The sequence below is a fragment of the Microbispora sp. H10949 genome (assembly GCF_014161435.1).
GTDB lineage: Bacteria > Actinomycetota > Actinomycetes > Streptosporangiales > Streptosporangiaceae > Microbispora > Microbispora triticiradicis.
In genome coordinates this window covers 168,286-224,694 of record NZ_JABBWZ010000011.1, presented here as the reverse complement: position 1 = coordinate 224,694, position 56,409 = coordinate 168,286, and the positions used below count along the sequence as shown (strand labels likewise).

The 56,409-nt window shown below is 72.7% G+C and carries 51 protein-coding genes (1 of these 51 only partly in view); 16 read left to right on the top strand and 35 right to left on the bottom strand.

All coding sequences use genetic code 11. From position 1 onward, the window contains the following. The first annotated feature begins 59 nt into the window (after positions 1-59). Positions 60-1,760 carry an ABC transporter family substrate-binding protein gene (locus tag HHX40_RS27665; RefSeq protein ID WP_182882909.1) on the top strand — a complete coding sequence of 567 codons (1,701 nt, stop codon included), beginning with the start codon at positions 60-62 and terminating at the stop codon, positions 1,758-1,760. Here HHX40_RS27665 and HHX40_RS27660 read toward each other — a convergent pair. From HHX40_RS27660 to HHX40_RS27640, 5 genes are all read right to left on the bottom strand, one after another. Next, positions 1,748-2,686 carry a biotin-dependent carboxyltransferase family protein gene (locus tag HHX40_RS27660; protein ID WP_182882908.1) on the bottom strand — a complete coding sequence of 313 codons (939 nt, stop codon included), beginning with the start codon at positions 2,684-2,686 and terminating at the stop codon, positions 1,748-1,750. The genes HHX40_RS27665 and HHX40_RS27660 overlap by 13 nt on opposite strands. Beyond that, positions 2,683-3,306 (bottom strand): 5-oxoprolinase subunit B family protein, encoded by a 624-nt coding sequence (locus tag HHX40_RS27655; protein ID WP_182882907.1) that lies wholly within the window; start codon positions 3,304-3,306, stop codon positions 2,683-2,685. Before HHX40_RS27655 ends, HHX40_RS27660 begins: the two co-directional genes overlap by 4 nt. Beyond that, the gene (locus HHX40_RS27650) at positions 3,303-4,073 is read right to left on the bottom strand and encodes a LamB/YcsF family protein (protein WP_220499646.1); all 771 of its coding nucleotides are present in this window, start codon (positions 4,071-4,073) and stop codon (positions 3,303-3,305) included. Before HHX40_RS27650 ends, HHX40_RS27655 begins: the two co-directional genes overlap by 4 nt. A 42-nt stretch (positions 4,074-4,115) precedes the next feature. Beyond that, the gene (locus tag HHX40_RS27645; RefSeq protein ID WP_182882997.1) at positions 4,116-5,618 is read right to left on the bottom strand and encodes a hypothetical protein; all 1,503 of its coding nucleotides are present in this window, start codon (positions 5,616-5,618) and stop codon (positions 4,116-4,118) included. A gap of 211 nt (positions 5,619-5,829) precedes the next feature. Continuing rightward, a complete protein-coding gene (locus tag HHX40_RS27640; RefSeq protein ID WP_182876530.1) occupies positions 5,830-6,084 on the bottom strand; it encodes a hypothetical protein in 255 nt (84 codons plus the stop codon). A 435-nt stretch (positions 6,085-6,519) separates the two neighbouring features. Here HHX40_RS27640 and HHX40_RS27635 point away from each other — a divergent pair, with 435 nt between their 5' ends. The 3 genes from HHX40_RS27635 to HHX40_RS27625 all read left to right on the top strand — a co-directional run bounded on the left by HHX40_RS27635 (position 6,520) and on the right by HHX40_RS27625 (position 11,580). Then, positions 6,520-8,601: a SpoIIE family protein phosphatase gene (locus HHX40_RS27635; protein WP_182882906.1), complete on the top strand. Its 2,082-nt coding sequence runs from the start codon at positions 6,520-6,522 to the stop codon at positions 8,599-8,601. 218 nt (positions 8,602-8,819) lie between these two features. Continuing rightward, positions 8,820-10,502: an RNA polymerase sigma factor gene (locus tag HHX40_RS27630; RefSeq protein ID WP_310738316.1), complete on the top strand. Its 1,683-nt coding sequence runs from the start codon at positions 8,820-8,822 to the stop codon at positions 10,500-10,502. Between the two features lie 157 nt (positions 10,503-10,659). Further along, positions 10,660-11,580 (top strand): hypothetical protein, encoded by a 921-nt coding sequence (locus tag HHX40_RS27625; RefSeq protein ID WP_259403979.1) that lies wholly within the window; start codon positions 10,660-10,662, stop codon positions 11,578-11,580. Position 11,581: 1 nt separating this feature from the next. Here the strand turns inward: HHX40_RS27625 and HHX40_RS27620 are convergent, their stop codons facing one another. Further along, on the bottom strand, positions 11,582-12,331 hold the full coding sequence (locus HHX40_RS27620; protein WP_182882903.1) for a YaaA family protein: 750 nt from the start codon (positions 12,329-12,331) through the stop codon (positions 11,582-11,584). A 72-nt stretch (positions 12,332-12,403) separates the two neighbouring features. Then, on the bottom strand, positions 12,404-14,860 hold the full coding sequence (gene aceE / locus HHX40_RS27615) for a pyruvate dehydrogenase (acetyl-transferring), homodimeric type (protein ID WP_182882902.1): 2,457 nt from the start codon (positions 14,858-14,860) through the stop codon (positions 12,404-12,406). A gap of 64 nt (positions 14,861-14,924) precedes the next feature. Here aceE and HHX40_RS27610 point away from each other — a divergent pair, with 64 nt between their 5' ends. Then, positions 14,925-15,551: a GntR family transcriptional regulator gene (locus tag HHX40_RS27610; protein WP_310738315.1), complete on the top strand. Its 627-nt coding sequence runs from the start codon at positions 14,925-14,927 to the stop codon at positions 15,549-15,551. On the opposite strand, the gene HHX40_RS27605 is transcribed toward HHX40_RS27610, so the two are convergent. Genes HHX40_RS27605 through HHX40_RS27595 form a run of 3 tightly spaced genes read right to left on the bottom strand, consistent with a single transcriptional unit; the run spans position 15,548 to position 18,763 of the window. Further along, positions 15,548-16,468 carry a carbohydrate ABC transporter permease gene (locus HHX40_RS27605; protein ID WP_182882901.1) on the bottom strand — a complete coding sequence of 307 codons (921 nt, stop codon included), beginning with the start codon at positions 16,466-16,468 and terminating at the stop codon, positions 15,548-15,550. The genes HHX40_RS27610 and HHX40_RS27605 overlap by 4 nt on opposite strands. Next, a complete protein-coding gene (locus tag HHX40_RS27600; RefSeq protein ID WP_138462566.1) occupies positions 16,465-17,397 on the bottom strand; it encodes a carbohydrate ABC transporter permease in 933 nt (310 codons plus the stop codon). Before HHX40_RS27600 ends, HHX40_RS27605 begins: the two co-directional genes overlap by 4 nt. Before the next feature lie 4 nt (positions 17,398-17,401). Further along, entirely contained in the window at positions 17,402-18,763 is a 1,362-nt protein-coding gene (locus HHX40_RS27595; RefSeq protein WP_220499644.1) for an extracellular solute-binding protein, read from the bottom strand. 106 nt (positions 18,764-18,869) lie between these two features. On the opposite strand from HHX40_RS27595, the gene HHX40_RS27590 reads away from it, so the two are divergent. Continuing rightward, a complete protein-coding gene (locus tag HHX40_RS27590; RefSeq protein ID WP_182882899.1) occupies positions 18,870-19,640 on the top strand; it encodes a GNAT family N-acetyltransferase in 771 nt (256 codons plus the stop codon). Positions 19,641-19,759: 119 nt separating this feature from the next. Here HHX40_RS27590 and HHX40_RS27585 read toward each other — a convergent pair whose 3' ends face one another. Further along, on the bottom strand, positions 19,760-19,990 hold the full coding sequence (locus HHX40_RS27585) for a hypothetical protein (RefSeq protein ID WP_117410085.1): 231 nt from the start codon (positions 19,988-19,990) through the stop codon (positions 19,760-19,762). A 246-nt stretch (positions 19,991-20,236) separates the two neighbouring features. Here HHX40_RS27585 and HHX40_RS27580 point away from each other — a divergent pair, with 246 nt between their 5' ends. After that, positions 20,237-22,309, top strand: coding sequence for a DNA gyrase/topoisomerase IV subunit B (locus HHX40_RS27580; protein WP_182876525.1), 2,073 nt, complete (start codon positions 20,237-20,239; stop codon positions 22,307-22,309). Positions 22,310-22,347: 38 nt separating this feature from the next. Here HHX40_RS27580 and HHX40_RS27575 read toward each other — a convergent pair whose 3' ends face one another. The 5 genes from HHX40_RS27575 to HHX40_RS27555 form a co-directional block, all read right to left on the bottom strand. Beyond that, entirely contained in the window at positions 22,348-22,626 is a 279-nt protein-coding gene (locus HHX40_RS27575) for a hypothetical protein (protein WP_182882898.1), read from the bottom strand. Between the two features lie 131 nt (positions 22,627-22,757). After that, a complete protein-coding gene (locus HHX40_RS27570) occupies positions 22,758-23,252 on the bottom strand; it encodes a beta-class carbonic anhydrase (protein ID WP_117410088.1) in 495 nt (164 codons plus the stop codon). A gap of 150 nt (positions 23,253-23,402) precedes the next feature. Next, the gene (locus HHX40_RS27565; protein ID WP_117410089.1) at positions 23,403-23,726 is read right to left on the bottom strand and encodes a hypothetical protein; all 324 of its coding nucleotides are present in this window, start codon (positions 23,724-23,726) and stop codon (positions 23,403-23,405) included. A 31-nt stretch (positions 23,727-23,757) separates the two neighbouring features. After that, positions 23,758-24,768 (bottom strand): SPFH domain-containing protein, encoded by a 1,011-nt coding sequence (locus tag HHX40_RS27560; RefSeq protein WP_182876521.1) that lies wholly within the window; start codon positions 24,766-24,768, stop codon positions 23,758-23,760. Positions 24,769-24,888: 120 nt separating this feature from the next. Next, positions 24,889-25,389 (bottom strand): beta-class carbonic anhydrase, encoded by a 501-nt coding sequence (locus HHX40_RS27555; RefSeq protein WP_182876520.1) that lies wholly within the window; start codon positions 25,387-25,389, stop codon positions 24,889-24,891. A gap of 135 nt (positions 25,390-25,524) precedes the next feature. Here HHX40_RS27555 and HHX40_RS27550 point away from each other — a divergent pair, with 135 nt between their 5' ends. Further along, positions 25,525-25,902: a VOC family protein gene (locus HHX40_RS27550; protein ID WP_182882897.1), complete on the top strand. Its 378-nt coding sequence runs from the start codon at positions 25,525-25,527 to the stop codon at positions 25,900-25,902. A 4-nt stretch (positions 25,903-25,906) separates the two neighbouring features. Here the strand turns inward: HHX40_RS27550 and HHX40_RS27545 are convergent, their stop codons facing one another. Together HHX40_RS27545 and HHX40_RS27540 are read right to left on the bottom strand one after the other, a co-directional pair. Continuing rightward, positions 25,907-26,194, bottom strand: coding sequence for a DUF3817 domain-containing protein (locus HHX40_RS27545; RefSeq protein WP_182882896.1), 288 nt, complete (start codon positions 26,192-26,194; stop codon positions 25,907-25,909). A gap of 2 nt (positions 26,195-26,196) precedes the next feature. Further along, positions 26,197-26,679: a hypothetical protein gene (locus tag HHX40_RS27540; protein ID WP_182882895.1), complete on the bottom strand. Its 483-nt coding sequence runs from the start codon at positions 26,677-26,679 to the stop codon at positions 26,197-26,199. 253 nt (positions 26,680-26,932) lie between these two features. On the opposite strand from HHX40_RS27540, the gene HHX40_RS27535 reads away from it, so the two are divergent. Continuing rightward, positions 26,933-27,889 (top strand): GlxA family transcriptional regulator, encoded by a 957-nt coding sequence (locus HHX40_RS27535; RefSeq protein WP_310738314.1) that lies wholly within the window; start codon positions 26,933-26,935, stop codon positions 27,887-27,889. Between the two features lie 66 nt (positions 27,890-27,955). On the opposite strand, the gene HHX40_RS27530 is transcribed toward HHX40_RS27535, so the two are convergent. Both HHX40_RS27530 and HHX40_RS27525 read right to left on the bottom strand, forming a co-directional pair. Further along, positions 27,956-30,484, bottom strand: coding sequence for a DNA gyrase/topoisomerase IV subunit A (locus HHX40_RS27530; protein ID WP_138462562.1), 2,529 nt, complete (start codon positions 30,482-30,484; stop codon positions 27,956-27,958). Positions 30,485-30,754: 270 nt separating this feature from the next. Continuing rightward, positions 30,755-31,327 (bottom strand): GNAT family N-acetyltransferase, encoded by a 573-nt coding sequence (locus HHX40_RS27525; RefSeq protein ID WP_182876514.1) that lies wholly within the window; start codon positions 31,325-31,327, stop codon positions 30,755-30,757. Between the two features lie 173 nt (positions 31,328-31,500). Between HHX40_RS27525 and HHX40_RS27520 the strand changes: the two genes are divergently transcribed. Together HHX40_RS27520 and HHX40_RS27515 are read left to right on the top strand one after the other, a co-directional pair. After that, positions 31,501-31,977 carry an ester cyclase gene (locus HHX40_RS27520; RefSeq protein WP_182882893.1) on the top strand — a complete coding sequence of 159 codons (477 nt, stop codon included), beginning with the start codon at positions 31,501-31,503 and terminating at the stop codon, positions 31,975-31,977. Between the two features lie 64 nt (positions 31,978-32,041). Next, positions 32,042-34,153 carry a RecQ family ATP-dependent DNA helicase gene (locus HHX40_RS27515; protein WP_182882892.1) on the top strand — a complete coding sequence of 704 codons (2,112 nt, stop codon included), beginning with the start codon at positions 32,042-32,044 and terminating at the stop codon, positions 34,151-34,153. A 179-nt stretch (positions 34,154-34,332) separates the two neighbouring features. Here the strand turns inward: HHX40_RS27515 and HHX40_RS27510 are convergent, their stop codons facing one another. Next, positions 34,333-35,226 (bottom strand): carbohydrate kinase family protein, encoded by an 894-nt coding sequence (locus HHX40_RS27510; RefSeq protein WP_117410100.1) that lies wholly within the window; start codon positions 35,224-35,226, stop codon positions 34,333-34,335. Positions 35,227-35,505: 279 nt separating this feature from the next. On the opposite strand from HHX40_RS27510, the gene HHX40_RS27505 reads away from it, so the two are divergent. The 3 genes from HHX40_RS27505 to HHX40_RS27495 all read left to right on the top strand — a co-directional run bounded on the left by HHX40_RS27505 (position 35,506) and on the right by HHX40_RS27495 (position 40,352). Continuing rightward, positions 35,506-38,196, top strand: coding sequence for a bifunctional GNAT family N-acetyltransferase/acetate--CoA ligase family protein (locus HHX40_RS27505; RefSeq protein WP_182882891.1), 2,691 nt, complete (start codon positions 35,506-35,508; stop codon positions 38,194-38,196). A gap of 169 nt (positions 38,197-38,365) precedes the next feature. Beyond that, positions 38,366-38,944, top strand: a complete 579-nt coding sequence (locus tag HHX40_RS27500; protein ID WP_117410227.1) for a DUF5998 family protein — start codon at positions 38,366-38,368, stop codon at positions 38,942-38,944. A 301-nt stretch (positions 38,945-39,245) separates the two neighbouring features. Continuing rightward, positions 39,246-40,352 carry an alkaline phosphatase family protein gene (locus HHX40_RS27495; RefSeq protein WP_396788352.1) on the top strand — a complete coding sequence of 369 codons (1,107 nt, stop codon included), beginning with the start codon at positions 39,246-39,248 and terminating at the stop codon, positions 40,350-40,352. Positions 40,353-40,383: 31 nt separating this feature from the next. Here the strand turns inward: HHX40_RS27495 and HHX40_RS27490 are convergent, their stop codons facing one another. Beyond that, positions 40,384-41,064, bottom strand: coding sequence for a polymer-forming cytoskeletal protein (locus tag HHX40_RS27490; protein WP_182882890.1), 681 nt, complete (start codon positions 41,062-41,064; stop codon positions 40,384-40,386). A gap of 102 nt (positions 41,065-41,166) precedes the next feature. Between HHX40_RS27490 and HHX40_RS27485 the strand changes: the two genes are divergently transcribed. Then, positions 41,167-42,030 (top strand): sulfurtransferase, encoded by an 864-nt coding sequence (locus HHX40_RS27485; protein ID WP_138462556.1) that lies wholly within the window; start codon positions 41,167-41,169, stop codon positions 42,028-42,030. Positions 42,031-42,032: 2 nt separating this feature from the next. On the opposite strand, the gene HHX40_RS27480 is transcribed toward HHX40_RS27485, so the two are convergent. The 4 genes from HHX40_RS27480 to HHX40_RS27465 all read right to left on the bottom strand — a co-directional run bounded on the left by HHX40_RS27480 (position 42,033) and on the right by HHX40_RS27465 (position 47,124). Beyond that, complete coding sequence (locus HHX40_RS27480; protein ID WP_182882889.1) at positions 42,033-44,900, bottom strand: CHAT domain-containing protein; 2,868 nt, start codon at positions 44,898-44,900, stop codon at positions 42,033-42,035. Continuing rightward, positions 44,900-45,457 carry a hypothetical protein gene (locus tag HHX40_RS27475; protein WP_182882888.1) on the bottom strand — a complete coding sequence of 186 codons (558 nt, stop codon included), beginning with the start codon at positions 45,455-45,457 and terminating at the stop codon, positions 44,900-44,902. Before HHX40_RS27475 ends, HHX40_RS27480 begins: the two co-directional genes overlap by 1 nt. Before the next feature lie 67 nt (positions 45,458-45,524). Continuing rightward, entirely contained in the window at positions 45,525-46,046 is a 522-nt protein-coding gene (locus HHX40_RS27470) for an RNA polymerase sigma factor (RefSeq protein WP_117410429.1), read from the bottom strand. A gap of 46 nt (positions 46,047-46,092) precedes the next feature. Next, entirely contained in the window at positions 46,093-47,124 is a 1,032-nt protein-coding gene (locus HHX40_RS27465; RefSeq protein WP_182882887.1) for a S8 family peptidase, read from the bottom strand. A gap of 205 nt (positions 47,125-47,329) precedes the next feature. On the opposite strand from HHX40_RS27465, the gene HHX40_RS27460 reads away from it, so the two are divergent. Continuing rightward, the gene (locus HHX40_RS27460; RefSeq protein WP_036404524.1) at positions 47,330-47,827 is read left to right on the top strand and encodes a DUF3145 domain-containing protein; all 498 of its coding nucleotides are present in this window, start codon (positions 47,330-47,332) and stop codon (positions 47,825-47,827) included. A gap of 178 nt (positions 47,828-48,005) precedes the next feature. Here the strand turns inward: HHX40_RS27460 and HHX40_RS27455 are convergent, their stop codons facing one another. The 9 genes from HHX40_RS27455 to HHX40_RS27415 all read right to left on the bottom strand — a co-directional run. Next, positions 48,006-49,442: an acyl-CoA carboxylase subunit beta gene (locus HHX40_RS27455; RefSeq protein WP_182876506.1), complete on the bottom strand. Its 1,437-nt coding sequence runs from the start codon at positions 49,440-49,442 to the stop codon at positions 48,006-48,008. A gap of 14 nt (positions 49,443-49,456) precedes the next feature. Then, positions 49,457-50,689: a beta-ketoacyl-ACP synthase II gene (fabF, locus tag HHX40_RS27450; protein WP_182876505.1), complete on the bottom strand. Its 1,233-nt coding sequence runs from the start codon at positions 50,687-50,689 to the stop codon at positions 49,457-49,459. Between the two features lie 89 nt (positions 50,690-50,778). Continuing rightward, on the bottom strand, positions 50,779-51,018 hold the full coding sequence (locus HHX40_RS27445; protein WP_117410425.1) for an acyl carrier protein: 240 nt from the start codon (positions 51,016-51,018) through the stop codon (positions 50,779-50,781). Between the two features lie 79 nt (positions 51,019-51,097). Then, positions 51,098-52,054 carry a beta-ketoacyl-ACP synthase III gene (locus HHX40_RS27440; RefSeq protein ID WP_182876504.1) on the bottom strand — a complete coding sequence of 319 codons (957 nt, stop codon included), beginning with the start codon at positions 52,052-52,054 and terminating at the stop codon, positions 51,098-51,100. After that, positions 52,051-52,947, bottom strand: a complete 897-nt coding sequence (locus HHX40_RS27435) for an ACP S-malonyltransferase (protein ID WP_182882886.1) — start codon at positions 52,945-52,947, stop codon at positions 52,051-52,053. Before HHX40_RS27435 ends, HHX40_RS27440 begins: the two co-directional genes overlap by 4 nt. A gap of 117 nt (positions 52,948-53,064) precedes the next feature. After that, complete coding sequence (locus HHX40_RS27430; protein WP_117410432.1) at positions 53,065-54,213, bottom strand: PucR family transcriptional regulator; 1,149 nt, start codon at positions 54,211-54,213, stop codon at positions 53,065-53,067. A 167-nt stretch (positions 54,214-54,380) separates the two neighbouring features. Beyond that, positions 54,381-54,827 (bottom strand): DUF350 domain-containing protein, encoded by a 447-nt coding sequence (locus tag HHX40_RS27425; RefSeq protein ID WP_182876502.1) that lies wholly within the window; start codon positions 54,825-54,827, stop codon positions 54,381-54,383. Positions 54,828-54,842: 15 nt separating this feature from the next. Beyond that, entirely contained in the window at positions 54,843-56,006 is a 1,164-nt protein-coding gene (locus HHX40_RS27420; RefSeq protein WP_182882885.1) for a glutathionylspermidine synthase family protein, read from the bottom strand. A gap of 3 nt (positions 56,007-56,009) precedes the next feature. Continuing rightward, a protein-coding gene (locus HHX40_RS27415) for a hypothetical protein (protein ID WP_117410431.1) crosses the window boundary here: on the bottom strand, positions 56,010-56,409 show its 3' portion. 17 nt of this gene lie beyond the right edge of the window; the window shows 400 of its 417 coding nt (coding positions 18-417); its start codon lies off the right edge, out of view — the gene reads right to left on this strand; it ends in the stop codon at positions 56,010-56,012.

Below are 56,409 nucleotides of genomic sequence, written 5' to 3'. Positions count from 1 at the left end.
GATCGTCACTTTCTGCTACTAATCTACTTCGTAGGGTAGCCGGAGGAGCGGAGAGACACGTGAGACCACGATGGCCGGTCGCCCTGGCCCTGCTCGCGGCGGTGTCGGCCGCGAGCGCGTGTGGTGCGCAGCGGGGGCCCGGTGAACAGGACGGCGCGCTCGCCCCCTCCCCGGTCAAGGCGTACGACATCAACCCCCTGCCCCGGGACAAGGTCAAGGACGGCGGCACCCTGCGGTGGGGGCTCGTCGACTTCCCCGCCCAGTGGAACCGCAACCACGTCGACGGCGACGGCAACGCGGTCGAGGCCGTGACCGACGCGCTCATGCCGCGCACGTTCCGGTCCGACGAGCGGGGACGGCCGTCCCTCGACACCGACTACGTGACCAACGCCCGCATCACCGCCACCTCTCCCCGGCAGGTCGTCACCTACTCGATCAACCCCAAGGCGCGATGGTCGGACGGCAAACCGATCACCTGGAACGACTTCGCCGCCCAGTGGAAGGCGATGAGCGGGCGCGACCACGACTACCGGGTCGACGCGGCCATCGCCTACGAGAACATCCAGAGCGTGGCCCGGGGGTCGAGCGACCGGGAGGTGGTGGTCACCCTCGCCCAGCCGTTCAACGAGTGGCAGTCGCTGTTCACGCCGCTGTACCCCAGCGTGACCAACGCGACGCCGGCCGCGTTCAACTCCGACTGGATCAACCGGATCCCGGTGACCGCCGGGCCGTTCCGGGTGGAGCGGCTCGACGCCAAGGGCAGGACGGTCACCCTCGCCCGCGACCCCGGCTGGTGGGGGAACCGGCCCAAGCTCGACCACATGGTGTTCCGGACGGTGCGGCCCGACCAGATGGTGCGCGCGTTCACCAAGGGAGACGTCGACGTGTTCGAGGTGGGCCCGTCCCCCGACGACTACGCGCGGGTCAGGGAGGCATGGGACGCGGTGGTCCGCCAGGCCGCCGGCACGCAGTACCGCCAGTTCACCGTGAACGGCGAGAGCCCGGTCCTGTCCGACGTCCGGGTGCGCCAGGCCGTCGCCGCGGCGCTCGACCGCCGCGCCCTCATGCAGGCCGACCTCAAGGGCCTCGGCTGGCCGACGGTGACCCTGGACAACCACTTCCTCATGAACAGCCAGTACGGCTACCACGCCAACGCGGCGGAGACCGGCGGCTACGACCCGGCCCTGGCCGGCCGGCTGCTCGACCAGGCGGGCTGGAAGATGTCCGGCAAGGCGCGGACGAAGAACGGCAAGCCGCTCACGCTGCGCTTCGTCGTCCCCGACGGAATCCCGCCGAGCCTCGCCGAGGCCCAGGCCGCCGGGCGGATGCTGCAGCGCGTCGGCGTGCGGACCGAGGTGCGCAAGGTGCCCTTCAACGACTTCTTCGGCAAGTACCTCATCCCCGGCGACTTCGACCTCACCGCCTTCGCCTACCCGAGCACGCCCTACCCGGTGTCCGGCGCCTTCGACGTCTACGCCGACGGCGAGCGCGGCAAGGGCGACGACGTCGAGTGGTACTCCAACCTGGGGCGCAGCGGCAGCAGGCAGATCGACCAGGCCATGTACCGCGCCGGCAGCGTGCTCGACCCCGCCAAGGTGCCCGGCCTGCTCAACGACGCCGACCGGCTGGTCTGGAAGGAGGTCAACGTGCTGCCGCTCTACCAGTGCCCGCAGGGCGTGGTGGTGCGGTCCGCGCTGGCCAACATCGGAGCCGGCGGCTTCTACGACCTCAGGTACGAGGACATCGGCTACGCCTCCTGACGGGCGCCGCCGGGACGGTCCGCCGTCCCCCGGTGGTGTGCCGCCTCATGGTGGCGGGCGGCCCGCCGTACCAGCCGGAACCGCAGCAGGTCGCCCGGCCGCGCCTGGGCGACCAGCGGCACGTCGGCGGCGGCGACCACGCCGACGACGGGATAACCCCCGGTCGGCGGGTGATCCGCCAGGAACACGATCGGCTGCCCGCCCGGCGGCACCTGGACGGCGCCGAGCGGCATGCCCTCACTGGCCAGCTCACCGGACCTGGCCCGCTCCAGCGGGACGCCGCGCAGCCGCGCCCCGACCCGGTTGCTGTCCGCCGTGACCTCGTACGCCGCCGCGCACAGGGCCGCGAGCGCCTCCGGGACGAACCAGTCGTCGCGCGGCCCCGGCAGCACCCGGACGACCGGGTGGCGGGGCAGCGGCGGCGGGGCGGCGAAGTCCGCGACGATCGCGGCGGCCACGGCCCCGGCGCCGACCGGCAGCGTCGCGCCCGCCCGCAGCGGAGGCGGCCCGATCCCCGACAGCGAGTCGGTCGAGCGGCTGCCCAGCACCCGCTCCACGCCGATCCCGTCGCGCACCGCCACGTAGGTCCGCAGGCCCCGGCGAGGCACGCCCAACCGCAGCACGCCGCCGGGCGGCACCCACACCGGCGCGTCCGTCCCGGCCGGCCGCCCGGCCGCCTCCACCGGGCACGGCGCCCCGGTGACCGCGACCCACGTCCCGGCGGTGAAGCGCAGCGCCGCCCCGCCGAGGGTCAGCTCGATGCCCGCCGCGGTCTCCGCGTTGCCGACCAGCCGGTTCGCCAGCCGCAGGCTCGGCCGGTCGGCCGCCCCCGACCTCGGCACCCCCAGATGGGCGTAGCCGGGCCGCCCCAGGTCCTGCACGGTCGCGTACGGCCCCGGCGCCAGCACCTCGACGACGGCGGTCACCGCCCCGCCTCCGGCCGGAACCGCACCCGCGTGCCGGGCGGCAGCATCGCCGGCGGGTCGGCCGCCGCGTCCCACACCCGCACGTCCGTACGCCCGAGCAGCCGCCAGCCGCCAGGAGAGGCCGCCGGGTAGACGGCGGAGTACGACCCGGCGATCGCCACCGAGCCGGGCGGCACGCTGGTGCGGGGCACCGCCAGCCGGGGCACGTGCAGCGCCGGATCCAGGCCGATCAGGTAGGCGAAGCCGGGGGCGAACCCGAGCCAGCCCACCGTGAACTCCGAGGCGGCGTGCCTGGCGGCCACCTCCTCGGCCGGCAGGCCGCTGAGCGCCGCGACCTCCGCCAGGTCCGCCCCGTCGTAGACCACCGGGATCTCCACGAGCCGCCCCGGCCCGCCCGCGCCCGCCGGGGCGAGCGCCGTACGCAGGAGCGAGGCGAGCAGCGCCTCCAGGCGCGGCAGATCGGCGGCGGGGGCCACGACGAGCACGGTCCGCGAGCCGGGCACGACGTCCTCCACCCCCGGCGGGGGATCGGCCCGCAGCAGCGCGTCCAGCCGGTGGGCCGCCTCCAGCGAGCCGGTCTCCACCAGCAGCGCGTGCTCGCCTGCCGGACGGATGGTCATGCGAACGGCCCCACCACGACACCCGCGTCCAACAGGGCCTGCCGGACGGCCCTGGCGATCCGCACCGAGCCGGGTGTGTCCCCGTGCACGCAGACGGACCGGGCGCCGACCCGCACCTCGCCGCCCTCGATCGTCGTCACCACGCCCTCGACGGCCATCCGCACGGCACGGGCCGCGACCTCGTCCGGGTCGTGCAGCACCGCGCCCGGCCGCCGCCGCGGCACCAGCGTCCCCTCCGGCGTGTAGGCGCGGTCGGCGAAACACTCGGCCACCGTGGGCACGCCGTGCCGGCCGGCCACCCGCGCCAGGGCCGACCCCGGCAGCGTGAGGATCGGCAGCGCCGAGGCGGCGGGGGTGAAGGCCGTGACGGCCGCCACCACGGCCTCCGCCTGCTCCTCGTCACGGCAGGCGCGGTTGTACAGGGCGCCGTGCGGCTTCACGTACGACACCCGCCCGCCCATCGACCTCGCCATCCCGTCGAGCGCGGCGAGCTGGTAGAGCACGTCGGAGCACAGCTCCTCCGGGTCCACCTCCATCTCCCGGCGGCCGAAGCCCGCCAGGTCGCGATAGGAGACCTGGGCGCCGATCGCCACGCCGCGGTCCACCGCCGCCGCGCAGGTCCGGCGGATGATCAGCGGGTCGCCCGCATGGAAGCCGCACGCCACGTTCGCGCTCGTCACCAGGTCGAGCAGGGCCAGGTCGTCGCCCAGCCGCCAGATCCCGTAGCCCTCCCCGAGATCGGCGTTCAAATCCATGACTCTGGTCATCTGGTGGTCTCCCCGTTGGCCATGTCCATCCTGCCGCAGGGGTCAGAGGGGAGGTTCGTCGGGGATGTCGGCGATGTCGTCGAGGGCGGCGGCGAGTTCGTCCGGGTGGTCGCCGATGCGCTCGGCGATCTCGATCAGGACGTGCAGCACGTCGTGCCGGTCGTGCCCGAGGTCGAGCAGGCGCTGGGCGGCCTCCCACAGCTGGGGCGGGTCGCCGACCCACAGGCGGCTCGCGATCTCCTCGTGCCAGGCCAGGTGCTCCTCCAGGTCGGCGCGGCCCAGCTCGCCGGTGTGGTCGATCTCCAGCAGGATCCGCCGGTCCGCCTCGTCCGCCGGGTTGAGCAGGTCGAGGTTGGTCGCGCCGCGCATGCCCTGGAGGAGGGGGAACGCGAAGGCCCGCCGGGCCAGCGCCGACAGGTCGCCGTCGGGCAGGAGCCGTTCCACGAGGGAGCGGTCCAGCCCGAAGGTGGCCGGGTCCCGGTAGGCCTCGGTGAACCGGCCCATGGCCTCCCAGACCGCGTCGAGCGTCGCCCGCACGCCCTGCTCCGGCAGCCCGATCCGGGGCCCCGCGAAGCGGACCCACGCCGACAGCACGTGCGGCATCGCGTCCTGCTCGGCCGGGGTGAGCAGGACCTTGCGCGGCAGCCAGTCCAGCAGGAACGTCTCGCACTTGGTCGGGCTGACCCGCGTCGGCCGGCCGAAGTCCTGGTCGCAGCCGTACTCGATGATGTGGTCGGCGCACCGCGAGGCGGCCGACGGGTCCGACAGGTTCTCCGCCGCGTCGGAGGCGAGGAACTCGGCGGCCAGCATCGCGCGGCGGTCGCGGCTGTAGGGGGCCTCGGTGTGCGCCGGGGCGGGCCGCAGGCGCCCGGGCGGCAGCGCCTTGATCCGGGCCCGCGCGAAGGCGTGGTAGGCGCTGTAGCTGTCGCTGACCAGCTTCGGTCCCTTGCGGTTGTGCGCGGCGGCCCTGGCGGCCTTCATCGCGAACTCCAGCAGCGCCCGCGCCTGCTGCGGCTCCAGCTCCTCGAACCGGAGCAGCTCGTTGCCGGACGCCTCCAGCCTGGCCTGGTCGAGCAGCTTGTCGACCTGGGAGGACACCCAGGCGTCCCGGGCCATGCCGCCCATGTTGTAGTCGACGACCACGACCAGCGCGTGCCTGTCCTCGCCGTTGTAGGCGAAGGTGCAGACCACGGTGTCCTGGTCGCCGTACACGTCCCTGGAGACGTAGCAGCCGGCCGGCTTGACCGCGCCGACGCGGTCCGCCCAGCCGGGCCGGGCGACGCCGGACTCCATCAGCGCGAGCGCGGCGCCCTCCGCCTTGGCCGCCTGCCGGGCGGTGCCGAGGTAGGCGACGGAGACGAGCAGGGACAGGGCCGCGGGGGTGCCCGCCTTGGCCGCGTAGTCGACCAGTCCCTCGCCGAGGATCTGCTCGACGTCGCCGCCGCGCAGCCGCCTGCCCCACCACGCGCCGAGCATGTCGGAGACCATGAGCTCCGCGTCGAGCGGGCTGCGCACGGCCAGCAGCTCCCTGGCCGCCAGCAGCATCTCCGCGAACACGTCGTCCGGCGGCCGGGTCCCCCGGGGGTCACGTCGGCGCCGGTGACTCACGAGATCTCGCTCCGCTCGCTCACGGTCACCACCCTCTCGCATTCCCGCCGGGAAGGGCACCATGAACGCGGCCCGGTGACTTCCCCGTTATCTGCCGCTCCCGGCCCTGCCGTGCCGTACGGCCGCCGCCGGCGCGCCGTACGGCGCCTCAGCGCCGGGAAGGCGGCGCCGAGTTCACCAGTCCCAGGAGGCGCTCACGGGCCACCCTTCCGGCGATCTCCGGTGTGACCGCCACCCCCAGGTGCTCACCGCAGGCCCAGGCGTCGGCGACGCAGCGGGCGACGGTGGACAGGGGAACGGTCAGGAACTCCGCGGCGAGCCGGTTGACCACCGGTTCCACCAGCTCCCGGAGCCTCGGCTCCGGCGATGGGCCGCCATCGATTCGTGCTGCGAGTACGGGCATCGACTGCATTCCTCGCTGAATGGGGACCTGCCGCCCCCAATTCCACCTCTTTCCGCGGCTGTGTCAACCCTCCGTTCTTCATGCTCCCTGCCAGTTCGCCGCCCTGCTCGCCGTCCACCGGTGTCCAGGGGCGGCGACGGCCCGCGTCCGGGCACTCGCGGCCCACCTCTCCGAGCACTACGATGGCCCGGCCGACGCCGAGAGCCTGCGACCGGTCCCCACGACCAAGCAGGAGGCGAAGCGGGCGGCCAAGAAGTAGGCCGGATCTTCCTGCGCGAGGTGCCGGTCTTTTGACAGGATGCGTTGACCGCATGGCTGGCGGGGCTTCCGTCCGCGCATGCCGATCGCCGATGATGTAGGGCAGATCGCGCTACCAAACACAGTTATGGAGATGTGCCTCGTGGGAGACGCTGGCACGCGACGGAGGTGCCGACCATGAGCGCCGAAACCTCCGTGCCCCGGCCCCGGGAGTCCGGTTTGGACATCTCAGACTCCGACCTCTTCAGAGGCCTGATGTCGGAGGCGCCCTTCGCCTTCGCGTTTTTCGACCCTTCAGGGCGGTTCGTCCGAGTCAACTCGACCTTCACCGAGTTGACCGGTCATCCTGTCGAGCTGCATCTCGACCGCCTCCCGGCCGAGCTGCTGCCGGCCGATCTGACCGCGCTGATCGAGTCGGCGCTGCGCCGGATCGCCGACGAGGGCCTGCCGGTCACCGACCAGCCGTACCCGACCAGGGCGGAGAACGGCGACGCGCGGCACTGGACCGTGTCGTTCTTCCCGCTCCGCGGTGACGACGGCGTCCTCGGGACCGCCCTGTTCGGGGTGGACCTGACCGAACGGCAGATGAACAAGGAAGTGCTGGAGCGCAGCGAGGAACGCTACCGCTCTCTCGTGGAGTCGCAGCAGCAGCTCGTCGGGATCACCTCGCCGAACGGCGGGGTGATCGAGGACGCGCCCCAGTGGCGGGCCGTCACCGGCCAGGGCCTGGAGGAGTACCTCGCGCACGGCTGGCTGGAGGCGGTGCACCCGGACGACCGCCCCGGCACCGACGAGGCATGGCGCGAGGCGCTGCGCGGCCGGACGATGTTCGAGTGGAGCTACCGGGTGCGCACCCGGGCCAGCGGCTACCGGCACTTCGAGGTGCGGGCCGTCCCGATCATGCGGCTCGGCCGCGTGGTGGAGTGGGTCGGCGCGAACACCGACGTCACGCCGCAGCGCGAGGCCGAGGACATGCGGGGACGCCTGACCGACCAGCTCGGCGCGGCCGCCCTGCGCACGGCCCGGCTCCAGGGCGCGACGGCGCAGCTCGCCGAGGCGCTGACGGTCGAGCAGGTGGTGCAGGTCATCATCGACGTCGGGCGGACGGCGCTGGCCGCCGACCACTCGGCCGTGGCCCTGCTCGACGACAACAGGGCCACCCTGAAGGTGATCAACAGCGGTGGCACCCCCGACGCACCGGGCGAGGACATCGACCTCGCCCACCCCAGCGTCATGACGATGGCGGTGAACAGCCGCAGGCCCGTCTTCGCCGAGTCCCTGGACAGCCTGCGCACCCAGCTGGTCGACGCCGGCGCCGACGAGACGCAGATCGCCAAGTTCCTGGAGCAGACCGAGGAGCGGGCCTGGGTGGGCCTGCCGCTGCTCGCGGCCGGTCGTGCGCTCGGCGCGCTGCGGTTCTCGTTCAACCGGTCGCAGAAGATCTCGCAGGAGGACGGCGTCTTCTTGGAGGCGCTCGCCGGTCAGTGCGCGCTCGCGGTCGAGAGGGCCACGCTGTTCGAGCGTGAGCACCGGACTGCTGAAACGTTGCAGCGGAGCCTGCTGCCCGACCGGCTGCCGGTGGTGAGCGGCCTGAAGCTGGCCCAGCGCTTCCGCTCCGGCTCCCGCCACGTGCAGGTCGGCGGCGACTGGTACGACGCGTTCGTCCTGCAGGACGGGCGGGTCGCGGCCGTCGTCGGCGACGTCATGGGCAAGGGCGTCAAGGCCGCCGCGGGAATGGGCCGGATCCGCAACGCCATGCGGGCCCTCGCCCTGACCAACCCGCCGCCCGCGGCGGTGCTCACCGGGCTGGACCGGGTCTTCGAGGCCACCGAGGAGGAAGAGCAGGTCACGACGCTGGCGTACATGGTCGTCGAGCCTGGAACCGGGGAGGGCACGCTGGCCCTGGCCGGTCACCCGCCGCCGCTGCTGGTCTCGCCGCAGGGCGTCGGCCTGCTGCACGAGACCGAGCCGGGCACGCCGCTCGGCTGGGCCACCAGCCGCAAGCAGTACCGGTTCTGCGTCCCTCCGGGGCACACGGCCGTGCTGTACTCGGACGGGCTCGTGGAGAACCGCAAGCGCGGTCTGGACGCCGGGCTCAGGGAACTCTCAAGCGTCGTGGCCGAAGCGCCGCCGGAAGTCGTGGCCAGTCCACATATGCTGCTCGATTTCCTGGTGGAGCGCATGCTGTCCGGGTATGAACAGGATGACGACGTAACGGTACTCGCGGTCCACGTCCCACCGGCCACGAAGAGTGACTGAATGAAACAGTCATAACGGTTGCTTTCGGGTATCAGTGACCTCCGTCCGTACGCAGTAGTCTCTCGGTCGGCCTAGGGTGGAGGGGCAACCGGCGGGACGCGGCCGTATCACGGACCTTGGCGTGCCACAATGGCATGTCGCGGTTCGCGCGACCACACCACCGGAAAAGAAGAAGAACCTGGGTCCATTCTCGCCATGCGTTCGTTCGAGAGGTGTTCGTGTCGCCTGCAAGTTCGACTCGCTCGAAGCCGTCGGAGCTGAACGAGCCAGTGATTCAGCAGCTCCTCGAGCGTGGGCGCTCGCAGGGTTTCCTCGAGTCCGAGGATGTCCGCAAGGCCTTCGAGGAAGCGGACATCCCGATGTCGCAAGCCGCTGGATTCCTGCGAAGCCTCAGCAAGGAGGGCGTGACCGTCGTGGTGACGGCCGCCGACTCCGCGGCTCCCAAGCGTTCTCGAGGTCAAGCCAAGCGCCGCACCACCGCGCCCGTCAAGAAGACCACCAAGTCCGCGGCGGCCAAGGAGTCGCAGCCGGAGACCGTCACCGCCGTGGTGACCGACTCCGCGCCGGCCGCCAAGCCCGCCCCCGCCAAGCCGGCGGCGAAGAAGGCCGCCCCGGCCAAGCCCGCCGCGGCGGCAGCCAAGCCCGCCCCGCCCAAGAAGGCCGCGCCCGCGGCTACCCCGGCGGCCCCCGCCGCCGGTCCCGAGGGCAAGGCGCCCAAGGCCGATTCCAAGCCCAAGTCCGCCGACGTCGCCGAGGACGAGGAGGACATCGACCTCGAAGGTGACGTCGACATCGAGGACTTCGAGCTGGACGTCGAGGACGTCGAGATCGAGTCCGAGGCGGAGACCGAGGAGACCGAGGCCGAGACCGAGGCCGAGACCGAGGGCGAGGAGCCCAAGGCCGAGGCGCTCGTGCAGTCCGAGGACGAGGTGCTGATCCTCACCGACGACGATGACGACGCGCCCGTCGCGCAGGTCGCGGCGGCCGGCGCCACCGCCGACCCGGTGAAGGACTACCTCAAGCAGATCGGCAAGGTGCCCCTGCTCAACGCCGAGCAGGAGGTCGAGCTCGCCAAGCGGATCGAGGCCGGCCTGTTCGCGGAGGAGCAGCTCGCCCAGGAGGCCGACAACCTCCCGGTCGACGTCCGCGCCGAGCTGGAGTGGATCGCCGAGGACGGCCACCGCGCCAAGAACCACCTGCTGGAGGCCAACCTCCGACTGGTCGTGTCGCTGGCCAAGCGGTACACCGGGCGCGGCATGCTGTTCCTGGACCTGATCCAGGAGGGCAACCTGGGCCTGATCCGCGCGGTCGAGAAGTTCGACTACACCAAGGGCTACAAGTTCTCCACGTACGCCACGTGGTGGATCCGGCAGGCGATCACCAGGGCCATGGCCGACCAGGCGCGGACCATCCGCATCCCGGTCCACATGGTCGAGGTGATCAACAAGCTGGCCCGGGTCCAGCGGCAGATGCTGCAGGACCTCGGCCGCGAGCCCACGCCCGAGGAGCTGGCCCGCGAGCTCGACATGACCCCTGAGAAGGTCATCGAGGTGCAGAAGTACGGCCGCGAGCCGATCTCCCTGCACACGCCGCTGGGCGAGGAGGGTGACAGCGAGTTCGGCGACCTCATCGAGGACTCCGAGGCCATCGTCCCGGCCGACGCGGTCAGCTTCACGCTGCTGCAGGAGCAGCTGCACTCCGTTCTCGACACGCTGTCGGAGCGGGAGGCGGGCGTGGTGTCGATGCGGTTCGGCCTCACCGACGGGCAGCCGAAAACCCTCGACGAGATCGGGAAGGTCTACGGCGTGACCCGCGAGCGGATCCGCCAGATCGAGTCGAAGACGATGTCCAAGCTGCGCCACCCGTCCCGGTCCCAGGTGCTGCGCGACTACCTCGACTGAGACACGGAGTCGATCGTCCTTCGGCCCCGCGGGGAAGGCCGGGGGACGATTAACTTTTCCGTAACATCCTGGTAGCACCACGGGCACGCTGTCGCTCCTAGGCTCGCGCCTCATGGGAGTGATCGAAGTGGATCGGGCGCGTGCTCGGGGGCCACGAATGATCCCGGACCGCCCGTGGGCGGACACCATCCTCGACGAGGCGGTCGAATCCGCCCGGCGGGGAGACATCGGACCGGCGATCGCCGCTCTCGCCACGAGCAGAGGCGACCCGGAGGTACGGTCACTTCGGGTGGAGGCGCTGTCACGCGCCCTCGTCGGCGCGAGCCGGTCCGTCGAGGCACCGCTCGCCTACGACCAGGGCAATCCCGACCTCTGGCTGTGGCTGGGGCGGACCCGGCTGGAGGAGGCCTGGGAACTGCGGCCCGACGTGCGGGCCAGAGCCGTGCAGGCGGACCGGCTGCACGCCTACCAGTCGGCGATGGAGGGCGCGAGACAGCCGCTGCTGGCCGCGGCGGCCCTCGCTCCCGGTGACCCGGTGCCGTGGGAGTGCCTGATGTGGCTGGCCGTCGGGCTGGACCGGCCGCGGACCGACAAGGACGCGGTCTGGCACGAGTGCTCCAGGCGGTGGCCGTCGCTCTACTCGGCGGCGGTGGCCCGCCTGATCACCCTGTCGCCGGGCTGGGGCGGCTCCGCCCAGGAGACGCTCGCCTTCGCCCGCTCGGCCGCCGCGCACGCCCCCGAGGGCAGCCCACTCCCGGCTCTGGTGCCGCTGGCCCACTTCGAGATCATCGCCGCGGGCCGGACGCCGATGTCCCGGGGAGGATGGTTCCCCTTCGAGGCGCAGCGCGAGATCGTCTCGGCCGCCGGGCACTGGTCGGAGCGGCGGCTCGGCGGCGCGCATCCCCGGTCGATCGAGGCGCACAACGCCTTCGGCGCCGCCTTCTTCCTGGCGGACCTGCGCCGTCCGGCACGCGCGCACCTCAGCAGGACCGGCGGCCGCTTCAGCCGCCTGCCCTGGTCACATCTCGGCGATCCCGGTCAGCAGTACCGCCGGGCCTGCGCCCGGCTCAACCTCTGACTCACTCGTCCACGATCACGTCGAGGGTCCGCGGCCGGTTCCCTCCGGCGGGCGCGGCCAGCTCGACCCGGTGCCCCAGACTCGCCAGCAGGTCGGCGAGGTCGCCGGCCGTACGCGGCCGGTCCGGGGTCTCCACCAGCGAGCGGGCGACCACGCCGCGCGTGGCCTTCGCCATGTGGCTGACGACCGTCCGCTTCCCGGCCGACTCCCTGAGCACCCGCACGGCCACGCCGCGATCGCCGGGCTGCCAGGCGGCGGCGTACGTCGCCGACCGCATGTCCACCACCAGGCCCTTCGTCGCGTCGAGCACCGCACTGATCGACGGCCGCCAGAACGCGGCCAGACCGCCCATCGGCGGCAGGCGTACGCCCATGGACAGCCGGTACGGCGGCACCCGGTCGGAGGGGCGCAGCAGGCCCCACAGGCCGGAGAAGACGACGATCCTCCGGTCGGCCCGCCGCCGCGCCTCGGGGGAGAGGGTGCCGAGACCGAGGTTGTCGTACAGCACGCCCGTGTAGAGGTCGGCGACGGGCAGCGTGCGCGCCGCGGGGAGCCCCCGGTTGCGCTCGATCTCACCGGCCTGCCCGTCCGACAGGCCCAGCACGTCGCGCGCCTCGGGCGTGTGGCAGAGCGACACGAGGGCGTCGAGGACCTTCTCGCGCGGGCCGGCGAGTTCGGGGAAGCTCAGCCGGCGGACGCGGGAGGTCCCCCGCTCGGCCTTCCCCTCCGACGGAGGCAGCAGGATGAGCACGATTCCGCAGCTTACTGCGCTCCCACCGGAGAGGTTCCCGCTCGGGGCACTGTCTCGCAGGGATGGGTTCCCTCACTCCCGCCCGGTCTCCACCGCCTTGAGCACGGACTCCGCGATCGAGCGCGGATCCACCCCGAAATGCCTGCGGACCGCCTCGCGGGTGCCCGACAGCCCGAACCCGTCGGTGCCGAGCGAGGTCCACGGCCGGTCGATCCAGGGGCTGATCTGGTCCGGCACCGCGCGCATCCAGTCGCTGACCGCGATCACCGGCCCCGAGGTCCCGGCCAGGGCCTGCCGGATGTAGGGCACACCCGTCGTGGTCATGGCGTCGCGGCGAAGCTCGCTCCAGGAGGTGACGGACCACACGTCCACGCCCACGCCGTACTCCTCCCGGAGCAGGCGCTGTGCGTCCATGGCCCAGTGGACCGCGGTGCCGCTGGCCAGCAGGTGAGCGTCACCGCCGCCGGCGGCGTACCGGTAGATGCCCCGGAGGATGCCCTCCTCGGATCCCTCGGGCATCGGCGGCTGGGGCTGCGGCTCGTTGTAGACGGTCAGGTAGTAGAACACGTCCTCGCCGTCGGGGCCGTACATGCGCCGGAGCCCCTCACGCACGATCGTCCCCACCTCGTACGCGAAGGCGGGATCGTAGGCCAGGCACGCGGGGTTGGCGGAGGCGAGGAGCTGCGAGTGGCCGTCGGCGTGCTGCAGGCCCTCCCCGGTCATCGTGGTCCGGCCGGCGGTCGCGCCGACGAGGAACCCGCGGCCGAGCTGGTCGGCCAGCGCCCACATCTGGTCGCCGGTGCGCTGCCAGCCGAACATCGAGTAGAAGATGTAGAAGGGGATCATGACCTCGCCGTGGGTGGCGTAGCTGGAGGCCGCGGCCGTGAACGACGCCATCGACCCGGCCTCGGTGATGCCTTCCAGGAGAATCTGCCCGTCGGCCGCCTCCTTGTACGACAGCAGCAGGTCCCGGTCGACGGACTCGTAGCGCTGGCCCAGGGGCGAGTAGATCTTGGCCGTGGGGAACAGCGACTCCATGCCGAACGTCCTGGCCTCGTCCGGCACGATCGGCACCCAGCGGCGTCCCGTCTCCGGCTCCTTCATCAGGTCCTTGACGAGGCGGACGAAGGCCATCGTCGTCGCCACCGGCTGCTTCGAGCCCTTCTCCAGGGCTCGGAACGCCGTCTCGCCCGGGGCCGGCAGCGGGGCGTGGGAGACCGTGCGGCGTGGGACGGGCCCGCCCAGGTCGCGGCGCCGCTCGGCGGCGTACCTCGCCTCCGGCGAGTCCGGCCCGGGATGCAGGTACGGCGGCAGGTCGCCGTCGAGGGCCTCGTCCGGCACCGGCAGCCCGAGCCGGTCGCGCAGGGCGCGGAACTCGTCCTGGGTCAGCTTCTTCATCTGGTGGTTGGCGTTGCGCGCCTCGATCCCCGTGCCGAGGGTCCAGCCCTTCACCGTCTGCACGAGGATCACCGTGGGCGCGCCCCGGTTGTCCAGGGCCCTGCGGTAGGCCGCGTACACCTTCCGAGGCTCGTGGCCCGCCCGCGACCCGCCGACGACGCGCCGCAGGTCCTCGTCCGAGTACGGCACGTCCAGTCCCTGGAACAGCCGCTCCCTGATGTAGGAGCCCGTCGAGGCGGCGAACGTCTGGAACTGCCCGTCCGGCACCTCGCCCAGCCGGGCCACCAGCTCGTCCGAGCCCAGCAGCCCGTCCCATTCCCGGCCCCACAGCGCCTTGACGACGTGCCAGCCCGCGCCCCTGAAGACGCTCTCCAGCTCCTGCACTATGCGCGTGTTGCCCCGCACCGGCCCGTCGAGCCGCTGGAGGTTGCAGTTGATCACGAACGTGAGGTTGTCGAGCCCTTCGCGGGCGGCCAGGGTGAGGGCGGCCGTGGACTCCGGCTCGTCCATCTCGCCGTCGCCCAGGAAGGCCCACACGTGGCTGCGCGAGGTGTCCTTGACGCCGCGGTTGTGCAGATAGCGGTTGAACCTGGCCTGGTAGATCGCGTTGAGCGGCCCGAGCCCCATGGAGACGGTGGGGAACTGCCAGAAGTCCGGCATGGACCGGGGATGCGGGTACGACGGCAGCCCGCCCTCGGGCTCGCGCCTGAACAGGTCGAGCTGGGACTCGCTCAGCCTGCCCTCCAGGAAGGCCCGGGCGTAGACGCCCGGGGAGGCGTGGCCCTGGAAGTAGACCTGGTCGTGGCCGGCGTGGAAGAAGTGGTTGAAGCCCACCTCGTACAGCCAGGCGGCCGAGGCGTAGGTCGCCAGGTGGCCGCCGAGCCCCAGGCGGCTTCCCCTGGTGATCATCGCTGCGGCGTTCCACCGGTCGTACGCGGCGATGCGTGCCTCCAGCTCCAGGTCGCCCGGGTAGACGGGCTCCTCGGAGGTCGGCACGGTGTTGAGGTAGCGGGTGGTCGTGGCCAGCCGCCTCAGCAGGTAGTCGGCCCGTTCGGGACCGGCCACACGGCGCACCGCCTCAAGGGATTCGAGCCATTCGGCGGTCTCCTGGGGATTCAGGTCTGCGTCCATGAATCCATTAAACACCCTATGATCGATCATAGGATGTATCCCCCGGCCGCCTATCATCGGTCTCGTGGAACCCGTCGTGCGGTCGCCGCTTCGCGACCAGATCCGGCAAGCCGTGCTCGACGGCCTGATCAACGGCCGATGGAAGCCAGGCGACCGCCTCGTCGAGCGGCGCATGGCCGCCGAGCTGAGCGTCAGCCAGGCGCCGGTGCGCGAGGCGTTGCGCGAACTTGAGGCCCTCAGGCTCATCGAGTCGGCGCCCAACAAGGGCGCGCGGGTCCGCAGGCTCACCCGGAGCGATCTGCGCGAGGTGTACCAGGTGCGGGCGGGCCTGGAGGAGACCGCCGTCCGGCTGGGCACGCCCCGCGTGGAGTCGCTGCGTACGCACCTGCGCCGCCTGCACGACGCGGCGGACACCGGTTCCCTGCACGACCAGGTGCGGCACGGCGTCGCCTTCCACCGGGAGATCGTGAAAGCCTCGGGCAACGCGGTGCTGCTGTCGGTGTGGGAGTCGCTCGGCATCGAGGTGTGGACCCACCTGTCGATCCGCCTCTTCCGGATGCGCCCGCACGAGAACGCCGCCGACCACGAACCTCTCGTGGAGGCGTTCGAGCGGGGCGACCCCGAGGTGGGTGTCCTGCTCCGCGAGCACGTGCTCGGCTACGCCCCGGCCGAGCCCGGGGAAACGACCTAGCCTTTCTGGCCGGTCGTGGCGATGCCCTGCACGAAGTACCGCTGCCCGGCGAAGAAGATGACGACCAGCGGCAGAGTGGTGATCACACTGGCGGCCAGGACGATCTCCCACTTGGGGTCGCCGCCCTGGTAGAACTGGTCGACCACGGCCTTGAGCCCGCGCGGCAGCGTGAACAGCGCGGGGTCCTGGAGGTAGATCAGCGGCTTCATCAGATCGAACCAGCTCGCCTTGAGCTCGAAGATGAACGCGATGATCAGGGCCGGACGGCCGAGGGGCAGCGCGATCCGCCGGAACAGGTCGAGGTAGGACGCTCCGTCCACCCTGGCCGCCTCGAACACGTAGCGCGGGATGCCGAGGAAGAACTGGCGCAGCAGGAAGATGTAGAACGCCGAGCCGAACAGGTTGCCCGCCCACAGTGGCACCTGCGTGCCGGTCAGGCCGACGGTGTTCCAGATCAGGTACGTCGGCACGAGCGTGACGGCACCCGGGAGCATCATCGTGGCGAGCACGCTGCCGAACAGCACGCCCCTCCCGGGGAAGCGGAAGTAGGCGAAGCCGAAGGCGACGAACGCACTGGAGACCGTCACGGCGAGGGCCGCCGCGACTCCCACGAACACGGTGTTGAACAGCCAGGCCAGCATGGGCGCGGCGTCCCACACGTTCGCGTAGTTCTCCGGGGCGAAGGGGTTCGGCCAGGGGACGAACGGATCGGAGAACGTGCGGTCGCGCGGCTTCAGCGATGCCACGACCAGCCACACGAACGGGTAGAGGAACACCGCCGCGGCGGCCGAGAGCATGACGAGGAAGAACGCCCCGCGGGTGCCGGCGGTGCCCGGGCGGTCGTCGCGGGCCGTCTCCCGTGCCCGTTCCGCGATCCCGGCGCGTCCCGCCCGCGTACGGCCCGCCGTCGTGGTCATCGCGTCCCTCCCGGGGGTTCGGCCTCGTAGTAGACGAGCCGGTTGCCGACCTTCACCTGCACGACCGTGATGACCGCGATGATCGCGAACAGCAGCCAGGCGAGCGCCGAGGCGTAGCCCATGTGCAGGAACTGGAACCCCTGCTGGAACAGGTAGACGACGTAGAACAGGGCCGCGTCGCCGTAGGAGTTCTGAGCGGTCTGGTTGCCGAAGAACATCGTGTAGACCTGGTCGAACATCTGCAGTGCCGCGATGGTGTTGATGATCACCACGAAGAACAGCGCGGAGCTGATCATCGGGAGGGTGACCGAGCGGAACCGCTGCCAGGGACCCGCGCCGTCGATCATCGCGGCCTCGTACAGGTCGCGCGGCACGTTGCGCAGGGCGGCGAACAGGATGATCGTCGTCGAGCCGAGGTTCCACAGCGACATCAGCACGACGCCGGGCTTGACCCACGCGGGATCGGTCGTCCACTGCGGTCCGTCCACGCCGAACAGCCCGAGGAACTGGTTGACCAGTCCCGCCTGGCCGTTCAGCAGGAACAGGAACAGCACGCCCACCGCGACGTACGGCGTCATCGACGGCAGGTAGAAGGCGGTGCGGAAGAACCCGGCGGCCCGGCCGGTGACGCGGTTGAGCATCAGCGCGAGTGCGAGAGAGACCACCAGGGCCAGCGGCACGTGCAGGACGGTGTAGAAGGCCGTGTTGCCGATGGCCGTGGCGACCTTCGGGTCCTCCAGCATCTCGGCGTAGTTGCCGAGGCCGACGAAACGCGGGCTGGAGATCAGGTCGTAGTCGGTCAGGGACAGCACCAGACTGGCGACCATGGGTCCGGCCTGGAAGATCACCAAGCCGAGCAGCCACGGCAGCAGGAACACATAGGCCCAGCGCGCCTCCCGGCGTGCCAGTCCGGACAGCGGGCGTGCCATGCGCTCAGCCCGCCGCGGCCTGGAGGGCCTTGACGGCCTCCTGATGCGCCTGGGAGAGGGCGGCCTTCGCGTCCTGGCGCCCCTGCATCACCCGGGTCGCCGCGTCGATCCAGGCGGTGCGGAACTCCGCCGCGGCGGGTGACTGCGGGACGACGAACCCCTTTTCCTGCACGTCCAGGATCGTCTTGGTCGCGTCGTCGTACGGCTTGTGCCCGCTGGGCTTCACGATCTGCGAGAAGATCGCCTGGTCGGCTTTGGCGTTGGCGGTGAAGGTGCCCGGGTAGGGCCTGCCCTCCTGCGCCCGCTTGGCCGCCCGCGCCTTCGCCGCCGCGATCCAGGTGTCGGCCGAGGTCATCGTCTTGATCCACTGGCAGGCCACGTCAGGGTGCTTCGCCCCCCTGGGAATGACCCACCCGTTGCCGCCGACCATGGTGAGGGGGTTGCCCCGCCTGTCCTTGAACGGCAGCACGGTGATCTTCGCGTCGGGGGAGGTACTCGCCAGGGAGGTGACCAGGAACTGCTCGGTGAGCATCATCCCGATCTGGTCCTCGGCGATCGGGTTCTTCTCGCCGAAGTAGTCGAAGGTGTCGGTGAACGCCTTGAGCCTGGTCCAGCCGCCCTGGTCCTTCAGCAGCCCCTGCGCGTAGCCGAGCGCCTCGGCGACCTTCGGGTCGTCCAGCCGGGAGGTCCTCCCGTCCGCCGACAGCAGGTCGGCGCCGTTGGCCTTGGCCCACAGGGGGAGGAACTCCGGCAGCTTCGGGTAGAAGCCGAAGCGCCGGATCTTGCCGCCGGAGACCTTGTTCATCCTCTTCGCCAGCGCGGCCAGGGCGTCCCAGTCAGAGGTGTCGATGCTCTTCGGGTCGGCCCCCGCCTCCTTGGCGGCCTTGTCGTTCACCAGCAGGATGATCGAGGTGTAGAACTCCGGCACGGCGTACCACTTGCCGTTCAGCTTCACCTGCTGCTGCGCGGCGGGGTAGAAGTCGGACATCGGAATGCCCTCCTTGGCCACACAGTCGTCCAAGGGCTGGATCGCGCCCCTGGCGGCGTACGTGCCGATGAGCTGGCGGTCGAGGTAGACGACGTCCGGCGGGTTGCCGCTCGCCACCGCCGACAGGAACGCCTGCTCGTCGAACTGGCCCTGGTTGACGGTGAGCTTCACCTCGGGGTGCGCCTTCTTGAAGGCGTCGGCCCTGGTTGTGGCGATCTCGTCGGGGAAGCCGAAGCCCATGGTCGTCAGGGCGGCTCCGCCGCCAGGCGGCGCGCCGTTCCCGGAGCCCACGCCGCCGCACGCGGCCACCGCCAGCACCGCGGCCAGGGCGCCTGGCAGGACGACCATGCCGGTACGGCTCCTGCGTGAAGGGGACACTGCCGCTCCTTTGGGGGGCCGAAGGACAGAGGCCGGCTCCCTCTGCCCGCCAGGTCCGACCTAAACGCGAGCAGCGCAGGTCAGGGAGGCCGCTAGGCTGCGGCGGGTGAGTCGGGATCTGGCGCAGTTCGACCTGCTGGTGGACGAGGCGTGGCCGGCGCCGGGACGGGCCGCGGAGGGAAGCTGGGTCTACCGCCACGCCGGCGGGGTGACGAAGCGGGCCAACTCGGTGCTGCCGCTGGGGGAGCGGGCGGACCTGCCGGAGGCGGTGGACCGGGCCGAGCGCTTCTACGCGGGAGCCGGCCTGCCGTGCGTGTTCTCCGTGGGCATGGGCGCGACGCCGGGACTCGACGAGGAACTCGACCGCCGGGGATACCGGCTGGTGGACCCCACTCTGGTGATGACCGGGCCGCTGTCCGCCGATACGCCGGACGAGGGCGTGGTGGAGGTGGCGGGCGCGCCGTCGGAGCGGTGGCTGCGCACCTGGTGGAGCGTGGACGGCGGGCGGCACAACGCCGCCGGGGACGTCCCGGCGCGGGTGTGGGCCGAGCGGATCATCACCGGGGTGCCCGCCGGCTACGTCCTCCTCGGCGGCCACCCGGACGGGGACGCCGACGGGAACGAGGACGGGAACGCGGTGGGCCGGGGCGTGCCGCAGGGCCGCTGGCTGGGGATCTACTGCATGGCGGTCCAGCCGCGCGCCAGGCGGCGCGGGCTGGGCGGAGCCGTGCTGCGCGCCCTCGCCGCCTGGGGACGGCGGCAAGGCGCGGACAGCGCCTACCTGGTGGTCACGGAGGCCAACGCCGCGGCCCGCGCGCTCTACGAGCGGGAGGGCTTCGGCGTGGCCGGCCGCTACCACTACCGCGTGCGGCCCTGACGGGCACCGCGGTCAGGTCAGGTACGGCATGGAGACGGACGGGGAATCTGGGAATCTATGGTGACGGCGCACCGAGCCGACGTCGTCGTCGTGCTGCTCCGGCACGCCGTCTATGGGGGTCAGCGCTCGCCGTCAGGGGCGGTCGCGGGGGATGCGGAGAGTCGGGCCGACTCGTCCTGGATCTCAGCACCTTTGCCGCGCAGTACAGCCACGTGCTGACGCCCGTGGTGGGCGCAGAACAGCAGCTCCCCGCCCACGGGCAGGGTAGCGCGGATGTAGGCCTGAGCACCGCACCGGTCACACCGGTCCAGGGCCGTCAGCGGCTTGGCGGGGGCGAGAGCTCCAGTCACGTATCGCCTTTCGGGTCGCCCCACGGATGCGGGGTCGTTGGCGTCAGTCACTTGGGACAACATCTAACCGGATGCGGGCGTTCCCAATCATGGCGCGGCTACGCCCAGAGCAGAATGCCCCTGGAAGTGACGGGGATCACAGCCGAAGTGCCGGTCAACCCGCTGTGCCTGGCAAGCTTGTACGCGTACAAACAGAAGTGGCGTTAAGCTGCGTACGCGTGTTCGATTGATAAGTGGGAGTTGGGTGTGACTGCGGTTCGCGCGGAGACGGGGTACACCGCCCGTCATCTCTCTGTGCTCGAAGGCCTCGAGGCCGTCCGCAAGCGCCCGGGGATGTACATCGGCTCCACCGACACACGCGGCCTCATGCACTGCCTGTGGGAGATCGTGGACAACGCGGTCGACGAGGCGCTGGGCGGCTTCTGCACCCGGATCGAGGTCGAACTGCACCGCGACGGGTCGATCGAGGTGCGCGACGACGGGCGCGGCATCCCCGTCGACGTCGAGCCCAAGACCGGCCTGGCCGGAGTCGAGCTGGTCTACACCAAGCTCCACGCGGGCGGCAAGTTCGGCGGCGGCTCCTACGGCGCCTCGGGCGGCCTGCACGGCGTGGGCGCCTCGGTGGTCAACGCGCTGTCCTCGCGCCTCGACGTCGAGGTCGACCGCGACGGCCGGATCCACCAGATCAGCTTCCGGCGGGGAGTGCCCGGCCTGTTCGACGGCGACGGCCCCACGGCGAAGTTCCGCAAGAAGTCCGGCCTGCGCGACGGCGGCGCCGCCCCCCGCGCGCTCACCGGCACCCGCGTGCGCTTCTGGGCCGACCGCCAGATCTTCCTGCCCGAGGCCGAGGTCTCGCTCGACGAGATCCACGTGCGGCTGCGCCAGACGGCGTTCCTGGTGCCGGGGCTCACCCTCGTCGTCCGGGACAGCCGGGGCGAGGAGCCGGCCGAGGAGACCTTCCGCTTCGACGGCGGCATCAGCGAGTTCACCGAGTTCCTCGCCCGGGACGAGGCGGTGTGCGAGGTGATGCGGCTGCAGGGCGTGGGCCACTTCCACGAGACCGTCCCCGTGCTCGACGACCAGGGCCACATGACGTCGACGGAGGTCGAGCGGGAGCTCACGGCCGACGTCGCGATCCGCTGGGGCAAGGGCTACGACACGACCGTCCGCTCCTTCGTGAACGTGATCGCCACGCCGAAGGGCGGCACCCACGTCGCCGGGTTCGAGCGGGCGCTGGTGCGCACGGTCAACGAGCAGCTCCGGGAGACCCGGCTGCTGAAGAACGGCGACGAGCCGGTCACCAAGGAGGACATCCTCGAAGGCCTGACCGCGGTCGTCACCGTGCGGGTGCCCGAGCCGCAGTTCGAGGGCCAGACCAAGGAGGTGCTCGGCACCTCGGCGGCCAGCCGGATCGTCGCCCACGTCGTCTCCCGTGAGCTCAAGGCGCTGTTCGCCAGCCCCAAGCGGGGGCAGAAGCAGCAGCTGCGCGCGGTCCTGGAGAAGGTCGTCGCCGCCGCCAAGGCCCGCATCGCGGCCCGGGAGCACCGGGACAACCAGCGGCGCAAGTCGGCCCTGGAGAACTCGGCGCTGCCCGCCAAGCTGGTCGACTGCCGCAGCGACGACGTGGACCGCAGCGAGCTGTTCATCGTGGAGGGCGACTCCGCGCTGGGCACCGCGAAGCTGGCCCGCGACTCGGAGTTCCAGGCGCTGCTGCCGATCCGCGGCAAGATCCTCAACGTGCAGAAGGCGTCGGTCGCCGACATGCTCAAGAACGCCGAGTGCGCCGCGATCATCCAGGTGGTGGGCGCGGGCTCCGGGCGTTCGTTCGACATCGCGTCGGCCCGGTACGGCAAGATCATCCTGATGGCCGACGCGGACGTGGACGGCGCGCACATCCGGTGCCTGCTGCTGACGCTCTTCCACCGGTACATGAAGCCGATGGTCGAGGCCGGGCGGGTGTTCGCCGCGGTGCCGCCGCTGCACCGCATCGAGGTCACCAACCCGGGGCGGGGTCAGGACAAGTACGTCTACACCTACAGCGACGCGGAGCTGCACAAGGTCCTGCGCGACCTGGAGCGGCGCGGCAAGCGCTGGAAGGACCCGGTGCAGCGCTACAAGGGCCTCGGCGAGATGGACGCCGACCAGCTCGCCGAGACGACGATGGACCCCCGCCACCGCGTCCTGCGCCGGGTGCGGATCGAGGACGTGGAGGAGGCCGAGCGCATCTTCAGCCTCCTCATGGGCAGCGACGTGGGCCCGCGGCGCGAGTTCATCATCGGCAGCGCCGCCGAGGTGGACCGCGACGCCATCGACGCCTGACCGGCGCCCGCCGGGGGCGCCGTGTCAGCCCCGCCCTGTCAGCAGCGCTGGGCGCTGAGGAAGTCGGCCTCCGGGAAGTAGCCCACGTTCTGGCAGAAGTAGCTCCCGGAGGGGATGGTGACGGTTCCCCAGGGCCCGGTGCCCGACCCGGTGCAGCCGCTGCCGAAGATGTAGTAGCCCAGCAGGTCGGACATCAGGTACCGGGTGCCGCTCGTGCAGGTGTAGTTGGCGTCCAGGGCCGCGGCGGGCGCCGCGGTGACGCCGGTCACCAGCACGGCGGCGCAGATCGTGAGCGCGCGTCTGAGCGGAGCGTTCATGGGGGGCGTCCTTTACCGGGGGAGGAGGTGCGGACCTCCGCATCCCTACCCGGCCGGCTCCGGGCCGATCTGCCACGCGGTGTCCGGAAGCGGTCACTCCCCGGACGCGGCCATGGCCGCCGGCGGTCGCGTCAGGGCTTGACCTCGCGCAGGCGCCCGGTCTCGACCTCGTAGACGAATCCCCGCACCGAGTCCTTGTGCGGGATGAACGGGTCGGCCGTGATCCTGTTGATCGACTGGATGACGTCCGCGTCCAGGTCGGGGAACGCCTCGGCGGCCCAGTCGGGCTTGATCCCGACCTCGGCCTCGATGTCCCGCCGGAAGCCGTCGTCGGTGAAGGTCAGCATGCCGCAGTCGGTGTGGTGGATGAGGATGATCTCCCGGGTGCCGAGCAGGCGCTGGCTGATCGCCAGGCTGCGCCGCTCGTCGGCCGTCACCACGCCGCCGGCGTTGCGGATCACGTGCGCGTCGCCTTCGCTCAGCCCGAGCAGGCCGTACGGGTTGAGCCGGGCGTCCATGCAGGCGAGGACCGCCACGCCCCGGGCGGGTGGCAGCGGCAGGTGCCCCTTGTCGAACCCGGCGGCGTACCGCTCGGCGTTGGCGAGGAGTTCGTCGGTGACGCTCATCTGGGTGCCCTTCTCGATCGCTGTCGTCGTCGACCCCCACCTTTGCCGATGATTCCTACCAAGTCAATAGGTAATATGACGGAGGGTGAGGCTCCAGCGCCTCAAGGTGACGCGCGGGAGCCTCGGGCCGTCGAGCGGGAGGCGGGGGCCTCAGCCGGACTCGATCTCCAGGGTGCTGACGCGGTTGCGGGCCTCCAGCATGCCCTCCCGGTAGCGCTCGTCCCAGTCGGGATCGTCGTCGGCGATGGCGCGGACCGTCTGCCTGGTCAGTTCCACCGGGCCGTTCCTGCCGGGGGCGACCTTGCGCACCACGATCAGGGTCCACCCGTTCTCCATGACCGTGTCGGCCTCCCAGCGGGGAGGGCCGCCCACGCTCCGCCGGGACGCCGGCCCCGACCGGCGTACGACCGCGAAGAGCAGGTAGAGGAGCACGGCGAGCACGATGAGCGTCACCGGAAGGGTCAGCAGGCGCATCGGATCACGACCCTGTCACTTGGTGGGCAGACTACTTGGTGGGCAGAGCGACGCCACCAGTATTGCCCGGCGCGTAGACCGTGATGCCCTGGGGCAGGGCCTTGAGCTTCTCGATCTCCGCGCAGGTGGGGCACTTGTTGTAGCCGTCCTGCCGGGCCTTGTTGGCGTCCGCCTCGGCGCGGGCCTGGGCGACCTTCGCCTGCGCCTCGGTGACCTTCGCGAACGCCGCCTGCGCCTGGTTCACCGCCTCCTGGACCTCCGTGGGCAGGGTCACCCGGGAGAGGTTGAAGTGGATGCCGGTGAGGTAGTCGGCGCCGAGCGTCGCCTTGAGGTCCTCGGCCAGGCTCGTGTTGACCGCGTTCTGGATCTTGGCGATGTTCGCGTTGTTGCCCTGCTGCGGCGTGCCCCCGCCCTGCTGGCTGCTGTTGTTCTGCACGAGGGCGCAGGAGGAGACGAGTTCGGCGCAGCGGAAGTTGTTGATCTGAGTGCGCAGGTCGTTGTCGATCACCGGCCGGATGATCTGGTCGAGGAACGCCGACCAGCCCTCGTCATCCTGCCAGGGGTAGTAGGTCCCGCCGTTGGTGCTGCGGAACTTCCGGGTGCCGAACTTGTCGTCGAACGACTTCAGCGTCTCGTGGTCGAGGTTCAGGCCGAAGTAGAGCGTGCCCTCGATGCCCATGTTGACGCCGTCGCCGCTCGGCACGTTCACCACGTCGACGCCGGACCTCTCACCGTGGCCCTTGTCGGAGGTGATCGTGTAGAAGCGCTGCTGGGCGGGGTAGCGGTGCATCTGCGACCACCAGCCGATCCAGGTGACCCCGGAGCCGGGGTCGATGATCTGGCGGACCTTGTTGTCGTCCAGCGGGCCGCCGTCGCGGACGACCGCCACCTCGCCGCCGCTGGTGCGCTCGAACCCCTGGAAGGCGCCGTACAGGGCCGGCACTCCGATCACGATGAGCGCGAGGATCAGGACGGTGGCGAGCCCGCGGTACGACCGGCGGGAGGCGCCGCCGGACGGGGCGGAGGGGGTGCGGCTGCGCATATGGGCTCCTGGGGGTGGAGTGGCGGAGAGGTCATATTCTCGTTCGTCGCCAGGAGAACGTCATAACCGCCATCCCGGGTTCCGTCCTCGCGCCGGCCGCACCCCCTCCGTGAGGCGGGATCAGATCTCGATGGGCTGGAGCCTCCCCGTGTGCACGTCGTACAGCGCGCCGCCGACGACGAGATCGGCGGGCAGGTACGGGCTGGACTTGATGCGGGTGATGTCGTGCCGCAGCGCCGCCGGCTGGTCGGGAACGGTCTGGAACTCCAGACTGCGGGTGTCGACGCCGTGCTGGTCGGCGATGAGGTTGTGGACGTCCTCGTCGGTCGACTTGGACATCCGGCAGTCGGTGTGGGGCATCACCAGGACCCGGTCCACGCCGAGCAGGTAGACGGCGAGGACGAGGGTCCGCAGGACGTCGTCGGTCACCCGGGCGCCCGCGTTGCGCAGGATCTTCGCGTCGCCGGCCGTGAGGCCGAGCAGTCCGAGCGGATCGATGCGGGAGTCCATGCACGTCACCACGGCGAGGCCGCGTGCGGCCCGGCCCGTGAGGCCGGAGTGCGAGAACGTGCTCGCGTACTTCTCGTTGGCGGCCAGAAGATCATCGAAAGCACCGGTCATGTGACAGATGTTGCCCGATCCCCTTTTAGCGGTCGGCGCGGGGGTAGCAGATTCCCTCTCCATATCGGCTGGTCTTTGCTCACGACACCGGTATAAGGTTTTCACTGGTGTTGCACGGAAGGAGAAACATCCCTCATGAGCGGTGTCGCGCGAATGCGCACGGTCGTGCTCGACTGTCCGGAGCCGAAGGCCCTGGCCGCCTTCTACGCGGAGGTGCTGGGCTGGAAGGTGGCGTACGAGGAGGGGGAGGAATGGGTCACGCTCGCCGGTGACGACCAGGTCCGCGTCGCCTTCCAGCGCGTCCCGGACTACCGGCCCCCGCAGTGGCCCGGCTCCGAGCACCCCCAGCAGTTCCACCTGGATCTGACCGTGGACGACATGGCCGAGGCGGAGAAGCGCGTGCTCGCCCTCGGAGCGGTCAGGCACGAGCACCAGCCGGGCGAGGAGGAGAACTGGACGGTCTACCTCGACCCGGCCGGGCACCCGTTCTGCCTGATCCCCTCGTCGGACTGACGCCTCAGCCCGGAGTGCCGGAGGCGGCCTCCTCCCGCGGCGCACGCGCGAGGCGCCGCAGGACGAGCAGGCCGCCGACGGCCGGCAGCCAGGCCAGGACCCTGCCGGTCAGGTCGCATCCGGCGTCGCGGGCGGCGGCCACGATCACGAACAGGTACGCGCAGCCGTGCAGGGGGCCGACGAGCGAGGAGACGGGCGGCAGGTGCACGGTGGCGAGGTTGGCCAGGAGGACGGCCAGAGATCCCAGCTCGACGGCGGCGGCCGCTCGCAGGGCGGAACGAGGGCGCGACATGGTCAGACTCCCGTGGTCGAGCCGGGACGGACGATCATCAGAACCGTCACGGCCGCCCACAGCAGGTTGAAGACGCCGGTCAGCATGGCGAGCCTCGCCACCTGGCGGCCGATGCCCGCGGCCGTGGGCTCCCCGGCGGTGAGCAGGGCGAGGACGGCGTCCTGACGCGGCAGGACCCACAGGGCGAGGATCGCGGCCGCCGCGCCGGTGAGCAGGATGGACGCGATCACCCACGCCTCACGCAGCACGCCGAGGCCGCTCGCGGTGGCGAACCCGAAAACCGGGACGGCCAGGCCCACGAGGGCGTAGACGCGGCAGACGCGGTGCAGCACGCGGAGCGCGGCCAGGCCGTCGGCCTGCCCACCCGGCACCGATGCGTCCGTCACGCGCCGCGCGGCGGCGGGGAACATGCTCGCGGCCACCGCTACCGGGCCGATCGCGAGGATCGCGGCGAGGACGTGGACGGCCAGGAAGAACGCGGTCATCGTGCCCGGCCCCCGTCGGCGGACGGCGCGGGGACGTCCGGGGGATCGAACCCGTCGGACAGCACGAACTGGGCCGGCATCGGCATCGCTCCTTGTCGTCGGCGTGCGGTCACCAACCGTAGGAGCACGGCCGCCTCTGCCCCAGAGGCGAGAACGACAAAGACCAACGGATTCTCGCCAACCGCTGTCACCTGGTCGTGAACGAGCGATCGCTGACCACGTCGCCGGCGGGAATCCGGCTATGGTGGCGATCGTGCACACCGTGGCGATCCTGGCGCTGGACCGCGTCGTGCCGTTCGACCTGGCGACCCCCATCGAGGTGTTCGGGCGCACCCGTCTGCCGGACGGCCGGCGCCCCTACCGCGTGCGGGTGTGCGGGCCCGCCCGGGAAGTGGAGACAGAGACGTTCGCCCTGCGCGTGCCGTACGGGCTGGACGCGCTGGCCGGGGCCGACACCGTGATCGTCCCCGGCTGCTCGGAGCGGGCCGGTCCGCCCCCGCCCGAGGCGCTGGACGCGCTGCGCGACGCGGCCGCGCGCGGCACCCGCCTCGCCTCGATCTGCGTGGGCGCGTTCACGCTCGCGGCGGCCGGGCTGCTGGACGGCCTGCGGGCGACCACCCACTGGACCGCGGCGCCCGAACTCGCCCGGCGGTTCCCCCTGGTGGACGTGCGGCCGGACGTCCTGTACGTCGACAACGGGCAGGTGCTCACCTCCGCCGGCGCGGCGGCCGGACTCGACCTGTGCCTGCACATGATCCGGCGCGACCACGGGTCGGCCGTCGCGGCCGACGCCGCCCGCCTGTCGGTGATGCCGCTGGAGCGGGAGGGCGGTCAGGCCCAGTTCATCGTGCACGAGTATCCGCCGGTGCCCGGCGGTTCGCTGCTGGAGCCCGTGCTGGCGTGGATCGAGGACAACCTCGGCCGCGACCTCACCCTCAGGGAGATGGCGGTCCGCGGCGGGATGAGCGAGCGGACGTTCAGCAGACGCTTCCGGCAGCAGACCGGCACCACCCCGCTGCAGTGGCTGCTGCGGGCCCGGGTCCGGCGGGCGCAGTACCTGCTGGAGAACAGCGGCCACAGCATCGAGCGCATCGCCGCGCAGGCCGGGTTCGGGTCGCCCACCGCGTTCCGGGAGCGGTTCAAGCGGGTCGTGGGAACCACGCCGCAGGCGTACCGCTCCGCCTTCCACGGCGGCCCCGCCGTCACCTGAACGGCGGAGGCCCCGGCGGCTCTTCGCCGCCCGCATCCGTGGAGCCGGCTCTTCGCCGGCTCGTGTTCACGCGAGCGGCTCTTCGCCGCCCGTGTCGCCGGTCGTGGCCATTCCGCCGTCGGTGGCGGCCTCCTCGCCGTCGCCGTCCGCGCCGAGCGCGCCGCCGATGGCTGCGATGGCGTGCACGAGCCGTACGCCCGAGCCGTCGCGGCGGCCCAGTTCGTCCGGCAGCGGCACCGGCTTGCCGGTCGAGGAAACCGCCTTGACCGGCATGGGACCGGCGTACGCGAGCAGCAGCACGTCCTCGCCCTTGAGGAAGCGCTGGGCGCGGACCCCGCCGGTCGCCCGGCCCTTCGGGGGGAAGTCGGCGTAGTCGGAGACCTTGCCCGCGCCCATCTGGGTGCCGGGCAGGGCGGTCGAGGAGCCGGCGATCGTCACGACGCGGGCCTCCAGGGCGGGATCGACGGCGCCGAAGAAGACCACCCGGGCGTCGCCCTCCAGGCGCACACCGGCCATGCCGCCGGCCGGACGGCCCTGGGGCCGTACGACGGAGGCGGGGAAGCGCAGCAGCTGCGCGTCCGAGGTGATGAAGACCAGGTCGTGATCGGCCGAGGTGAGCTCCACCGCGCCCACCACCACGTCGCCGTCCCGCAGCCCGATGACCTCGAACTCGTCGCGGTTGACCGGGTATTCGGGCACCACCCGCTTGACCACGCCCTGGCTGGTGCCGAGCGCGAGGCCCGGCCCGTCGGGGTCGAGCGAGCCGAGCCCGACGACCTTCTCGTCCGGTTCCAGGGAGACGTACTCCGACACCGGATGCCCCCCGGCCAGGGACGGCGGGTTCGCCGAGGGCGGCAGGGCGGGCAGGTCGAGCACCGAGACACGGATGACGCGGCCCTTGGAGGTGACCACGCCCACCTCGCCGCGCACGGTCGAGCGGACCACCGACACCAGCACGTCGTGCGCCGCCCGCTCGCCCTCGCCGGAGATCGGCGACGCGTCGGTCGTACGGGCGAGCAGGCCGGTGGACGACAGCATGACCAGGCAGGGGTCGTCGGGCACCTCCAGCGGCACGACGGCGGCCCTGGCGGCGTCCGACGACTCCAGCAGGACGGTGCGGCGCGGCGTGCCGTACGTCTTGGCGACCTCGGCCAGTTCGGCCGACACCACCCGGCGCAGCCGCTCCTCCGAGCCGAGGATCTCGTTCAGCTCGGCGATGTCGGCCTGGAGCTGCTCCTTCTCCCGGTCCAGCTCCAGCTTGTCGTAGCGGGTGAGGCGGCGCAGCGGGGTGTCGAGGATGTAGTTGGCCTGGATCTCGCTCAGCGCGAAGGTCTCCATGAGCCGGGCGCGGGCCTGCGCGGAGTCGTCCGACCCGCGGATCACCTGGATGACCTGGTCGATGTTGAGCAGCGCGACGATGAGGCCGTCGACCAGGTGGAGCCGCTCCTCACGCCTGCGCAGCCGGTACGCCGAGCGCCTGCGCACCACGTCGAGCCGGTGGTCCACGTAGACCGAGAGCAGCTCGCGCAGGCCCAGTGTGCGCGGCTGTCCGTCGACCAGCGCGACGTTGTTGATGCCGAAGGTCTCCTCCATCGGTGTGAGCCGGTAGAGCTCCTCCAGCACGGCCTCGGGGTTGAAGCCGTTCTTGACCTCGATGACCAGGCGCAGGCCCTTGTGCCGGTCGGTCAGGTCCTTGAGGTCGGAGATGCCGGTGAGCCTCTTGGAGGTCACCAGCTCCTTGATCTTCGTCACCACCCGCTCGGGGCCGACGTTGAACGGCAGTTCGGTGACGACGATGCCCTTGCGCCTCGGGGTGACCTGCTCGACCGCGGCCTTCGCCCGCATCTTGAACGTGCCGCGCCCGGTCTCGTACGCGTCCCTGACGCCGTTCAGGCCGATGATCATGCCGCCGGTCGGCAGGTCGGGGCCGGGCACGAAGCGCATGAGCTCGTCGAGCGTCGCGGCCGGCTTCCTGATGAGATGCCGGGCCGCCGCGACGACCTCCCCGAGGTTGTGCGGGGCCATGTTGGTGGCCATGCCGACCGCGATGCCGGAGGCGCCGTTCACGAGCAGGTTGGGGAACGCCGACGGCACGACCGACGGCTCGGTCTCCTGCCCGTCGTAGTTGGGCTTGAAGTCGACCGTCTCCTCGTCGATCGACTGCACCATCAGCATCGCCGCCGGGGCGAGCCGCGCCTCCGTGTACCGCATCGCCGCCGGGGCGTCGTCGGGGGAGCCGAAGTTGCCGTGCCCGTCCACCAGGCCCAGCCGCATCGAGAACGGCTGCGCCAGCCGTACGAGCGCGTCGTAGATGGCGCCGTCGCCGTGCGGGTGGAGCTTGCCCATCACCTCGCCCACGACCCGGGAGGACTTGACGTGCCCGCGGTCGGGGCGCAGGCCCATCTCGCTCATCGAGTAGAGGATGCGCCGCTGGACGGGCTTGAGTCCGTCGCGCGCGTCGGGCAGCGCGCGCTGGTAGATCACCGAGTAGGCGTACTCAAGGAAGCTCGTCCGCATCTCGGCGGAGACGTCGATGTCGACGATCCGCTCCTCGAAGTCCTCGTCCGGCGGAGGTGTCGTCGTGCGTCGGGCCATGTGGATTCCTGCGTGTCGAGGAGCCGGGCCCCGGCCGTCGGGACCGGGGAGGGGCGAATGTCGGTCGTGAACATCGAACATTCTGCCGAGAGTTCGCCCTGTTCGCGACTCACCACCCTACTGCCGGGCCCGTGCCCTCCGTTCCGGCTTCGCCGGTGAGCCCGCGCTCGTGGCCGCCGTAGCGCGCCGGTTTCCCTGATCACGGCGGTGAGAAGGGCGCCCGCGGGATCAGCGACTCGGTGTCGGAGAGGCGGTGCCGGGAACGCGAGATCAGGTGCGGGGGCCGGCGCCGGGCCAGGGGCCGGGCGTCTCGCCCTCGTCCTCGTCGCCCGGCTCGTTCAGCTTCTCGTCGTAGACGCGGAAGCCCCGGGCCCGGTAGTTGGCCAGCGCCGCCGGGCCGTCCAGCGAGCAGGTGTGCAGCCAGACCCGCCGCGTGGGCTCCAGGCCGGGCCACCGGCTCGCGATGTCCCAGGCGCGCGCCGCCGCCTCGCCGAGCAGCCATCCGCCGAGCCCCTGCCCCATCGCGTACGGCAGCAGCCCGAAGCTGGCGATCTCGACGGCGCCGTCCCGCGCGACGAGTTCGGCGTATCCGGCGGGGGTGCCGCGCGTCCAGGCCACCCAGTTCTCGACTCCCGGCCGGTCGAGCCAGTCCTTCCACTGCTTCCAGGTCCACGGCAGCCGGTTGGTCCACTGCCAGTCGCCGCCGACCGCCGTGTAGAGGAACCGGCCGAACTCGGGGCTGGGCACCTCCGCCCGGACGATCTCGGCGGGGAGCGCGGGAGTCCGGCCGGGGCGCAGGTCGGAGGGGCTGGTCTGTTCGAGATACCAGGTGGTCACGTCCATAACGGACTCATCCAACCACGTCCGGCCACGCGGCCCGCCCCTGCGCCGGCCGGCACCGTCCCGCGGGGCCTCCGTCGGTGCCGAGGGCGGGGCGAATCTTCGTGTATGTACTGTTTGTCTGGTTATAACTGGTCTTTCGGTACTCTCCCCCAGGAGAGAGAGGTGCTCCCGCGATGCACGACGTCGTGGACCGGATGCTCGACGCGATGAACGCGCACGACCTGCACGCGGTGTTGCGGTGCTACGCGCCGGGCGCGGTGGTGGTCGGACCGGAGATGGAGGCGGGGGAGCCCGGGGAGATCGGCTCCTACGTGATGCAGATGTGGAGGGGCTTCCCCGATCTGCGTTTCACGGTCTGGGAGACGATTAGCTTCGCGGACGTGGTCGCGACAGAGATGACCGCGGTGGGGACGCACACCGGGCCCTACCTGGTCGCCGGGGGCGACCTCCTCGCCCCGACCGGCCGGGGCATCAACGTGCGCGTCTCCTGGTTCTGGCATCTGAAGGACGGCCGCATCCTGAGCCAGCGCTTCTACTACGACCAGCTCCAGATCTACTCGCAGCTCGGCCTGCTGCTGCCCCTGTCCTTCGAAGACGACGACGCGGGAAGCGGCACGTCCGGAGACTGCGGCCAGGGACACGACCTCTAGTTCCCCGCCCCGCCTCCCGCCGTCCCGGCGGAAACGGTCGGCGGGACCTGATACGAATGACGGGGTGAGCGAGGAAGAGGAGTCCCTGCGGGAAGAGGCCGAGGCCCGGCTGCGGGCGCTCGCCGGGGAGCACGCGCGGCTGCGCGACGACCAGTGGGCCGCCATCAAGGCCCTGGTAATGGACCGCAGGCGCGCGCTGGTCGTGCAGCGCACCGGCTGGGGGAAGTCGGCCGTCTACTTCATCGCCACCGCGCTGCTGCGCGAGCTGGGCGAGGGGCCCACGGTCATCGTCTCCCCGCTGCTCGCGCTGATGCGCAACCAGATCGCCGCCGCGGAGCGGGCCGGCATCCACGCGGAGACGATCAACTCGGCCAACCCCGAGGACTGGGAGAAGGTCTACGGCCAGGTCGCCGAGGGCATGGTCGACGTGCTGCTGGTCAGCCCCGAGAGGCTGAACAACCCCGACTTCCGCGACCAGGTGCTGCCCGAGCTGGCCGCGAGCGCCGGGCTCCTGGTGATCGACGAGGCCCACTGCATCTCCGACTGGGGGCACGACTTCCGGCCCGACTACCGCAGGCTCCGCACCCTGCTGGCCGAGCTGCCGCCGGGCATCCCCGTGCTCGCCACGACCGCCACCGCGAACGCCCGGGTCACCCGCGACGTCGCCGAGCAGCTCGCCGTCACCCAGGAGTGGGACGAGCTGCCCGGCGGCGAGGTGTTCGTCCTGCGCGGACCACTGGAGCGCGAGAGCCTCCACCTGAGCGTCGTACGGCTGGGCGGGGCAGGCCAGCGGCTCGCGTGGCTGGCCAGGACCCTCCACGAGCTGCCGGGCTCCGGCATCGTCTACACTCTGACCGTCGCCGCGGCGCAGGAGATCGCCGCGTACCTGCGCGAGCAGGGCCACCCGGTCACCGCGTACACGGGGCAGACCGAGGCGGCGGACCGGCTGGCGGCCGAGGCCGACCTGCTCGGCAACCGGGTCAAGGCCCTGGTGGCGACCTCGGCGCTGGGGATGGGCTTCGACAAGCCCGATCTCGGCTTCGTCGTCCACGTGGGCGCTCCGGCCTCGCCCGTGGCGTACTACCAGCAGGTGGGCCGCGCCGGTCGCGGCGTCGAGCGGGCCGAGGTCATCCTGCTGCCCGGCCCGGAGGACAGGGAGATCTGGGCCTACTTCGCCTCGCTGGCCTTCCCTCCGGAGGGGGTGGTCAAGGCGACGCTGGAGGCGCTGTCGCAGGAGGGCGTGCTGTCCACCCCCGCCCTGGAGACGAGGGTCGACCTCAGCCGGAGCCGGCTGGAGATGATGCTCAAGGTGCTCGACGTCGACGGGGCCGTCCGCCGGGTCAAGGGCGGCTGGGAGGCCACCGGCGAGCCGTGGAGCTACGACACCGAGCGCTACGCCAGGGTGGCCGCCGAACGCCGGGCCGAGCAGGAGGCGATGCTCGGCTACATCACGACCACCGAGTGCCGGGAGCGGTACCTGCGCCGCCATCTCGACGACGAGACGGCCGCGCCGTGCGGCCGGTGTGACAACTGCACCGGCGGCCACCGGTCCGCCGAGGTGCCGGAGGAGGCCGTGCAGGCCGCCCGGCAGCGGCTGGCCCGGCCGGGTGTGGAGATCGAGCCGCGCCGCCAGTGGCCCACCGGCCTGCCCGATCTGAAGGGGCGGATCAAGCCCGAGCTGTGCGCGGAGCCGGGCCGCGCGCTCGGCCGCCTCACCGACATCGGCTGGGGCACCCGGCTGCGGGAACTGTTCTCCGCGGGCGACGGGCCGGTCCCCGACGACGTGTTCGCCGCGGTCGTCGAAGTGCTGAAGTCGTGGGAGTGGGCGCGGCGCCCGGTCGGCGTGGTCGCGGTGCCCTCGGGTTCGCGGCCGGTGCTGGTCGGGACGCTCGCCGAACGACTGGCCCAGGTGGGCCGCCTGGAGCACCTCGGCACGCTCGGCTACCGCGACGGATCACCGGCGGCCAGGCACAACAGCGCCCAGCGGGTGGCGGCCATCCGGGGGACGCTCGCGATGCCGCGTGAGCTCGCCGCGCGGATCGCCGCCCTGGACGGACCGGTGCTGGTGGTGGACGACCGCGTCGACACGGGCTGGACGATGGCGCTCGCCGCCGCCCAGATCCGCCACGCGGGAGCCCCCGCCGTGCTTCCCCTCGCCCTCGCCGTCACGAACTAGTTCCGGGACGGCCGTCGTCGGCCGGGGCGCGTCCAGGGGAAGCACAGGGCGAACCCGCGGCAAGCACGTGGGTAGGCATGTGGGTAGGCACAGGGCGCGCGGGAGGGCGCCGTCCCGCTTGTGCCAGAGACGGCCGCTTGCGCGAGAGGCGGCGGCTTTGCCAGAGGTGGCCGCTTGCGCTAGAGGCGGGGGCGGGCGCCGAGGTTGGAGATGCACCGGGCCGCGAGGGCGTTGCCCGCGGCCAGGGCCTCCGCGGGCGGCTTGCCGTCCAGCCAGACCGGCAGGAAACCGGCGGCGAACGCGTCCCCGGCGCCGGTTCCGTCCACCACCCGGTCGACGACCTCGGCGGGCGCCCTGACCGGTTCGGGGCGGCTGTTGGAGTACCAGAGCGAGCCCTCGGCGTTGATCTTGATCACGACCTGGGGGAACCAGGCGGTCAGCACCTTCGCCGCCGAGGCGGGGTCGTCCCTGCCGGTGAGCACCTTGGCCTGGTCGGCGTTGGCGAACAGCAGCTTCGCGCCGTCGGTCCACTCCAGGAACGGCTCGGCGCCGGTGCGCTCCAGCGGGGCGGAGGAGGCGCAGTCGATCGAGATCGACATGCCCGCCCGGCGGGCCATGTCGAGAGCGGCGAGGCCGGCGTCGCGCGATCCCTCGTTGATCAGCGTGTAACCGGACACGTGCAGGTGGCCGCCGGCGGAGAAGAGGTCGCGCGGCAGGTCCTCGGGAGACAGCGCGGCGTTGGCACCGGGGTCGGAGAGCATGGTCCGTTCGCCCTTGTGCGTGACGAGGACGACGCAGGTGCCGGTCGGCCGTTCGGGATCCATGACGAGGCGGGCGTCCACGCCGTACCCCATGAGCTCCATGTCCCGGTTGCGGCCGGTGATGTCGGCGCCGCGGCGGCCGATGAAGGCCACCTCGGAGCCCTCCACGGCCAGCCAGGAGGCGATGTTGGCGCCGGATCCGCCGCCGTGCATGGTCACGACGGCCGGGGTGTCGCTCGCCCTCGCGAGAGGGAACTTCGCGCGCGCGACCGCGTCCGTCATGAGATCGCCCACCACGACGACCCGCGTCATGCTGTCACCACCTTGCCAACTGGCTAATGGAGGCGAGCCAGGCCCAAGGAGGGGCGGCGTCCGCTCCGTGCTGTAGAGGCTGACGCCCAGAAACCTAACAGCTTCCAGGGGCGCCGTGGGTGGAGAGCGGACAGACGGGAACAGTCGATGCACAAGCGTTGTCCAACTCGTCCCTCCTCGGTTCGTAGATCCCTTATAAGCGCTCTCGCGAGACTATCTCCATAAGTAAGTAGAAATCCCCCAATTACCACCAAGCCGGGCACGGATAATCTCGGTTGCGTGCACCCTCAGTACCCCGCCCACTGGGAGGCGGACGTCGTGCTGTCCGACGGCGGCACCGCCCATGTCCGCCCGATCAGGCCGGACGACGCCGGCATGCTGCGCTCCTTCTACTCACGCCTGTCCGCGGAGTCCATCTACTTCCGGTACTTCGGCCCGCGCCCCCGGCTGACCGACAAGGACGTCGCGTTCTTCACGAATGTCGACTACGACAACCGGGTCGCCCTGATTGCCACGATCGGCACGGAGATGGTGGCGGTCGTGCGCTATGACCGCGTGCAGCCGCGCGACCACGCCGAGGTGGCCTTCCTGGTGGAGGACGCCCACCAGGGCAGGGGAGTGGCCTCGGTGCTGATGGAGCACCTGCGGGCCGCCGCCCGCGAGCGCGGGATCAAGACGTTCATCGCCGACGTGCTGCCCGGCAACCACCGGATGATGGGCCTGTTCCGCCAGGCGGGATACACGGCGCAGAGCCAGTTCGAGGACGGCGTCGTACGGATGACGCTCGACCTGTCGAGCACCGAGACGGCCCTGGAGGTGCGGCTCGCCCGCGAGCACCGCGCCGAGGCGCGCTCGATCGCCCGCCTGCTCACGCCGGAGTCGGTCGCGGTGATCGGCGCGAGCCGGGAACCCGGCGGCATCGGCCAGGCGGTGCTGCGCAACCTGCTCGCCGCCGATTTCACCGGGCCCGTCTACCCCGTCCACCGGCAGGTGCGGGCCGTGGCCGGCGTACCGGCGCACCGCAGCGTGTCGGCGATCGACGGCGAGGTGGACCTCGCCGTGCTGGCGGTGCCCGCCGAGGGCGTGCTCGAACTGGTCGAGGAGTGCGCGCGGAAGGGCGTGAAGGGGCTGGTCGTCGTCTCCTCCGGGTTCGGCGAGACCGGCCCGGAGGGCCTGGCCCGCCAGGAGGAGCTCGTCCGCATCGCCCGCGCGTACGGCATGCGGGTGGTGGGGCCCAACTGCCTGGGCATCGCCAACACCGACCCCGCCGTACGGCTCAACGCGACGCTCGCGGCGACCCTGCCGGGCCGGGGGAGGGTCGGCTTCTTCAGCCAGTCGGGCGCGCTCGGCACCGCGCTGCTGCAGCGGGTGGCGCAGCGCGGCATGGGCATCTCGACGTTCGTCTCGGCCGGCAACCGGGCCGACGTGTCCGGCAACGACCTCCTGCAGTACTGGGAGGAGGACCCGGCGACCGACGTGATCCTCCTCTACCTGGAGTCCATCGGGAACCCGCGCAAGTTCACCCGGCTGGCCCGGCGGATCTCCCGGGTCAAGCCGATCGTGGTGGTCAGGTCGCGCGGGGTGCCGGGAGGTCACGCCGCGCCGGTGCTCGCCATGCCCGACACCGCGCTGAGCTCGCTGTTCGCGCAGGCCGGGGTCATCCGGGTGGACGACCTCGTCCAGCTCTTCGACGTCGCCCAGCTGCTGGCGCACCAGCCGCTGCCCGCCGGGCCGCGGGTGGGCGTCGTCGGCAACTCCGACGCGCTCACACTGCTGGCCGAGGAGGCGTGCGCGGGCGCGGGCCTGGAGCCCCGCCCGCCGGTGAACCTCGGCGCCCGGGCCGGCGCCGCGGAGTTCGCCGAGGCGCTGAGGAGCGTGCTGCCCGAGGTGGACGCCGCCGTCGCGATCTACATGCCGCCGATTCCGGGCGACTGCCGGGAGGTCGCCGGAGCGCTGCTCGACGCCGCCCGGGAGTCCGGCAAACCGGTGCTCGCCACCTTCCAGGGCCGGTTGGGCATGCCGGACGAGCTGCGCGTCCCGGGCGTTCCCGGCGGCGAGTCCCCCGGGCGGGGGTCGATCCCGTCGTACCAGGCCCCGGAGGAGGCGGTCCGAGCGCTGGCGCACGTGGTGCGGTACGCCCGCTGGCGCTGGGAGCCCCTGGGCCTGGTGCCGCAGGTGGACGGGATCGACCCGGCCGCGGCGCGGCGGATCGTCGCCGCCGCGCTCGCCGGGGACGGCACCGGGGACACGGCCGTAGACGCCGCCGGAGACGCCGCCGTGGACCGGGCCGGGGACGGCGGGGCCGAGCGGGAGATCGACGCGACCGCGCTGCTGGCCTGTTACGGCGTCGAGGTGTGGCCGGCGCACGTCGCGGCCGACGCGGAGGAGGCCGTCGCCCTCGCCGAGCGCGTCGGCCCGCCCGTGGTGGTCAGGTCGGCCGACCCGGAGCATGTCCGCCGCGCGGGCACGGTCCGCGTCGGCCTCACCGACGCCGCCGGGGTCCGGCAGGCGTACGCCGGTCTGGCCGCGCTGCTCGGCCCCGGCACACCGCTCGCGGTGCAGCGCATGGCGCCGCAGCCCTCGGTGCCGACCGTCGTCGGGGTGACGCAGGACCGGTACTTCGGCGCGGTCGTCACGTTCGGCCTCGGCGAGGTCACCGCCCGGCTGCTCGGCGACCAGGCGCACCGCCTCGCCCCCCTCTCGGCCGAGGACGCGGCGGCGCTGGTGCGGTCGGTGCGCGCCGCGCCGCTGCTGTTCGGCGAGTACGGCTACCAGCCGGTGGCGGTGGAGGCGCTGGAGGATCTGCTGGTGCGGGTGGGGCTGCTGGCCGACGCGCTGCCGGAGGTCGTGCGGATGGACCTCGACCCGGTTCTGGCGGGCGCGAACGGCGCGGTGGTGCTGGGCGCCCGCGCCGTCCTGCGGCCCGTCACCACGCTGCGCCCCGACGCCGGCCCCCGCCGCCTGCGCTGACCCGGCGGGCGCTCAGGGGTACGGCGGGCCGCCGACGTGCGCGCCGGGCGCTCCCGTACGCGGCGGGTACCGGGGGTGCGGGGCCCGGAGGGCGCTCGGCGCGGCGCGGGCGGAAAACCCGTCCCGCCGGGGTGTGAAACAGGTGTCCCTTACAGGGCAGGATGGACCCATGAGGGAAACCCGAGTCTCCGCCGCGGGCTTGCGCGAGGCCATAGATCGCAGCGGCTACTACCCGGATCTGGTGGCCGACGCCGTCGACTCCGCACTCGGCAGCGAGCAGGTGACGGCGTACGTCGTGCATCACGAGGCGACGTTCGACCCGGCGATGGAGGTGCGCAGGCACGTCACGGTGCTGGTCCTGTCGCCCACCCGGCTGCTGGTCTGCCACACCGACGAGCACCCGCCCGCCGAGGGCATGCCCGCCTCGCACGCCTCCACGACCACGGAGGCGGTGCGGCTCAGCCGCATCCAGTCGGTCGCCGTGACCAGAGTCGTGCCCGACCCCGCGTCGTACGCGCCGGGCACCTCCCCCACCGAGGTCACGCTGACGATCGGATGGGGGGCGATCTCCCACGTCGACCTCGAACCGGCGACCTGCGGTGACGAGAACTGCGAGGCCGACCACGGCTACACCGGCGCGATCACCGCCGACGACCTGTCGCTGCGGGTCAGCGAGGCCGCCGACGGGCCGGAGGCCGTCACCCATGTGCTGGCCTTCGCCAAGGCGCTGTCCGAGGCCACCGTCTGAGGCCACCGTGTGAGAGCACCGTCTGAGAGCACCGTCTGAGAGCACCGTCTGGAGAGCACCGACTGAGGAGCGTCCCGTCAGGGAGGCGGCGGGCGTTCCCTGACACCGTCCCCTCTTCGTCCCGCCGGGAGGCAACGTGATCGACCCCCAGCTCCCAGCGGCGTCTCGCGGGACGTCCGCGGCGGCGTCCGGCGGGGCGTCAGCGTCCCCGGCGGCCCGGACGGCCCCCGCGTCTCCCACGTCTCCGGCCGCCCCTGCCGCTCCCGAGGCCCTCGGGGCCGCGGCCGGGGGGCCGCCGGCCGTGCCGTACGTGCCCGCGTACGGCACGGCCTCGCTCGCCGACCTGCCGGGGTCGATGCTCGCCTCCCTCGGCCTGTCGGCGGACAACACGCTGGCGCTGGAGCCGGCCGCGCGGGTGTGCCTGTTCCTCGTGGACGGGCTCGGGGCCGAGATGCTGGCCGCCCACCCCGGCACGGCGCCGTTCCTGTCGGCCCACCTGCGCGGCACGCTCACGGCGGGCTTCCCGTCCTCCACCCCGACGAGCCTGGCCACGCTCGGCACCGGCGCGCCCCCCGGGGAGCACGGCATGGTGGGGGTGCAGATGGCGGTGCCGGGGGAGGGCAGGCTGTTCAACTGCCTGCGCTGGACCGCGCCCGGCCTGCCCGTCGACCCCGACGTCTGGCAGCCCGCCGAGACGGTCTACCAGCGCATGGCCGCGGCGGGGGTGGAACCCGTCTACGTCGCGCCCGCCTCCTTCGACGGCACCGGGCTCACCCGCGCCGTCTACCGGGGCATGCGTCACCGGGCGGCGGAGACCGCCGACGAACGCGTGGACGCGGTGCGGCACGCGCTGCGGGAGACGTCCTACGTCACCGTGTACTACGGCGACGTCGACCGGGCGGGCCACTTCGGCGGCTGGGGCAGCGGCACGTGGCTCGAACAGCTCGCCGTCGTCGACCGCATGGCCGAGCGCATCGCGGAGTCCCTGCCGCCGGGCGCCGTCCTGTACGTCACGGCCGACCACGGCATGATCAACGCCACTGACAAGGTCGACGTGGACCACCGCCCCGACCTGCGGGAGGGCGTGCTCATGCTCGGCGGCGAGGCCCGTGCCCGCCACGTCTACACGAGGCCGGGCGCGGCGGAAGGGGTCCTGGAGACCTGGCGCGAGGCGCTGCGCGGGCGGGCCTGGGTGGTGACCCGCGAGGAGGCCGCCGACACCGGCTGGTTCGGCCGCCGCGTCCGCCGCGAGTGGCTCGGCCGCATCGGCGACGTGCTGGCCGTGCCGTACGGCGAGTGCGTGATCGTGGCGTCGGCCGCCGAACCGGTGGAGTCGTCCCTGACCGGCTACCACGGATCACTGACCCGGGCCGAGCAGAACGTCCCGCTCCTGGAGATCCGCCGCTGACCGGTCACCGATCGGTGAACCGCGCCGGGGGTCAGCGGGTCGTGGTGAGGGGGAGGCCGGCCAGCAGGCGGTCACGCAGGGCGTCGCCGCGGACACCGATCTCGGGAAGGTCGCCGGGGCCGGGGGCGCCGGTGACCAGCAGTTCGGGCACGAGGAGGCGGCTCAGCGGGGCCTCGGGCGCCGGGTCGGCCAGACCGCCGATGGGGGCGGTGGAAAGGTCGAGGTAGGCGGGGGCGAGGGTCCTGCCGTGGAGGGTGCCGGCGACGAGGTCGGGGCAGAACTCGTTCCAGAAGATCGAGACGGTGGCGCGCAGGTCCCCGTGGATCATCACCAGCTTCTCGGTCATGTCGCCGACGAAGGTCTCGGCCGTCACGTGGCCGTGCACGACCAGCTTCGCGTCACCGGCCAGGTAGACGTTCCTCGCCCGCAGGTTCCCGAGGACGATCAGCGCGGCGGCCCCGTCGTCCACGTCGGTGATGTTCCCGTCGACGACCAGGTCGCCGTCCACGACGTACCCCGTGGCCGCTTCGGGCGTGTGCTCCCGCCACGGCGTCCGCTCGTGCTCGTCGAGGGGGAGTTCGCCGGTCACCGCGGCGGGACCCGGCACCAGGATGTACTCCTCCTCGTACAGGTTCTCGTACGTTCCCTTCGGCAGCCCGCGCCGCTCGAACAGGTCCACCGCGTCGCCCCAGGCGAGGTAACTCGATCGCATTCGCGCGACCATAGCAGTGAACGGCGCCCGGCCCGGCCCGGCCGGGTGGCGGCGACGGCTTGGCACAATGGCTGTGGCACCGTACCGGCCAGGAGGGGTCTCATGAGCGAGCGAGTCGGGGAGCATCGTGATGGGAAGCACCGTGATGGGGAGCACAGCCCGCTGATCACTCCCGAGGAACTCGCCGCGCTCGCCGGCGTCACGATCCTCGACGTCCGCTGGCGGCTCGGCGGGCCGCCCGGCATCGAGTCGTACCGCGAGGGTCACGTGCCCGGCGCGGTCTTCTGCGACCTGAACGCCGATCTCGCCGCCCCGCCCGGCCCGGCCGGGCGGCATCCGCTGCCCGCTCCGGAGGACTTCGGCGCGGCCATGCGCCGCCTCGGGGTGTCGGGCGCGCGCCCGGTGGTCGTGTACGACGACGCCGACTCGACGTCGGCCGCCCGGGCGTGGTGGACCCTGCGGTACTTCGGCCACGGCGACGTCCGGGTGCTGGACGGCGGCCTGCGGGCCTGGACCCGGGCCGGGCTCCCGGTGTCCAAGGAGGAGGGGCCGGTGCCGCCGGGAGACTTCGCCGCCCGGCCCGGCGGGATGCCGGTGCTCGACGCCGGGCAGGCGGCCGCGCTCGCCGCCGACGGCGTGCTGCTGGACGCGCGGGCGGCCGAGCGGTACCGGGGAGAGGTGGAGCCCGTCGACCCGGTCGCCGGTCACATTCCCGGCGCGGTCAGCGCCCCCACCTCCGAGAACGTCGAGCCCGGCGGGCGCTTCCACAGCGGGTCGTTCCTCCGGGAGCGGTTCAACACGCTGGGGGCCGTCGAGGGCGTGCCCGTCGGGGCGTACTGCGGGTCGGGGGTGACGGCCGCGCACGAGGTGCTGGCACTGGAGATCGCCGGGCTGCCCGCCGCCCTGTACGCCGGCTCGTGGTCCAACTGGGTGGCCGACCCCGGCAGGCCCGTCGCGACCGGCTGACCTCATCCGGGTGCGAGGCGGCCGTCACCGAAGCAGACGAAGCCCGGCACGGCCGACTTCGCGGACGCCGCGGCCAGCGCCTCGGCGGGGGAGCGGCCCTCGGCCAGCAGCCGGTGGAAGAGCGTCATGACCGCCGGGGCCTCGTCGTCGCGGACCGGCACGACGCCCGCGACCACGCACGCCGCGCCCCGATCGAGGAAGGTCCCGGCGAGTCCCAGGGCCGCGCCGTCCACCGGCGCGTGCGCCATCCCCGCGTCGCAGGCCGACAGGACGACGAGCCGGGGCATCCGGCGCGCGGTCAGCAGGTCGTACGCCATGAGCGGCCCGTCGTCCAGCGTGATGTGCGACAGCATGGGCCCGCGCGGGCTGAAGAGCCCGTGGGCGGCGACATGGAGCACGTCGGCCCGCTCCAGCGCGCGCAGCACCTCGGCCCTGGTGGCGCCGACCCGCCGCGCCCGTGGGTGCGCGGCGACGACCATCGCGGCCTCGGCGGCGGCGTGGTCGAGCCCCGGGCCCGCCACCGACAGCACCAGCGGATCGCCGACGGGCGGACCGGGAGCCGGGGCGAACCATCGGGCGGCGTCCGCCGCGACCGACACCGGCCGTCCGCGCAACGAGGGGAGCATCGGCCAGGGCAGCGTGCCCAGCGCCCCGGTGGGCACGATCGTCACCGGCCCGGCCGCTCCCCATCCCGGAGAGCTGCGTCCCGGAGAGCTGCGTCCCGGAGAGCCGGGGGAGGCGAGCGTGCCGGGACCGCTCAGGAGCCGCCGGTCGAGAGCGGACAGTTCGAGGGCCACCGCCTCGTCGTCTGCGCCCGCCGGGTGACCGGCGTCGCGCAGGACGCGGCGGCGCAGCCCGTACCGGACGCGCGTGGTCGCCTCCACCGCGGCCTGATAGGACCCCAGGGTGCGCAGCGCGCACCCGCCGGCGTCGGCGGTGACGGCGAACAACTCGTCGCCACGCCGCACCAGCTCCACGAGCAGCCCGGCCCCCGCGCGTCCCGGCGGCGGGAACGGCGGCGCGCCGCGCACGACCGCCCGCCACCGCTCGGACCACTCCAGGACGATCCAGGCGTCGCCCGTTCGGCGGGCCCGGTCGATGGCGATCCGCAGGCCGAACGCGGCGAGGTCCTCGGCGGGCCGTGCGGCGTGGGCCCGCAGCTCCGCGTCCCGCACCGGCGCGCGGGCGTCCTCCGCGGCCGCACCGCCCGCCGGCCGGCCGGTCCCCGCCTGCGGAGCCGCGTCGCCGCCGCTCCCGGCGTCCGCGCCGCTCCCGGGACGGGCGGCTTCGATGCCTCGGGCGGCGGCGGCCAGGGCCCGGGCGAGGTCCCCGTCCAGGTGGTGCCGCAGGGCCACGGCGTGCCATCGGACGAGCGGACGCTTCGCGGTGGCGGCGGTGATCCGCAACTGCTCGCGGGCGGGGCCGAGCGCGCCCAGCCGCACGGCCGCGGCGGCGGCGGTGAGCCGCAGCGCCGAGGACGCCGCATGCCACCCGCACGCCGCCAGCTCGTCGGCGCAGGACACCAGCTCGGCGATCAGGCCGTCGCCGGGTGCCTCCTGCGAGCCCGGCTCTTCCTGGGTGCCCGGTGGTTCCTCGGCGCTGAGTGTTCCCCAGGCACGCGCTGTCTCCCGAGCGCCTGCTGTTTCGGGGGCGCCGGGTGTTCCCTCGGCGCTAGGCGTTTCCTCGGCACCGGGTGTCTCCCGCGCGCTGGGTGTTTCTCGGGTGCCGGGCGTTCGCGGAGCGCCGGGAGCCGAGCCGCCCGCCGGAGGGGTCAGCCCGTCCTGTGGCCGGCCGGTCGTTTCGGCCAGGCGGGCCCGCAGGACGACCTCCGTGGCCAGGGGCAGCCAGGCGGTTCTGCCCTGCGCGGCGAGCTCCGCGTGTGCCGTGCGCGCGGTCGCGCCGGCGAGCCGGGCGTCCCCGGAGAGGAGGGCGGCCTGGGCGAGCAGCAGCCGCGCTCCGGGGATCGCCGCGTGCGCCTGGGCGGCCACCAGTTCGGGCACGGCCTGTTCGAGCAGCGTGCGCGCCTCGCCGGGTAGCTGGGCGGCCACCAGCGCCTCGGCGAAGTCCGTCCGCATCGCGGCGAGCCGCTCGGGGAAGCCGAACAACGTCTCCTCCGCCGCGCGGTACCGCGTGAAGGCGGCGGCGATGTCGCCCCGGCGGGCCGCCACGAACGGCAGGTTGCCCTCCGCCAGCATCACGAGATGGTCGAGGCCCGCGCGCCTGGCGATCCGGGCGCATCGGGCCAGGTCGGCCTCGGCCGTGCCGTACCGCTCCAGATAGACGTGGGCGAGGCCGCGGTTCAGCAGCGCGCCCGCCTGGAAGAGCGGATCTTCGTCCAGCCGGCTGATCGCCCGGTCGCAGTGCCGTGCGGCCTCCGCGTGCCGCCCGAGCAGCATCAGGGCGACCGACCGCTGCACGTCCAGCCTGGCCAGGTCGGTTCCCGTGAGATCCCGCTCGGCGAGACCGGCCAGGCGCAGCCCGCCTTCGGGATCGCCGAGCTGGGCCCGGACCGTGACGAGCGACATCCGCGCCTGCGCCACCCGCCGCGGATGCCCCCGCGCCGCGCCGGCCGCCTCCCGCAGCCGCTCCTCGGCCAGCTCCAGGTCGCCCAGTTCGCGGGCCGCCAGCGCCGACGCGCGCAGCGCCACCGAGGCCGCCTCGCCGTACGGCCCGGCCGGCTCGGCCCGCGGGGCCAACTCCAGTACGGCCCTCGCCTCCGACAGGGCCAGCCGGGGATCGGTGCCCGAGAGTCGTACGGCCGCCTCGGCCCGGCCGACCAGCCGGTCCTGGTCCTGGTCCTGCTTCTGGGAGGGGCTCGTGCGGGGGCACGGTCCCGCGGGTTTCGGCCGGTGGGCACGCTGCCGTGACATCACGGGCGTACGCGGAGCCAGCGGGTGAAGACGGGTGCCTGGCCGGGTCGATGGCAGACCACGCTGACCCATCCGGGCGGCAGGCCGGTGACCGCGAAGTGGCCCGTCTCGGAGAGGACGCGGACCTTGCCGACCTGCGGGGTGCGCACCTCTATCCTGGCGTCCGGCCCGGGGGCGGGGGACACCTGCCCGGCCACCTCCATCCGCCCGCCCGTGATGGTCGTCTCCAGGTCGATGACCAGGCCCGCCGCGCTGAACCTGCGGACGTGCGTCCCGTCCCGGCCGTCCGCGGTGACCGGCCGCCACGACGCGTCGCGCGCCCCGGCCGCGCCCGGCTCACCGGCCGCGGCATCCGTGCCGGGGGCGGAGCCAGGTGTGGTGCCGGACGCCGGTGAGGAGCGGGCTCCGCCCGGCGCGGCCAGGTCCACCGGCCCGGCGGCCACCCCTCCGGGCACGCGCAGGCGGAAGACCGCCCGGGCCGCGGCCGAGACCCCCTCGGGCACGGGGTCGGCGCCCGCGCCCATCCGCAGGGCCGCGAGCAGGTACTCCTCCCTCATCGGCGCTCCTCGTGTCTCGTCGTTCCGCTTCCACGTGGCCGCCCTGCGGGGCGGGCCCGGTTCCCGCTCAATCCGGTTCCTCCATCAGCGCGCGCAGGCGGGACATGCATCGGGCTCGGGTGGGCCCGATGCTGCCGACCGGCAGGTCGAGCCGGACCGCTATCTGGGCGTACCTCGCCTCGGGATGCAGCACGTAGAGGCGGATGAGCGAGCGGCAGGGCTCCCCGAGCAGGTCGAGCCGCCGCCACGCCTGCCGGCCCAGGTCGGCGTCGACCACGGCCGCCGTCGGGTCGGGCTGCGCCGGGTCCGGCACGTCCAGGTCGGAGACCACCTCACCACGGGCCCTGCGGCTGAGCCTGGCGGCCTCGTGCCGGGTGGTGGTGACGAGCCAGGCGCCGACCCGGGCGGGGTCGCGGATGGCGCCCGCGTTCTCCACGAGCCGGAGCCAGGCGCACTGCACCGCGTCGGCGGCGTCGGCGGCGCTGAGCCCGAACGCCCGCGCGACCGCCCACATCCTGCCGTCGAACCGGGCGACCAGGTCCTCCCAGCCGGCCTGGTCGATGGTGGCGAACGAGTCGTCTGTCGGCATGAAGTCACTCTTCGCGCTCGGGGGAATGCGAATGGTGACAGGAACCCTATCGATCCCCGGTCGTCACGACCACCCCGAGATCCCCGCTCCGTCGGCCGTCCCGCAGCAGGCGTCGTACGGCCTGATCGGGCGGAATCTCCCGGCACAGGCGGGCGACCACGCCGGAGACCACCGCGGCGGCGAAGGACGTGCCGCTCCAGGAGGCGTAACCGTGGAAGTCGCGGTGCTCCAGGAAGCTGCTGACGAGCCCGACGCCGGGCGCCCACACGTCCACCCAGGGCCCGTACGCCGAGAAGGGCGCGCGGGCGTCCCCGTCGAGCGCGCCGACCGCGAGGACGCCCGGCAGGGCGGCGGGCCAGAAGGGGCGGGCAGAGGCCGTGTTGCCGGCGCAGGCCACGACGGCGGGGAAGGCGGCGAGCGCCTCGGCCAGCCCCAGCGGCGGACCGTCGTCGAAGGTGTGCCCTCCGAAGGAGAGGTTGAGCACGTCGGCCGGCCCGCCGCGCAGCAGGAAGAGGGCGCCGAGCAGCGCCGCTTCGTCGCCGATGCCGTCGCTGTCGAGGAGGCGTAGGGCGCGCAGGCGCGCGCCGGGAGCCTGCCGCAGGATGAGCCCGGCCACGAACGTGCCGTGCCCGGCCTGCCGGTCGAGCACGCCGTCGCCGTCGGCGTCGGGCGTCTCGGCGATGTCGTCGCGGTACCACCGCGCCAGCCAGGGGTGCGGGGCGAGGCCGGTGTCGAGCACCGCGACGGTGACCTCGCAGGGCTCTCCCGGCTCGTACGGCGGTGGCGGCGCGGGGGAGGGCGGCCCGCCGGGCCCGCCGAAGAACAACGGCTGGCCCGACAGGACGTGGTTGGGGGAGGCGGCGTGCCCGCGGTCGCGAAGGGTGGCCGTCAGGTCGACCACGTCCGCGCCCGGCGCGAGCCGTACGCGGTGGACGCGGCCCGCCTCGGAGATCGGCCCGGGGAGCGGTTCGGCGGCGAGTGCCCACCGGGCCACGGCGGCGGGGGCGGAGGTGAGCAGTTCGCCGGGGCGGATGAGGGCCGGACGCCCGGGGACGGGCTCGATGAGCCGGGTGCGCATGCGCGGGGCCTTTCCACGACCTGGCCTGGTTGATCGCGGAAGGTGTCATGCCCAATGCAAAGAGTTGCCAAGCACCATTCGGTATGACCCCCCTCTGGTGCCAGGCTGCGACGGACGGTAGTCTCTCCTACAGTCATCCAACCGTGATCATCTCAAACCGTGAGGCCGTTGGGGAAGGCGCACCTCATGCGAATTGGGAGGTCCGGTGGCTGCTGCTCGTGGCGTCCTGTACGTCCACTCGGCTCAGCCTGCGCTGTGCCCGCATATCGAGTGGGCCGTCGCAGGCGTTCTTGGCGTGCCCGTCGACCTGACGTGGACCGCCCAGCCCGCCGCGCCCGGGACCCTGCGGGCCCAGGCGGAGTGGGAGGGCCGTCCCGGCACCGCCGCGGCGATCACGTCATCGCTCATGGGCTGGCAGCGCATCCGCTTCGAGATCACCGAAGACGCCTCGCCGGGCGTCGACGGCTCCCGGCACGCCTACACGCCGACGCTGGGGGCCTTCACGGCCGTCGTCGGCGCGAACGGCGACATCCTGGTCCCCGAGGACCGGCTACGCAACGTCATGCTGATGGCGGCGCAGGGCCGGGTGGTCCTGGAGGACGAACTCGACCGCCTGCTCGGCAAGCAGTGGGACGAGGAGCTCGAGTCGTTCCGCTACGCGGGTGAGGGAGCCCCGGTCCGCTGGCTGCACGCCGCCGTCTGACCCTTCCTTCCGCCCGGCGTCACGCCGGTGCCGCGTCGATGCCACGGGCGGCCCGGGCGGTCGGACACCGCCCGCCCCACGGAGCGAGCGGACCAGAGCACCCGGTGATCGGGCTGCGTCGCGTCACGTGGCGACTCGCTCATGGGATCGGCGACCGGGCCCGGAGACGCGGAAGCGATCAGAGCGGGATGTTGCCGTGCGCGCCGCGGGCCGGGGTGGCCTGGGCGAGCACCCGGGCGATCGCGCCGCGGGTCTTGGCCGGCTCGATGACCTCGTCGACCACGCCGAGGTCGATGGCGCGCTGAAGGCCGCCCGCGGCCTTCTCGTGCTCCTCGGCCAGCCGGGCCTCCAGCGCGGCCCGCTCCTCCTCCGGCACGGCGGCGATCTCGCGCCGCTTGATGATCCGCACCGCCGCGACCGCGCCCATGACCGCCACCTCCATGGTCGGCCAGGCGAACACGCGGGTCGCGCCGAGCGAGCGGGAGTTCATCGCGATGTACGCCCCGCCGTACGCCTTGCGGGTGATCAGCGTGACGCGGGGCACGGACGCCTCGGCGAAGGCGTGCAGCAGCTTCGCGCCGCGCCGGACGACGCCGTCGTGCTCCTGGCCGACGCCGGGGAGGTAGCCCGGCACGTCCACCAGCACGACCAGAGGCACCCCGAAGGCATCACACATCCGGACGAACCGGGCGGCCTTCTCCGCCGAGGCGGAGTCGAGGCAGCCGCCGAGCCGCATGGGGTTGTTGGCGATGACACCGACGGTGCGGCCGCCGAGGCGGCCCAGGGTGGTCACGATGTTCGGCGCCCACTTGGGCTGAAGCTCCACGCCGGGGTCGTCGAGCAGGCCCTTGACCAGGGGATGCACGTCGTACGCGCGACGGGGGTTCTCGGGGAGCACGTCGCCGAGGTCGACCTCGTCCACCTCGCGCATCCGGCCCTGGTGGCCGAGGAGACCGGCGAGCTGGCGGGCCTTCAGCAGGGCCTCGGGCTCGTCCTTCGTCACGACGTGGACGACGCCGCTGCGCTTGCTGTGCGGCTCCGGGCCGCCCAGGGCGGCCATGTCGATCTGCTCGCCGGTGACGCTGCGCACGACGTCGGGGCCGGTGACGAAGATGCGGCCGCTGTCGGCCAGGATCACGATGTCGGTCAGGGCCGGGCCGTACGCGGCGCCGCCGGCCGCCGGGCCGACGACGACGGAGATCTGGGGGACGACTCCGGAGGCCTTGGTCATGGCGGCGAACACCCGGCCCACGGCGTGCAGCGACTCCACGCCCTCGGCGAGGCGGGCGCCGCCGCAGTGCCAGACGCCGATGACCGGCACCCGCTCGCGGACGGCCACGTCGTAGGCGTGGACGATGTGCTCGCAGCCCTCCGCGCCCATCGCGCCGCCCTGGATGCGGGCGTCGCTGCAGAACGCGACGACCGGCACGCCGTCCACGCGGCCGGTCACGGCCAGCACGCCGCTCCTGTCCTCGGGAGTGATCGGCCGCATCGAGCCCTCGTCCAGCAGGTGCCCGAGTCGCACCAGGGGGTCGCGAGAGTCGACGGCCGCCGCTTCGGCGGTCTCGGCCGCCGTACCCCTGCCGGCCGCCGTCCCGCTGTCGAGCACAGTCATTCGAGACTCCCTTGTCAAACGGTCGTGAAGGCCACGGCGACGTTGTGTCCGCCGAACCCGAAGGAGTTGTTCACGGCCGCGATCTGCCCCCCGGGCAGGTCGCGCGGCTTGTCGCACACGATCTCGACGTCGACGCCGTCGTCCAGGTCCTCCAGGTTGATCGTGGGGGGGACGACCCGCTCGGCCAGCGTCTTGATCGTGAACACCGACTCGATGCCGCCGGCGCCGCCGAGCAGGTGCCCGGTCATCGACTTGGTCGAGGTGACGAGGACGTGCGAGCCGAACGACTTCTCGACCGCCTGGGCCTCGATCACGTCGCCCGCGGGGGTGGAGGTGGCGTGCGCGTTGACGTGCAGGATGTCGCGTCCGGTCAGCCCCGCGTCGGTCATGGCCTGGGTCATCGCCATGACGACCCCCCGGCCCTCGGGCTCCGGCTGGGTGATGTGGTGGGAGTCGGCGGACATGCCGAGGCCCGCCACCTCGGCGTAGATCCGGGCGCCGCGGGCCACCGCGTGCTCGTACGACTCCAGCACGATCAGGCCCGCGCCCTCGCCGAGGACGAAGCCGTCACGGCCGCGGTCCCAGGGGCGGGAGGCCCGCTCGGGCTCGTCGTTACGGGTCGACATGGCCCGGGCCGCCGCGAAGGCCGCCACGTTCAGCGGGTGGATCGCCGCCTCCGTGCCGCCCGCCATGACGACGTCCGCCCGGCCGGCGCGGATCATCTCCAGCGCGTACCCGATGGCCTCGGCGCCGGAGGCGCAGGCGGAGACGGTGGCGTGCACGCCGGCCCTGGCGCCCAGTTCGAGGCCCACCCAGGCCGCCGGGCCGTTGGGCATCAGCATGGGCACGGTGAACGGCGACAGCCGCTGCCAGCCCCGCTCCTTGAAGGTGTCGTAGGCCGACAGCGTGGTGCCGATGCCGCCGATGCCGCTGGAGACGCAGACCCCGAGCCGCTCGGCGGGAACCTCGGGGGCGCCCGCGTCCTGCCATGCCTGGCGGGCGGCGATCAGCGCGAACTGCTCGCTGCGGTCGAGCCTGCGGGCCTCCGGCCGCGGCAGGACCTCGGCCGGATCGACGGCCGCCACGCCGGCGAACTTCACCGGCACGGAGTCGACCCAGTCCTCGGTGAGCGGGCGGATGCCCGACCGCCCCTCGAGGAGCGCCGACCAGGTCGATGCGACGTCTCCACCGAGGGGCGTCGTCGCGCCGAGCCCGGTGACCACGACACGTACCCGGTCCTTACTCACTTCGTCTGCACTCCTCTTGCTTTTCGGGGCGTGAAGGGACCAGACGTGCCCGGCCGCTCCCGGTGCGGGAGCGGGGCACGTCCGGCGGTTCAGCTCTGGATGAAGTTGATGACGTCCTTGACGGTCTTCAGGTGCTTGAGCTGGTCGTCGGGGATCTCGACGCCGAACTCGTCCTGGGCCGCGACGGCGATCTCGACCATGGAGAGCGAGTCGATGTCGAGGTCGTCCACGAAGCTCTTCTCCGGCGTGACCTCCGCGGCCGGGATGCCGGTGATCTCGTTCACGATCTTGCCGAGGCCCGCGAGGATCTCCTGCTCGGTCAGTGCCATGTCGCGACTTCTCCTTGTTGTGTTTTCCTGGTTCGTCTGGGTCGCCCCAGATCCGTACGGCGGGCCGTACGGGGGTCTCTCAAGGGATCTCGATCACCTGAGAGGCGTAGGTGAGGCCGGCGCCGAAGCCCAGCAGCAGGGCCAGCCCGCCCGACGCGACCTCGCCGCGCTCGATCATGCGGGAGAGCGCGAGCGGGATGGACGCGGCCGAGGTGTTGCCGGCGAGCACGATGTCCTTGGCGACGACGGCCTTGTCGGCGCCGATCTTACGGGCGATGGCCTCGACGATCCGCAGGTTCGCCTGGTGGGGGACGAAGGCGGCCAGGTCGGCGGGGTCCACACCGGCACGCTCGCAGGCGAGCCTGGCCACCGGGTGAAGGCTGGTCGTGGCCCAGCGGAACACCGCCTGGCCCTCCTGGTGGAGGAAGGAGCTCCGGTCCTTGATCATGATCGCGTCGGCCTTGTCGCCGGCGCTGCCCCAGGCCACCGGGCCGATGCCCGGCCGGTCGGAGGGGCCCACGACGGCGGCGCCCGCGCCGTCCGCGAAGATCACGGCGGTCGACCGGTCGTCGCCGTCGACCCACTGGCTGAGCTTCTCGCTGCCCACCACCAGCACGTTGGTCGCCGAGCCCGTCCGTACGGCGTCGGACGCGGCGGCCAGGGCGTAGCAGAACCCGGCGCAGGCGGCGTTCAGGTCGTAGGCGCCGGGAGCGGTGATGCCCAGCCGGTGGGCGACGCGGCCGGCGGTGTTGGGGATGGGCGCCTCGGGCGTGCAGGTCGCCACGATCACCAGGTCGATGTCGTCGCTCGACAGGCCGCTGGCGGCCAGCGCCTTGCCGCCCGCCTGGACCGCGAGGTCGATCTCCGACTCCTCCGGCCCGGCGATGCGGCGTTCCCTGATCCCGACGCGGCTCTGGATCCACTCGTCGCTGGTGTCGATCCGCGCGGCGAGGTCGTCGTTGGTGACGACCCGCGCGGGCTGGTAGCCGCCGAACGCGAGGATCCGCGCGGCGGGGGCGCCCTGGCCGAGCCTCATCCGAGCACCTCCTTGGCCGTGTCGAGGTCGGCGGGGGTCTTGAGCGCGACCGTCCTGACGCCGGGCATGGCGCGCTTAGCCAGGCCCGTCAGCGTGCCGCCGGGCAGCAGCTCGATCATGGTGGTGACCCCCCGCTCGGCCATCGTCGCCATGCAGGCGTCCCACCGGACCGGGTTGGCGACCTGGGTCACCAGCCGCCGCAGGAACTCGCCTCCGGCGTCGACCGCCGCGCCGTCCGCGTTGGACAGCAGCGTGATCGACGGCTCGGCGGGGGTGACGGTCGCGGCCTCGGCGCGCAGGTGGTCCACGGCGGGGGCCATGTGGACGGTGTGGAAGGCTCCCGCGACCGCCAGGGAGCGCACCCGCGCCCTGGCCGGCGGGTCGGCCGCGAACGCCTCCAGGCGCTCCAGCGTGCCGCCCGCGACGATCTGGCCCGCGCCGTTGATGTTCGCGGGGGTGAGGCCGTGCCTGTCGAGCGCGGCCAGGACCTCGTCCTCGGCCCCGCCGAGCACCGCGCTCATGCCGGTCGCGGTGACGGAGGCGGCCTTGGCCATCGCGAGCCCGCGCTCCCGCACCAGGGAGAGGGCCTGCTCGGCGGTCAGCACCCCGGCGATCGCGGCGGCGGCGAACTCGCCCACGCTGTGCCCGGCGACCAGGTCCGGCCGTACGCCCAGCGTCTCGAAGGACGCCAGGGCCGCCGCCACCAGCAGGGGCTGGGCGACCGCGGTGTCGCGGATCTCGTCGGCCCCGGCGGTCGTCCCGTACGACGCGAGATCGAGGCCCGCGATGTCGGACCACGCGGAGATCCGGTCCCGGAACGCGGGGATCTCAAGCCACGGACTGAGGAATCCTGGGGTTTGGGCGCCTTGGCCCGGAGCGACGATGACGAGCACGTACTCAACCCTGCCCTGTAGAGGTTCACCACACTGATGGAGATCCGAACGAACTTTGTGGAGGTCGCGTTGTGGGGTACCTACAGTTTCGGTGTCGAGAAGATTAAGACACGCGGCTCAGGTTACGGACAGGCGACCGAGTATGAGACCAACTTGGAGGGTGAATGCGGACCTGCCCTCCGTCGGCTGGTATCCGGTCAGCTCCGTGATCTTCCGTAGACGGTACCGCACCGTGTTGGGATGGACGAACAGCAGGCGCGCGGTCGCCTCCAGCGAGGTGCCCTGCTCCAGGTACGTCGCGAGGGTGTCGAGCAGCGGGGTCCCGGCCAGCGGCTTGTAGACGTTCTCCACGAGCTGGGCGCGGGCGTCCTCGTCGCCGTCCAGGGCGCGCTCGGCCAGCAGGTCCTCGGCCAGCACGGGCCGGGGCGCGTCGGGCCAGCCGGCCGCGGCGCGCAGCCCCGCGATGGCGGCGCGGGCCGACCGGGCCGCCGCGTGCAGGTCGGGCACCTCCGGCCCGATCACGACCGGCCCGGCCCCGAAGCGCGACACGACGCCGCGCGCCGCGTCCTTGACGCCGTCCGCCCCGCCCACGATCACGATGAGCCGGTCGCCCTGCACGCCGGCCAGCAGTTCGTGGCCGATGCGGCGGCCCTTGTCGCGCAGCCCGTCGATGACGCTCTGCGGGTCCTCGTCCGGGGCGAACCCCGCGAAGACGACGACCGGAGCGGAGGTCCAGCCGAGCGCGGCGGCCCACGAGTGCAGGCCGTCGTCGACCTGGCCGCGCACCAGCGCGTCCACGATCAGCGCCTCCAGCCGCGCGTCCCACGAGCCGCGCGCCTCCGCCTCCCTGGCGTACACCTGGGCGGCGGCGAAGGCGACGTCGCGCGTGTAGCGCAGCATCGCGTGCCGCAGCAGCTCCGCGCCGCCGGGCGCGGCCAGCTCCTCCACCTGCGCCTCGACGACCTCGACGACGATGCGGACGAGGTCGACCGTCTGCTGGAGCGAGACGCTGCGCTTCAGCTCGCGCGGCGCGGTGCCGAAGAACTCGATGCTCGGCGTCGGCCTGCCCTCGCCGGCGTGGCCGAACCACTCCACGAACGCCGCGATGCCGGCCTGCGCCACCAGCCCGACCCACGACCTGTCCTCCGCCGACAGCGCCCGGTACCAGGCGAGCCGCTCCTCCATCCGGGCCATCGCGGCGGTCCCCAGGCTGCCCATGGCGCGGTCGAGCCGCCGCGCCGTGTCCTCCCGGATCCTGTCGCTCATCGGCACCTCGTCCCCGGCCCCCCGGGTGACTCCGTCGCTCTGCCCGTCCGTACGCACCTGTCCGCCGTTTCGCGCGCCCCGTTCGCTCACGTCCCCTAGCGTGCCAGGTCGCCGCGCGGAACGCGCTCCCGGTCCCGTACGGCGCGTTGCGGCGGCCGCCGGGGACCTCAGATGACGGCGACCGCCGTGATGAGGCCGATGAAGAAGTGCGTCACCCCGAGGAGCACCGCGGCGGGCCGCAACGCGTCGTCGCGTACCAGCTCACGCACCGAGATCCCCGCGACCTTGTCGAAGGCGACCATGCCGAGCGTCTGCACGGCGATGCCGACGAGCCCGAACACGAGCGTCGCGAGCAGGCCCTCGCGCAGTTCGCCGCCGGACGACCAGATGGACGCCGCCACGATGAGCGCCACGCCGGCCACGCTGGAGGTGGCGAGCACGGTCGCGTTGGGGTTGCGGTCGGTGCGGATCACCGTGCTGAGCCTGCCGGGGATCGCCAGGTCCACGACGTAGAACCCGGCGACGAGCAGCAGCACGCCCAGGACGGCGTACGAGACGATCGCCAGGGCGCCGTGGCCGAGCACGCCGGCGAGCGAGGTGGTGGTGGTGTTCACGGGGGGCCTTCGCTTTCAGCCGTGGATGCGGTGGGGGACGAAAGAGGAGGTGTCGTCGGTGACGAGGCCGGAGGTCTCCCGGATGCCGAGCCCGGCCGCCTCGTCGTCGATCACCCAGGCTCCGAGCACCGGACGCCAGCCGTCGAAGACCGGCAGCGGCCGGAACTCCTGGTAGACGAAGCCCTCGGCGCCGTAGCCGCCGTGGGTCTCCAGCTCGACGCCGGGCGCGGAGATGCGCATGGAGGCGCCTTCGCGGCCGAGCAGCGGCTTGCGTGCGTAGCCCGGCCCGGAGGCCAGCTCACGGGGCCCGTCGAGATAGGCGGGCAGCAGGTTGGGGTGGCCGGGGTACAGCTCCCAGAGGATCGCCAGCAGGGCCTTGTTGGACAGCAGCATCTTCCACAGCGGCTCGATCCAGGTCATGGAGACCTGCTGCGCCAGGGCCTGCGGGGCGAACGGCTCGGCGACGAGCCACTCCCAGGGATACAGCTTGCACAGTGTGCGGATGACCCGGTGCTCCATGTCGACGAACCGGTGGTTGAGCGCGTCCCAGCCGACGTCCTCCATCGCGACCGCGGCGGTGGTCAGGCCGGCCTGCTCCGCGGTCTCCTGGAGATAGCCGACGGTCATCGCCTCCTCGCCCGTCTCGTCGGCGCTGGTCCACCCGAAGTGGACCGGGCCGGTCTGGAGCGTGAGGGACTTCCAGCGGTCCACGAGGCGCTCGTGGACCGAGTTCCACTGGTCGTCGCCGGGATGGACGTCCTTCAGCCAGAACCACTGCACCACGGAGGTCTCGACCAGGCTCGTCGGGGTGTCGGCGTTGTACTCCAGCAGCTTGGCCGGGCCGGTGCCGTCATAGCAGAGGTCGAAGCGGCCGAACAGGTGCGGGTCGCGCCGCCGCCACGACTCGGCGACGGCCGTACGGCAGTGCGGGGGGATGCCGAGGTCGGCGTACCGGTCGTGGGTCACGACGTGGTCGGCCGCGGCCAGGCACATCCGGTGCAGCTCCTCGACCTGGTCCTCCAGGCGGAGCACCTCGTCCAGTGTGAAGACGTAGTGGACGCCTTCGTCCCAGTAGGGCCTGCTGAGGCCCTCGGGATGGGCGGATCGGTGGAACGCCAGGCCCTGCGACTCGATGATCGCCGCCCAGTTCTCCCTGGGCGCCGAGGTCCGCCTGCGCACCCCTCAGCCACCGCCGCCGCTGTGGAACCCGAACCCGCCCCGCTGGACCACCCGTCCCGTACGGCTGGTGATCTTCGCGTCGGCGGGCCGCACCGTCGTGCCGTGGTGGACCCGGGCGCCCGTGCGGCTGCCGCCGTAGTACCAGCGGTACGCGCCGTGCGAGCCGCCGTAGTGCCGATGGTCGTCGTCGCAGTAGTCGTCGTCGACGACCATGTAGGAGCCGTCCGGGTTGCGCGTCGAGGTGTCGACGCAGTCCGCCCCGACCTCCTCGTAGTCGTCCTGGGCCGCGCAGAAGCCGACGAGCAGCACCGACAGCACGCCCAGCGTGCCGAGCTTGACCGCCGTGGACGACTTGCCGCCGCCCTCGGGCGGCGGCGGAGGCTTGCGCCCCGCCTGGCGCGCC

Bases quoted from the DNA above. Each gene is read 5' to 3' on its own strand.
- HHX40_RS27655 (WP_182882907.1), bottom strand. From the start codon at position 3,306: ATGACCATCCGTCCGGCAGGCGAGCACGCGCTGCTGGTGGAGACCGGC.
- HHX40_RS27650 (WP_220499646.1), bottom strand. From the start codon at position 4,073: ATGACCAGAGTCATGGATTTGAACGCCGATCTCGGGGAGGGCTACGGG.
- HHX40_RS27645 (WP_182882997.1), bottom strand. From the start codon at position 5,618: ATGCTGCTGGCGGCCAGGGAGCTGCTGGCCGTGCGCAGCCCGCTCGAC.
- HHX40_RS27640 (WP_182876530.1), bottom strand. From the start codon at position 6,084: ATGCCCGTACTCGCAGCACGAATCGATGGCGGCCCATCGCCGGAGCCG.
- HHX40_RS27635 (WP_182882906.1), top strand. From the start codon at position 6,520: ATGAGCGCCGAAACCTCCGTGCCCCGGCCCCGGGAGTCCGGTTTGGAC.
- HHX40_RS27625 (WP_259403979.1), top strand. From the start codon at position 10,660: ATGATCCCGGACCGCCCGTGGGCGGACACCATCCTCGACGAGGCGGTC.
- aceE (WP_182882902.1), bottom strand. From the start codon at position 14,860: ATGGACGCAGACCTGAATCCCCAGGAGACCGCCGAATGGCTCGAATCC.
- HHX40_RS27605 (WP_182882901.1), bottom strand. From the start codon at position 16,468: ATGACCACGACGGCGGGCCGTACGCGGGCGGGACGCGCCGGGATCGCG.
- HHX40_RS27600 (WP_138462566.1), bottom strand. From the start codon at position 17,397: ATGGCACGCCCGCTGTCCGGACTGGCACGCCGGGAGGCGCGCTGGGCC.
- HHX40_RS27575 (WP_182882898.1), bottom strand. From the start codon at position 22,626: ATGAACGCTCCGCTCAGACGCGCGCTCACGATCTGCGCCGCCGTGCTG.
- HHX40_RS27570 (WP_117410088.1), bottom strand. From the start codon at position 23,252: ATGAGCGTCACCGACGAACTCCTCGCCAACGCCGAGCGGTACGCCGCC.
- HHX40_RS27565 (WP_117410089.1), bottom strand. From the start codon at position 23,726: ATGCGCCTGCTGACCCTTCCGGTGACGCTCATCGTGCTCGCCGTGCTC.
- HHX40_RS27560 (WP_182876521.1), bottom strand. From the start codon at position 24,768: ATGCGCAGCCGCACCCCCTCCGCCCCGTCCGGCGGCGCCTCCCGCCGG.
- HHX40_RS27555 (WP_182876520.1), bottom strand. From the start codon at position 25,389: ATGACCGGTGCTTTCGATGATCTTCTGGCCGCCAACGAGAAGTACGCG.
- HHX40_RS27550 (WP_182882897.1), top strand. From the start codon at position 25,525: ATGAGCGGTGTCGCGCGAATGCGCACGGTCGTGCTCGACTGTCCGGAG.
- HHX40_RS27545 (WP_182882896.1), bottom strand. From the start codon at position 26,194: ATGTCGCGCCCTCGTTCCGCCCTGCGAGCGGCCGCCGCCGTCGAGCTG.
- HHX40_RS27540 (WP_182882895.1), bottom strand. From the start codon at position 26,679: ATGACCGCGTTCTTCCTGGCCGTCCACGTCCTCGCCGCGATCCTCGCG.
- HHX40_RS27530 (WP_138462562.1), bottom strand. From the start codon at position 30,484: ATGGCCCGACGCACGACGACACCTCCGCCGGACGAGGACTTCGAGGAG.
- HHX40_RS27525 (WP_182876514.1), bottom strand. From the start codon at position 31,327: ATGGACGTGACCACCTGGTATCTCGAACAGACCAGCCCCTCCGACCTG.
- HHX40_RS27520 (WP_182882893.1), top strand. From the start codon at position 31,501: ATGCACGACGTCGTGGACCGGATGCTCGACGCGATGAACGCGCACGAC.
- HHX40_RS27510 (WP_117410100.1), bottom strand. From the start codon at position 35,226: ATGACGCGGGTCGTCGTGGTGGGCGATCTCATGACGGACGCGGTCGCG.
- HHX40_RS27500 (WP_117410227.1), top strand. From the start codon at position 38,366: ATGAGGGAAACCCGAGTCTCCGCCGCGGGCTTGCGCGAGGCCATAGAT.
- HHX40_RS27490 (WP_182882890.1), bottom strand. From the start codon at position 41,064: ATGCGATCGAGTTACCTCGCCTGGGGCGACGCGGTGGACCTGTTCGAG.
- HHX40_RS27485 (WP_138462556.1), top strand. From the start codon at position 41,167: ATGAGCGAGCGAGTCGGGGAGCATCGTGATGGGAAGCACCGTGATGGG.
- HHX40_RS27480 (WP_182882889.1), bottom strand. From the start codon at position 44,900: ATGTCACGGCAGCGTGCCCACCGGCCGAAACCCGCGGGACCGTGCCCC.
- HHX40_RS27475 (WP_182882888.1), bottom strand. From the start codon at position 45,457: ATGAGGGAGGAGTACCTGCTCGCGGCCCTGCGGATGGGCGCGGGCGCC.
- HHX40_RS27470 (WP_117410429.1), bottom strand. From the start codon at position 46,046: ATGCCGACAGACGACTCGTTCGCCACCATCGACCAGGCCGGCTGGGAG.
- HHX40_RS27465 (WP_182882887.1), bottom strand. From the start codon at position 47,124: ATGCGCACCCGGCTCATCGAGCCCGTCCCCGGGCGTCCGGCCCTCATC.
- HHX40_RS27455 (WP_182876506.1), bottom strand. From the start codon at position 49,442: ATGACTGTGCTCGACAGCGGGACGGCGGCCGGCAGGGGTACGGCGGCC.
- HHX40_RS27445 (WP_117410425.1), bottom strand. From the start codon at position 51,018: ATGGCACTGACCGAGCAGGAGATCCTCGCGGGCCTCGGCAAGATCGTG.
- HHX40_RS27440 (WP_182876504.1), bottom strand. From the start codon at position 52,054: ATGAGGCTCGGCCAGGGCGCCCCCGCCGCGCGGATCCTCGCGTTCGGC.
- HHX40_RS27430 (WP_117410432.1), bottom strand. From the start codon at position 54,213: ATGAGCGACAGGATCCGGGAGGACACGGCGCGGCGGCTCGACCGCGCC.